Source organism: Allobosea sp. Root483D1 (assembly GCF_001429505.1).
In the GTDB taxonomy this organism is placed as follows: Bacteria; Pseudomonadota; Alphaproteobacteria; order Rhizobiales; family Beijerinckiaceae; genus Allobosea.
In genome coordinates, this window is record NZ_LMJW01000018.1 from 534111 (window position 1) to 583880 (window position 49770).

General features: G+C 66.6%; 48 protein-coding genes. 27 read left to right on the forward strand and 21 right to left on the reverse strand.

Annotated elements, in window-relative coordinates; all coding sequences use genetic code 11:
* Window positions 1–6: 6 nt before the first annotated feature.
* Window positions 7–636 carry a hypothetical protein gene (locus tag ASE66_RS17875; protein ID WP_057191025.1) on the reverse strand — a complete coding sequence of 210 codons (630 nt, stop codon included), beginning with the start codon at window positions 634–636 and terminating at the stop codon, window positions 7–9.
* A gap of 47 nt (window positions 637–683) precedes the next feature.
* Window positions 684–995: a hypothetical protein gene (locus tag ASE66_RS17880; RefSeq protein WP_057191026.1), complete on the reverse strand. Its 312-nt coding sequence runs from the start codon at window positions 993–995 to the stop codon at window positions 684–686.
* A 122-nt stretch (window positions 996–1117) separates the two neighbouring features.
* Between ASE66_RS17880 and ASE66_RS17885 the strand changes: the two genes are divergently transcribed.
* A complete protein-coding gene (locus tag ASE66_RS17885; protein WP_156412208.1) occupies window positions 1118–1381 on the forward strand; it encodes a hypothetical protein in 264 nt (87 codons plus the stop codon).
* A gap of 118 nt (window positions 1382–1499) precedes the next feature.
* On the opposite strand, the gene ASE66_RS17890 is transcribed toward ASE66_RS17885, so the two are convergent.
* The 4 genes from ASE66_RS17890 to ASE66_RS17905 form a co-directional block, all read right to left on the reverse strand.
* Complete coding sequence (locus tag ASE66_RS17890) at window positions 1500–2888, reverse strand: M20 family metallopeptidase (protein WP_057191028.1); 1389 nt, start codon at window positions 2886–2888, stop codon at window positions 1500–1502.
* A gap of 180 nt (window positions 2889–3068) precedes the next feature.
* Entirely contained in the window at window positions 3069–3965 is an 897-nt protein-coding gene (locus ASE66_RS17895) for an ABC transporter permease (protein ID WP_057191029.1), read from the reverse strand.
* A 1-nt stretch (window position 3966) separates the two neighbouring features.
* On the reverse strand, window positions 3967–4884 hold the full coding sequence (locus ASE66_RS17900; RefSeq protein ID WP_057191030.1) for an ABC transporter permease: 918 nt from the start codon (window positions 4882–4884) through the stop codon (window positions 3967–3969).
* A gap of 159 nt (window positions 4885–5043) precedes the next feature.
* Window positions 5044–6570: an ABC transporter substrate-binding protein gene (locus ASE66_RS17905; protein ID WP_057191031.1), complete on the reverse strand. Its 1527-nt coding sequence runs from the start codon at window positions 6568–6570 to the stop codon at window positions 5044–5046.
* Between the two features lie 160 nt (window positions 6571–6730).
* On the opposite strand from ASE66_RS17905, the gene ASE66_RS17910 reads away from it, so the two are divergent.
* Both ASE66_RS17910 and ASE66_RS17915 read left to right on the forward strand, forming a co-directional pair.
* Window positions 6731–7681 carry a LysR family transcriptional regulator gene (locus tag ASE66_RS17910; RefSeq protein ID WP_057191032.1) on the forward strand — a complete coding sequence of 317 codons (951 nt, stop codon included), beginning with the start codon at window positions 6731–6733 and terminating at the stop codon, window positions 7679–7681.
* The gene (locus tag ASE66_RS17915; RefSeq protein WP_244494968.1) at window positions 7678–9123 is read left to right on the forward strand and encodes an SNF2-related protein; all 1446 of its coding nucleotides are present in this window, start codon (window positions 7678–7680) and stop codon (window positions 9121–9123) included. Before ASE66_RS17910 ends, ASE66_RS17915 begins: the two co-directional genes overlap by 4 nt.
* A 149-nt stretch (window positions 9124–9272) precedes the next feature.
* Here the strand turns inward: ASE66_RS17915 and ASE66_RS17920 are convergent, their stop codons facing one another.
* The gene (locus ASE66_RS17920; protein ID WP_057191034.1) at window positions 9273–9455 is read right to left on the reverse strand and encodes a hypothetical protein; all 183 of its coding nucleotides are present in this window, start codon (window positions 9453–9455) and stop codon (window positions 9273–9275) included.
* 127 nt (window positions 9456–9582) lie between these two features.
* Between ASE66_RS17920 and ASE66_RS17925 the strand changes: the two genes are divergently transcribed.
* Entirely contained in the window at window positions 9583–10344 is a 762-nt protein-coding gene (locus ASE66_RS17925) for an SDR family NAD(P)-dependent oxidoreductase (RefSeq protein WP_057191035.1), read from the forward strand.
* 121 nt (window positions 10345–10465) lie between these two features.
* Here ASE66_RS17925 and puuE read toward each other — a convergent pair whose 3' ends face one another.
* Together puuE and uraH are read right to left on the reverse strand one after the other, a co-directional pair.
* Window positions 10466–11887, reverse strand: coding sequence for an allantoinase PuuE (gene puuE / locus ASE66_RS17930; protein WP_057191036.1), 1422 nt, complete (start codon window positions 11885–11887; stop codon window positions 10466–10468).
* Window positions 11888–12040: 153 nt separating this feature from the next.
* Complete coding sequence (gene uraH / locus ASE66_RS17935) at window positions 12041–12394, reverse strand: hydroxyisourate hydrolase (protein ID WP_057191037.1); 354 nt, start codon at window positions 12392–12394, stop codon at window positions 12041–12043.
* Window positions 12395–12561: 167 nt separating this feature from the next.
* Here uraH and ASE66_RS17940 point away from each other — a divergent pair, with 167 nt between their 5' ends.
* Together ASE66_RS17940 and ASE66_RS17945 are read left to right on the forward strand one after the other, a co-directional pair.
* Window positions 12562–13794, forward strand: a complete 1233-nt coding sequence (locus tag ASE66_RS17940; protein WP_057191038.1) for a urate hydroxylase PuuD — start codon at window positions 12562–12564, stop codon at window positions 13792–13794.
* Window positions 13795–13975: 181 nt separating this feature from the next.
* Window positions 13976–16447 (forward strand): YfhO family protein, encoded by a 2472-nt coding sequence (locus ASE66_RS17945; protein WP_244494969.1) that lies wholly within the window; start codon window positions 13976–13978, stop codon window positions 16445–16447.
* Window positions 16448–16560: 113 nt separating this feature from the next.
* Here ASE66_RS17945 and ASE66_RS17950 read toward each other — a convergent pair whose 3' ends face one another.
* Window positions 16561–17631 (reverse strand): NAD(P)/FAD-dependent oxidoreductase, encoded by a 1071-nt coding sequence (locus ASE66_RS17950; protein WP_057191040.1) that lies wholly within the window; start codon window positions 17629–17631, stop codon window positions 16561–16563.
* Between the two features lie 126 nt (window positions 17632–17757).
* Window positions 17758–18192, reverse strand: coding sequence for a GlcG/HbpS family heme-binding protein (locus ASE66_RS17955; protein WP_057191041.1), 435 nt, complete (start codon window positions 18190–18192; stop codon window positions 17758–17760).
* Window positions 18193–18458: 266 nt separating this feature from the next.
* Between ASE66_RS17955 and lysM the strand changes: the two genes are divergently transcribed.
* The 9 genes from lysM (at window position 18459) to ASE66_RS18000 (ending at window position 27570) form a co-directional block, all read left to right on the forward strand.
* On the forward strand, window positions 18459–18902 hold the full coding sequence (gene lysM / locus ASE66_RS17960) for a peptidoglycan-binding protein LysM (RefSeq protein ID WP_057191042.1): 444 nt from the start codon (window positions 18459–18461) through the stop codon (window positions 18900–18902).
* Window positions 18903–19238: 336 nt separating this feature from the next.
* Complete coding sequence (locus ASE66_RS17965; RefSeq protein WP_057191043.1) at window positions 19239–20291, forward strand: TRAP transporter substrate-binding protein; 1053 nt, start codon at window positions 19239–19241, stop codon at window positions 20289–20291.
* Between the two features lie 20 nt (window positions 20292–20311).
* On the forward strand, window positions 20312–20803 hold the full coding sequence (locus tag ASE66_RS17970; protein ID WP_057191044.1) for a TRAP transporter small permease: 492 nt from the start codon (window positions 20312–20314) through the stop codon (window positions 20801–20803).
* Window positions 20800–22119: a TRAP transporter large permease gene (locus ASE66_RS17975; RefSeq protein WP_057191045.1), complete on the forward strand. Its 1320-nt coding sequence runs from the start codon at window positions 20800–20802 to the stop codon at window positions 22117–22119. Before ASE66_RS17970 ends, ASE66_RS17975 begins: the two co-directional genes overlap by 4 nt.
* A gap of 21 nt (window positions 22120–22140) precedes the next feature.
* The gene (locus ASE66_RS17980) at window positions 22141–22455 is read left to right on the forward strand and encodes a rhodanese-like domain-containing protein (RefSeq protein WP_057191046.1); all 315 of its coding nucleotides are present in this window, start codon (window positions 22141–22143) and stop codon (window positions 22453–22455) included.
* A gap of 89 nt (window positions 22456–22544) precedes the next feature.
* Entirely contained in the window at window positions 22545–23498 is a 954-nt protein-coding gene (locus ASE66_RS17985; protein ID WP_057191047.1) for a YiiG family protein, read from the forward strand.
* A gap of 118 nt (window positions 23499–23616) precedes the next feature.
* Window positions 23617–25926 (forward strand): xanthine dehydrogenase family protein molybdopterin-binding subunit, encoded by a 2310-nt coding sequence (locus tag ASE66_RS17990; protein ID WP_057191048.1) that lies wholly within the window; start codon window positions 23617–23619, stop codon window positions 25924–25926.
* A 132-nt stretch (window positions 25927–26058) separates the two neighbouring features.
* Complete coding sequence (locus tag ASE66_RS17995) at window positions 26059–26490, forward strand: c-type cytochrome (RefSeq protein WP_057191049.1); 432 nt, start codon at window positions 26059–26061, stop codon at window positions 26488–26490.
* Between the two features lie 144 nt (window positions 26491–26634).
* Entirely contained in the window at window positions 26635–27570 is a 936-nt protein-coding gene (locus tag ASE66_RS18000; RefSeq protein ID WP_057191050.1) for a cytochrome c, read from the forward strand.
* 34 nt (window positions 27571–27604) lie between these two features.
* Here ASE66_RS18000 and ASE66_RS18005 read toward each other — a convergent pair whose 3' ends face one another.
* From ASE66_RS18005 to ASE66_RS18020, 4 genes are all read right to left on the reverse strand, one after another.
* Window positions 27605–28225: a helix-turn-helix domain-containing protein gene (locus ASE66_RS18005; protein ID WP_057191051.1), complete on the reverse strand. Its 621-nt coding sequence runs from the start codon at window positions 28223–28225 to the stop codon at window positions 27605–27607.
* Window positions 28226–28343: 118 nt separating this feature from the next.
* On the reverse strand, window positions 28344–29273 hold the full coding sequence (locus tag ASE66_RS18010) for a DMT family transporter (RefSeq protein ID WP_057191052.1): 930 nt from the start codon (window positions 29271–29273) through the stop codon (window positions 28344–28346).
* Between the two features lie 133 nt (window positions 29274–29406).
* Window positions 29407–29859: a GNAT family N-acetyltransferase gene (locus ASE66_RS18015; protein ID WP_057191053.1), complete on the reverse strand. Its 453-nt coding sequence runs from the start codon at window positions 29857–29859 to the stop codon at window positions 29407–29409.
* Window positions 29860–29925: 66 nt separating this feature from the next.
* A complete protein-coding gene (locus ASE66_RS18020) occupies window positions 29926–30705 on the reverse strand; it encodes an SDR family oxidoreductase (RefSeq protein WP_057191054.1) in 780 nt (259 codons plus the stop codon).
* A 234-nt stretch (window positions 30706–30939) separates the two neighbouring features.
* On the opposite strand from ASE66_RS18020, the gene ASE66_RS18025 reads away from it, so the two are divergent.
* Both ASE66_RS18025 and ASE66_RS18030 read left to right on the forward strand, forming a co-directional pair.
* The gene (locus tag ASE66_RS18025) at window positions 30940–31770 is read left to right on the forward strand and encodes a UDP-2,3-diacylglucosamine diphosphatase (protein ID WP_057191055.1); all 831 of its coding nucleotides are present in this window, start codon (window positions 30940–30942) and stop codon (window positions 31768–31770) included.
* Entirely contained in the window at window positions 31770–32867 is a 1098-nt protein-coding gene (locus tag ASE66_RS18030; RefSeq protein WP_082613532.1) for a glycosyltransferase family 4 protein, read from the forward strand. Before ASE66_RS18025 ends, ASE66_RS18030 begins: the two co-directional genes overlap by 1 nt.
* Window positions 32868–32888: 21 nt before the next feature.
* On the opposite strand, the gene ASE66_RS18035 is transcribed toward ASE66_RS18030, so the two are convergent.
* Complete coding sequence (locus ASE66_RS18035; RefSeq protein WP_057191056.1) at window positions 32889–34676, reverse strand: cation:proton antiporter; 1788 nt, start codon at window positions 34674–34676, stop codon at window positions 32889–32891.
* Window positions 34677–34857: 181 nt separating this feature from the next.
* Here ASE66_RS18035 and ASE66_RS18040 point away from each other — a divergent pair, with 181 nt between their 5' ends.
* The gene (locus ASE66_RS18040) at window positions 34858–35703 is read left to right on the forward strand and encodes an AAA family ATPase (RefSeq protein ID WP_057191057.1); all 846 of its coding nucleotides are present in this window, start codon (window positions 34858–34860) and stop codon (window positions 35701–35703) included.
* Here ASE66_RS18040 and ASE66_RS18045 read toward each other — a convergent pair.
* Window positions 35678–36310, reverse strand: coding sequence for a hypothetical protein (locus ASE66_RS18045; RefSeq protein WP_057191058.1), 633 nt, complete (start codon window positions 36308–36310; stop codon window positions 35678–35680). The two genes, ASE66_RS18040 and ASE66_RS18045, sit on opposite strands and share 26 nt — an antisense overlap.
* A 136-nt stretch (window positions 36311–36446) precedes the next feature.
* Here ASE66_RS18045 and ASE66_RS18050 point away from each other — a divergent pair, with 136 nt between their 5' ends.
* Window positions 36447–36956, forward strand: coding sequence for a DUF2975 domain-containing protein (locus ASE66_RS18050; RefSeq protein ID WP_162262503.1), 510 nt, complete (start codon window positions 36447–36449; stop codon window positions 36954–36956).
* Window positions 36957–36966: 10 nt separating this feature from the next.
* Window positions 36967–37212 (forward strand): helix-turn-helix domain-containing protein, encoded by a 246-nt coding sequence (locus tag ASE66_RS18055; protein ID WP_057191060.1) that lies wholly within the window; start codon window positions 36967–36969, stop codon window positions 37210–37212.
* 5 nt (window positions 37213–37217) lie between these two features.
* Here ASE66_RS18055 and ASE66_RS18060 read toward each other — a convergent pair whose 3' ends face one another.
* Window positions 37218–38480 carry an ABA4-like family protein gene (locus tag ASE66_RS18060; protein ID WP_162262504.1) on the reverse strand — a complete coding sequence of 421 codons (1263 nt, stop codon included), beginning with the start codon at window positions 38478–38480 and terminating at the stop codon, window positions 37218–37220.
* A 44-nt stretch (window positions 38481–38524) separates the two neighbouring features.
* Here ASE66_RS18060 and ASE66_RS18065 point away from each other — a divergent pair, with 44 nt between their 5' ends.
* From ASE66_RS18065 to ASE66_RS18095, 7 genes are all read left to right on the forward strand, one after another.
* Window positions 38525–39289, forward strand: a complete 765-nt coding sequence (locus tag ASE66_RS18065; RefSeq protein WP_057191062.1) for a TetR/AcrR family transcriptional regulator — start codon at window positions 38525–38527, stop codon at window positions 39287–39289.
* Window positions 39290–39298: 9 nt separating this feature from the next.
* On the forward strand, window positions 39299–39826 hold the full coding sequence (locus ASE66_RS18070; RefSeq protein WP_082613548.1) for a SixA phosphatase family protein: 528 nt from the start codon (window positions 39299–39301) through the stop codon (window positions 39824–39826).
* A 13-nt stretch (window positions 39827–39839) separates the two neighbouring features.
* Window positions 39840–41288 (forward strand): YcjX family protein, encoded by a 1449-nt coding sequence (locus ASE66_RS18075; protein WP_057191064.1) that lies wholly within the window; start codon window positions 39840–39842, stop codon window positions 41286–41288.
* 13 nt (window positions 41289–41301) lie between these two features.
* Complete coding sequence (locus tag ASE66_RS18080; RefSeq protein ID WP_057191065.1) at window positions 41302–42303, forward strand: YcjF family protein; 1002 nt, start codon at window positions 41302–41304, stop codon at window positions 42301–42303.
* Between the two features lie 188 nt (window positions 42304–42491).
* A complete protein-coding gene (locus ASE66_RS18085) occupies window positions 42492–43904 on the forward strand; it encodes a flagellar hook protein FlgE (RefSeq protein WP_057191066.1) in 1413 nt (470 codons plus the stop codon).
* A gap of 79 nt (window positions 43905–43983) precedes the next feature.
* Window positions 43984–45849: a flagellar hook-associated protein FlgK gene (gene flgK, locus ASE66_RS18090; RefSeq protein ID WP_057191067.1), complete on the forward strand. Its 1866-nt coding sequence runs from the start codon at window positions 43984–43986 to the stop codon at window positions 45847–45849.
* Between the two features lie 11 nt (window positions 45850–45860).
* Entirely contained in the window at window positions 45861–47375 is a 1515-nt protein-coding gene (locus tag ASE66_RS18095) for a hypothetical protein (RefSeq protein WP_057191068.1), read from the forward strand.
* Between the two features lie 85 nt (window positions 47376–47460).
* On the opposite strand, the gene flaF is transcribed toward ASE66_RS18095, so the two are convergent.
* Genes flaF through ASE66_RS18110 form a run of 3 tightly spaced genes read right to left on the reverse strand, consistent with a single transcriptional unit; the run spans window position 47461 to window position 49583 of the window.
* Window positions 47461–47832, reverse strand: a complete 372-nt coding sequence (gene flaF / locus ASE66_RS18100; protein ID WP_057191069.1) for a flagellar biosynthesis regulator FlaF — start codon at window positions 47830–47832, stop codon at window positions 47461–47463.
* Complete coding sequence (gene flbT, locus ASE66_RS18105; RefSeq protein ID WP_057191070.1) at window positions 47816–48208, reverse strand: flagellar biosynthesis repressor FlbT; 393 nt, start codon at window positions 48206–48208, stop codon at window positions 47816–47818. The genes flaF and flbT overlap by 17 nt, the downstream gene beginning before the upstream one ends.
* A 34-nt stretch (window positions 48209–48242) precedes the next feature.
* Window positions 48243–49583 (reverse strand): flagellin, encoded by a 1341-nt coding sequence (locus ASE66_RS18110; protein ID WP_057191071.1) that lies wholly within the window; start codon window positions 49581–49583, stop codon window positions 48243–48245.
* Window positions 49584–49770 lie beyond the last annotated feature (187 nt).

Genomic DNA, 49770 nt, shown 5'->3' on the forward strand with positions numbered 1-49770 from the left:
GCCGGCTCAGTCCGACCAGGACAGCAGGATCTCATAGGCCGTGGGCTTGACCAGGCGCATGTCCGGGTTGGACGAGGAGAATTCCTTGTCGCCCGAGAGCCGGTCGAGCGCCTTGGCGTCGGCGCCCTTGGGGTAGCCGAAGCGGATCGTCAGCTTGCAGCCGCCGAAGGCCTTGGCGAGCTTGCCGCCCTGCCAGTCGGCGGCGGTGCCGGAATAGTCCCAGTCGAAGCCGAGGATGCTGAAGGGCTTGCCATTGGCGGCCTCGACCGCGGCGACGGGCGTGCCGACGGCGAGGCGCTCGCCTGCCGGTCCCGCGACTTCCCAGCCCGAACCCTCGCGGACATAGATCGTGCCGGGCTGGCGGCGCTTGGCTCCATCACGCCAGATCAGTTCCAGCCGGCGCTTGCGGTCCTTGGGGAAGAGGATGGCGCCGGCCGCCTTCTCGCCTTCGCCGATCTCGATCCGGGCGCGCTGGACGTTTCCGGGGCCGAAAGCCTTGATCAAGGCCGCCTCGTCGGCATCGCGGGCGAAGGGGCCGTTGCAGGCGAGCAGGTCGGCGGTCTGCGCCTGCGCGGTCCCGGCCGCAGCGAGGAGCGCGACCGTCGCAAGTCGCAAAGCGAGAGCCAGTCTGCCCATGTGCTGCTATCCCCTGCCGGCGGCGGGCCAACAATAGCGCCGCTGCGTCAGACCTTGGGAGGCTTTGAAGCACGATCGAAGACGGGTGTCGCCTCGGTCTTGCCGGCCGGCTCCTGCCCGGTCGGGATATCTTCGGCCGCGTGGCGGACGGCCTCCTCCTGTTCGGTCAGCCCGTCGAGGGTGTCGTTGGCGTCGCTGCCGACGTCATGGACATTGGTCTGGTCGCTGGCGCGGCGGCGATCACTGATCGGTGCGTCTCGATCCGGCCGGACCGAAGCGTCCTCGGGGCGGACGGGATCGTTCTCGATGCGCTCGTCGAGCAAAGCGGGGTTCTCGCGCGGTTTTCCATCATCCGGCATGGTGCTGCTCCATTGCTGGTTTCCTGCCGAACCAAGCTGCGAGCCGCGGCATTGTTCCGCGCTTCCCGCCGCGAACCTTCGCGCGGCACGGACGTTTGTGGAGGCATGCAAGGAGTGCCCTCATGACAACGACCCATCAGGCCGGCGGACCGCCAGGCGGCGTGCCGACAAGTCCGACACCCCCGCCGGAACTGCCGCCGATGAACCCGGGCGAGGTCTCGCCGGCACCGCCGATCGAGAACCCGCCGGACAACGAGCCGAACGGCATCCCGAACGACCCGCCGCCGGAACTGCCGCCGAACGCGCCGCCAGAAGGACCGCCGGCGACGCCGATCGACCTGCCGCCGGCGCGCGATCCGCGCGAGCCGCAGGAGCCTCGGCAGTAGGGAGCGCGTCATGGACGACGATCTGCCCGGCATGACGCGAGAGCCTGGAACGGCAGCGTCCGGACGCAGCCGTCCTTGATCGGGAGCATGGCGAAGGCGGCCAGCAGGCCGCCTTGCCTCAGAGCGCCGGCCGGTCGCTCTCGCCGAGATCCCAGTAGAGGCCGGCCATCAGGCCGAGCGCCTCGCGCGGGATCGCGACGGGAACGTGCTCGTTCGGGGCGTGCTGCGAGCAGCCGGGATAGGAATGCGGCACCCAGATCGTGCGCATGCCGACGATATCGGCGAAGATGTCGTTGGGCAGGCCGCCGCCGAGATTGGGCAGCAAAGCCGGCTTCTTGTTGGTGCTCTTGGCGAGCGAGGCCAGCGCCCATTCGACCCAGGGGTCGTCGGGATCGAGCCGGGTCGCATTGAAGACCGCATCGCGCGCCTTGGTGATCTCGACCATGCCAAAGCCATGGCGGTCGAAATGGCGGCGCAGCGCCGGCATGACGTCGTCCGGATCGATGCCGACGACGAAGCGGAGGGCGCAGCGGGCCCAGGCGCTCGGCGGCACGGCGTTGACCGGGGTCTCCGGCACGCCGGACTTCATCGCCAGCACGTCGAAAGAGCACCAGCCGAAGACCTGCTCGGCCGGCGACAGGCCGGGCTCGCCCCACTCGCGGTCGATGGTCGGACCATCGGGGCCGCCGTCGATCTCGCAATCGGCGAGCGCCTTGCGCACGGCCGCCGGCAGCTCCTTCGGCACCCATTCATGGATGCGGATCTGACCGGTCGGCGAGGTGATCGAGGCGATGGCGTGGGCGAGCTGGATCGCCGGATCGGAGAGGATGCCGCCCCAGTTGCCGGAGTGGTGGCCACCCTCACGGGCGTTGATGGTGAGGTCGAAGGTGACGCCGCCGCGGGCGCCCAAAAAGATGGTCGGGCGCTCGGCATTGAGGCGCGGCCCGTCGGAGGCGATCAGCACATCCGACTTGAACAGCTCCTTCTGCTCGATGCAGAGCTCGCGTAGGCCGGGCGAGCCGCATTCCTCGCCCATCTCGATCAGATATTTGGCATTGAAGCCGAGCTTGCCGCGCGTCTCGAGCACCGATTTCAGCGCGCTGATATTGATCAGGTGCTGGCCCTTGTTGTCGACGACGCCGCGGCCATACCAGCGGTCGCCGCGCTCGGTGAGGGTCCAGGGCGACAGGCCTTCGGCCCATTGCGCGTCGAGGCCTCGGATGACGTCGCCATGGCCGTAACCGAAGATGGTCGGCAGGCCTTCAGCCTCGAAGCGTTCGGCGAAGAGGAAAGGCCCCTTGGCCTTGGGATGGTTGAGGATCGTGCAGGTGAAACCGAGGCTCTCCAGCAGGGGCTGCATCTCCTTGTCTAGATACTCAGCGAGCACGGGAGCACGGTCGGGATTCTGGCTCTCCGTCGGCATGGCGACGAGCCGCGACAGGTCGCTCTTGAAGCTGCCGGAGTCGAAATAGTCGAGCGCATGGGCGATCGCCTTGGCGCGGGTCATGGGGCGTTCTCCATCTAGACTTGAGTAGCCTGACTCTCAGCCCTCATCCTGAGGAGCGGACGTCAGTCCGCGTCTCGAAGGATGTTCCAGATGGTTCCGGAACCTCCTGGAACATCCTTCGAGACGCCGCTGCGCGGCTCCTCAGGATGAGGGCTGTGGGTCGGGACGGGCAGGGATGCATCAGTTGCGCTTTTCGGGCGAGATCACGTCGCGCAGGCCGTCGCCGGCGAGGTTGATCGCGAAGATCAGCAAAGCGAGCGCCGTGCCGGGCAGGGCGATCAGCCAGAACGAGAAGAACATGTAGGCCTTGGCCTCGGAGACCATCAGGCCCCAGGACGGCAGCGGCGGCTGCACGCCGAGGCCGAGGAAGGAGAGCGCGGCTTCGAGCAGGATGGCGCTCGCGGCTTCCAGCGTCGCCACCACGATCAGGTGCGGGGCGATGTTGGGCAGGATCTCGCGCAGGATGATGCGCGTCGTGCTCGCGCCGGAGGCCTGCGCCGCCGTGATGTAGTCGAGCGAGCGGACCTGCTGCGTCGCGCTGCGCATCACCACGGCGAAGCGGTCCCATTTCAGCAGGCCGAGCACCAGGATGACGATCCAGAGCGAGGAGCCGATGATGGCGACGACCGCGAGCGCCACCAAAATCACCGGCATGGCGAGGCGGGTCGTCACCATGAAGGTCACGGCCATGTCGATGCGCCCGCCGAAATAGCCGGCGAGCAGGCCCATCGTCGTGCCGATCAGCCCGGCGATGGCGACGACGCTGATGCCGATCAGCAGCGAGATGCGGGCGCCGTAGAGCAGGCGTGAGAGATAGTCGCGCCCGAGCGGGTCGGTGCCGAGCGGGTGGAGCCAATTGCCCTTGTCGTACCAGAACGGCGGGACGTTCCGCGCCGTCAGGTTCTGCAGATAGGGATCGTGCGGCGCCAGCACCGGGGCGAGCAAAGCCAGCACCACGAACAGCAGCAGCAGGCCAAAGCCGAACAGGAAGGATTTCTGGGCCAGCGCCCGGCGCAGCAGGCGGCGCCCGCCGGTGACGTCGCTGGTGGCGAGGGGGAGGGAGGTCGCGTCGCTCATCTCAGGACACCCGGATGCGCGGATCGAGCCAGGCATTGGCGATGTCGGCCAGCAGCGTCAGCAGGACGTAGACGACCGAGAGGAGCAGGACGATGACCTGCATGACCGGGAAATCCTTGTAGGTGATGCTCTGATAGGCGAGGTAGCCGAGCCCATCGAGCGCGAAGATCGTCTCGATCACTACCGAGCCGCCGAGCAGGAAGCCGAGCTGCACCGCCGTCAGCGCCACGACCGGCACGGCAGCGTTGCGCAGCGCATGGGTGATGACGACGGCATAGGGCGAGAGGCCCTTGGCGCGGGCGGTGCGGATATAGTCGGCCGAAAGCACTTCGATCATGCCGGCGCGGATCAGGCGCATGAAGGCCGGCGCGGTGTAGTAGCCCAGCGCGATCGTCGGCATAACGTAATGCAGCCAGGTCCCCGAGCCGGAGACCGGCAGCCAGCGCAGCGTGATCGAGAACAGCATCACCAGGATCAGCGCGAAGAAGAAGTTCGGCATCGCCTGGCCGAAGACGGCGATGGCGAGCGCCAGCCGGTCGATCCAGCTGTTGGAATAGATCGCGGCGAGCACGCCGAGCGGGATCGAGATCGCCAGCGCGAAGGCGAGCGAGGAGACGCCGAGGATCAGCGTCACCGGCAGCTTGGCGAAGACCAGCGTGGCGACGTCGGTCTTGAAATAGATCGAGGTGCCGAAATCGCCCGAGAGCGTCTTCAGCAGCCAGTCGAGGTACTGGACGACGAGCGGCCGGTCGAGCCCGTAGGTCTTGCGGATGACGTCGAGATCGGCCTGCTGCGCGCCTTCGCCGGCGATCGCGACCGCGATGTCGCCGGAGAGGCGCAGCAGGAAGAAGGCGATGGCCGAGACCGCAAGCGCGACGAGCAGCGCGAGGCCAAGCCGTTTGACGATGAAGCCGAACACCGGGGCTTCCTTCAATTTTCTAAGGTTTAAGCAGTCATCCCGGCCGGAGCTTAGCGGAGAGCCGGGATCCATGCCTGAACCGTTCAGGAATGGATCCCGGCTCGGCGCCGCTTCGCGGCTTGTCCGGGATGACCCGTTCGTTGGAAGGAAAGGAGCCCCTTACTTCCAGCCCATCTCCCAGAAGCGGACGAGCTCGTCCGGATAGGCCTTGAAGTTCAGGTCCTTGTTGGCGACGTAGTAGACCGGCAGCGAATAGAGCGGCACGGCATAGGCCTTGTCGGCGATGATCTTCAGGCCGGCCTTGTAGGCCTCCTTGCGCACTGCCGGATCGACCGAGTTGTTGCCCTTCTCCAGCAGGTCGCGCACGGCGGCGTCGCGGGTGATGTCCTCGCTGCGGAAGGCGAAGTAGTTCGGCGTCGCCGCCGACGTGTCGTTGACCGAGAACGAGCCCCAGGTCTGGTGCGTCAGCATCGCCTTGTTGCTGGCGATCTGCTCGCGCATTGCGGCGTATTGCAGGAAGCGCAGATTGGTCTTGATGCCGACGGCTTGCAGATAGCCGATCAGCGCCTCGGTCTGGTTGCGCTCGCGATAGGCGACGATGTCCATGGTCAGGCTGGGATGGCCGGCTTCCGCCAGCAGCGCCTTCGCCTTGGCGGGGTCGTAGGCGTAGCGGGCCGCGCCCTCGTCGGTGCAGCCGAACTGCGAGGGGAAGCAGATCGTGTTGATGACGCGCGAGCCCGTGCCGACGATATTCTTGACCATCGCCTCGCGGTCGATGGCGTGGATGATCGCCTTGCGGACGCGCTCGTCCTTGAGGGCGGGGGCCGGCGTGCCGTCCTGGATGTTCATCTGCATGAAGACGATGCGCATCGTCTCGCCCGAGACGACCTGCAGCGTTGGCACGGCTTGGAGCTGGTCGGCCTGGTCCTTCGGAACGTGCATGATCAGGTCGGCGCCGCCCGAGAGCATCTCGGCCATCTGGGTCTGGCGATCCGGGATGAAGCGGATCTCGAACTTGCCGACCTTGGGCTGCGGCTTCGGCGAATCCTTGAAATAGTCCTTGTTCAGCTCGAGCGAGATCGACTTGCCCGGCACGTAGTTCGTGACCTTGTACGGGCCGGAGCCGACCGGCTTCTCGTTCTGCCCCTTGGGGCCGACCTTCTCGTAATACTCGTTCGGGTGGATCACGACCGGGCCGGCGAGATACTCGATCGCGGCCGGGAAGATGTCCTTTGTGGTCAGCCGGACCTTGTACTTGTCGAGCTTCTCGGCCTTGGCGATCCAGTTGACGTTGCCCTGGGTGACGACCTTGTTCTCGGTCTTGGAGATGAAGTTCAGCGTGTAGACGACGTCGTCGGCGTCGAACTCCTCGCCATTGTGGAACTTCACGCCCTCGCGCAGCTCGAAGTCGATGGTCTTGTCGTCGACCTGCTTCCAGCTCTTGGCGAGCTGACCCTTGTATTCGTTTGTGTTCGGGTCGCGGTAGATCAGCGTGTCCCAGACATTGGCGCCGATGATCACGCCGATGCGGACATTGTTGAAGAACGGGTCGACGCTTTCCGGCGCCTGATCATAGGCGAAGCGGACGGTGTTGGCCGCCTTCTGGGCCAAGGCTGGCGTCGCAAGAGCGGTCGCAGCCAAAATGGTAGCGGCCAGGGCCGTTGAGGCCTTGTCGAAGAAGCGCATCTTTTTCCCCTCGCAGCGTTGTCGCTTGTCTCGTTCGGCGGGCAGCACGAAGCCACCGTCACGCCGGCGACACAAACTCTGCACAGCTTCGTGCTTGCCGCCATAAGAATGAATCGAAAGGATCGTTGCCGAGACGGCAAGGGGCGGCTACTGCACGCTCATGCAGACCCCGGCCTTGCGGTATTTCCTGTCGGTAGTGCGGACCGGCTCGATCAGCGCCGCGGCGCAGCGCCTGCGCGTTGCCGGCTCGGCCGTCAGCCGCCAGATCGCCAATCTCGAGAAGGAATTGGACGCCGCGCTGTTCGAGCGGCGCTCGCACGGCATGATCCTGACCCAGGCCGGACAGACGCTCGCGGCCTACGCCCAGCGCCTCGAACTGGAGAGCGAGCAGGTCGTCAGCGAAATCCGTGAATTGCGCGGCGCCAGCAAGGGCTTGATCAGGCTCGGCGTCACCGAGGGCTTCGCCGTCAGCTTCATCCCGGAGGTGATCTTCGCCTTCCGCCAGCAGCACCCGGACGTCGCTTTCGACGTCAAGGTGATGTCGCCGCAGGTCGTCACCGAGCATGTTCGCACCGGCACGGTCGATCTCGGGCTGACCTTCGTGCTGCAGCAGGAGCGCGGCGTCACCATCAACTGGCAATGCGCAGCACGGACCTACGCCTTCGTCGCGCCGCACCACCCGCTGGCAGGCAAGGATGCGGTCAGGGTCGAGGACATCTTCGCCCACCCGGTCGCTGTGCTCGACAGCGAGGCGACGGTGCGCAAGATCGTCGACATCTACTTTTCCGCGCGCGGACTGACCGTAGACGCGGTGCTGACCTCGACCAATGTGGCGGGCCTGCGCCATTTCTGCAAACTGGGTGGCGCCGTGATGTTCGCCAGCTCGATCACCTTCGGCGCCTCGATCCGGGACGGCTCGGTGGTGGCGCTGCCGCTCAGGGATGGCGACCTGCCGCCGCGCAGCCTGCAGATCCAGACGATGTCGGGCCGGGCTCTGCCCAAGGTGGTGACGAATTTCCTGAGCGTGCTGATCGAGGAACTGCAGCACGCCGATGTGCTGGCGGCGATGGCGACCGAGCGGGCTCCGGTTCCCGAGGTCCGGCAGGCATGAGCGTTCCAGTGAAGAGCGATGTGCCCGAGATCATGGTGCCGCATCCGCATCAGCTTGTCGCGCGCGATGCGATCCTGGCGGCGCGCGCGGCGGGCAAGCCGGGCTTCCTGCTCGGCGACCTGACCGGGCTCGGCAAGACGCTGTCGGCCTGGCTCGCCCTCTCGGCGATGCCGGAGCAGGAGGTGCTGGTGATCTGCCCGAAAGGCGCGATCCCGCAATGGCGGCGCACCATCGCCCATGCCGGGCTGCCGGCGAAGAAGCTCACCTTGATGAATTTCGAGCGGACGAAGTCGCTGCTGGCTCCGCCTCCAGCCAGCAGCAAGCGCTCGACGCGAGCGAAGAACAACGAGCTCGCCAAGCTCGGCACGCCAAAGCGGATCTGGCCGCTGGTGGTGATCGACGAAGCGCACCGCATCCGCAATCCGAACTCGCAACAGGGGCTGGTCTGCCGGCAGATGGCCGCGACGGCTGAGTTCACGATCTATATGAGCGCGACGGCCGGGCAGGCACCGCACGAACTTTCCTATCTCGCGAGGTTGCTGAGTGATGCGACGGGAGCGCCCGGCGCCGATCTCGACGGCTTCCGGGCGCTGATGAAGCGGCTGAAGATGGGCCGGGCCAAGGGGCGCTGGAAGAACTGGAGCTGGGAGCCGAACGAGAGCGACCGCAAGGTGATGGCGGGCCTGCTCTATCGCGGCGCCAACGCCATCGGGCTCAGGCGCCGGCCGGAGGAGATCGCCGGCTGGCCTGAGGTGCAGCGCGAACTCGCCCCCGTTGCGCTCGATGCCAGCGAGCGCAAGCTCTACGACGCGACCTGGCGCGAGTTCCGGCGCGAGCTCGGTCTCGCGGGAGGATCGACCCGCAAGCCCGCCGGCTGGGCCGCCGATCTGCGCTTCCGCCAGAAGGCGAGCCTGCTGCGCACCGCCGGCACGGCCGAGTTCTGCCAGGATCTGCTGGAGAATGACGAGCAGGTGGCGATCTCCGTCGCCTTCCTCGAAACCGGCGCGATGCTGGCCGAGAAGCTCTCAGGCAAGGGTTGGCGCGTCGGCTCGATCACCGGCGAGTATTCCGGCGAGGCCAACGAGGCCACCCGCATAGCCTTCCAGACCGGCAAGCTCGACGCCGTGGTCTTCACCGTGACCGAGTCGATCTCGCTGCATAAGGCCGAGATGCCAGGGGGCGAACGCGAGCGGGCGCTCGTCGTCCACGACCTCCGCCACAGCGCGATCCAGCTCCAACAGATCGAAGGGCGCTGCCATCGTGACGGCCAGCACGCGACGATCTTCTACGCTTATGCCGAGGATACGGTGGAGGAGAAGGTCGCCACGACCGTGCTCGCCCGCATGGCGGCGATGGAAGGCCTCGCGGGCGACGAGACGGCAATGCTCGACGCGATTGCCGGGGAGGTCGAGCGGGCGGTGCTGGCGCGGGAAGCGGCTTGAATCTGCCTCACCCCTGATCAAGTCATCCCGGGCGACCGAAGTGAGACCCGGGATCCATTCCGGAGCCTTCCCGATAGAGGTTCCGGAATGGATCCCGGATCTCCGCTTCGCTGCGTCCGGGATGACAGCAGAATTTGAATGAATCGGCGCTAATTCGTCTGCGAGCGCGGCGGCTCGTCGGGCTTCCGCTCGCCGACGCGCTTGGCTTCGTCGACGACGCGCTCGGTCGCGCCGACCGCCTTGTACCAGAGGTCGCGCGTGTAGGCGCCCTGATGGACGATGGCGTCGTAGCCGATCGCGATGACCGCGATCACCAGCAGAATGCGAAACATGGAACATCCCCCGTCCGAAATGATGCTCGACGAAGAACGTTCGGGCGGCGGCGGGGTTCCTCTGCCGCGAGGTTGACCACCGCGGCGAGGCGTTGTCCCTTCTCGCCGACACGGAGGCGGGTGGCGGATGTTCGACGATCTCAAGGGCAAGCGGATTCTGGTGACCGGCGCCTCTTCCGGGCTTGGTGCGCACTTCGCCCGGCTGCTCGCTGGGAAGGGTGCGCTGGTCGCTGCCGCGGCGCGCCGGACTGAGCGGCTTGAGGAACTGGCGCGTGCTTGCGAGGGCTTGCCTGGGCGGGTCATGCCGCTGGCGCTCGATGTCAGCTCGGTCGCTGCGATCGAGACGAGCGTCGCCAAGGCTTCCAAGCTGCTTGGCGGGCTCGACGTGCTCGTCAACAATGCCGGGGTCGGCGAGACGGAAGCTGCGCTCTCGGTCAGCGAGGCGCAGTGGGATGCGCAGCTCGACGTCAATCTGAAGGGCTGCTTCTTCACAGCGCAGATGGCGGCGAAGATCATGGCCGATCAGGATGGGGGCGGCGCGATCGTTAATATCGCCTCGATCCTGGGCGAGCGCGTCGCGGGCAGGGTTGCGCCCTATGCGATCTCCAAGGCCGGGCTGATCCAGATGACCAAGGCGCTGGCGCTGGAATGGGCAAGGCACGCGATCAGGGTCAACGCGCTTGCGCCGGGCTATGTCGTCACCGACATCAACCGCGAGTTCTTCGCGGGCGACGCCGGCGAGGCGCTGAAGAAGCGCATCCCGATGCGCCGCGCCGGCGAACTCGACGATCTCGACGGGCCGCTGCTGCTGCTTTCATCCGATGCCGGGCGCTACATGACCGGCGCGGTCGTCGCGGTCGATGGTGGGCATCTGGTCAGCGGGCTGTAAGGACGCGGCTGCGCCAATCCGTCATTGCGAGCGCAGCGAAGCAATCCAGGAGGGCGTAGACCCCTGCCGCCCCTGGATTGCTTCGTCGCTTTGCTCCTCGCAATGACGGGGATGTTCTTCTTCAAGCGTCCGGCAGCAGGTCTTTCAGCCGGATCAGCGCGATCTTCTCGACCTCGGCCAATGCGGTGTCGAACTCCTGCTCGGGGGTGCTCTTCAGCCGCTCCTCGAAGGAGGCGAGGATGTCGGCCTTGGTCAGCCCCTTGACCGCAAGGATGAAAGGGATGCCGAAGCGGGCCTTGTAGGCCTCGTTCAGGGCGGTGAAGCGGGCGCGCTCGTCCGATGTCAGCCGGTCGAGCCCGGCCGAGCCCTGCTCGCTGGCCGATTCCGGTGTCAGCTCGCCGGCGGCGGCGATCTTGCCGGCAAGGTCGGGATGGGCGTCGAGCAGGGCCTTCTGCCGCTCGCGCGGAGCCTTGCGCATCACCGCGACCATCGCTCTGTGCAGCTCTTCGGCCTTGTCCTGCTCAGGCGAAAGCCCGGCGGCGTGGGTCTGCTCGGCGATCCAGGGCGAATGCTCCCAGACACGGCCATAGACCTCGGTGAACAGCGCCCGCGGCAGGCGCGAGGGCCGATAGCCGCCTTCCGGCGGATGCGTCCTCACCCAATGGCGGGCGATGTCGAGCCTCGTCGCGACCCAGACCTTGTCGTGGCTCTGGACATAGTCGAGGAAGCGGGCGAGCGCGGCGGCGCGGCCGGGCCGGCCGACGAGGCGGCAATGCAGGCCGATCGACATCATCTTCGGCGCGGTTTCGCCCTCGGCATAGAGCGTGTCGAACGAATCCTTGAGATAGGCGAAGAACTGGTCGCCGCTGTTGAAGCCCTGCGGCGTCGCAAAGCGCATGTCGTTGGCGTCGAGCGTATAGGGCACGGCGAGCTGCGGGCCGTGCGGACCTTCGAGCCAGTAGGGCAGTTCGTCGGCATAGACGTCGGCGGTGTAGAGGAAGCCGCCCTCTTCCATGGTCAGGGGAATGGTGTTCTGCGACGTCCGGCCCTGATAGCAGCCGAGCGGGCGCTCCCCGGCGAGCTCGGTCTGGATGCGGATCGCCTCGGCGATGTGGGCGCGCTCGGTCTCGGCCGGCAGGTCGCGATAGTCGATCCATTTCAGGCCGTGTGTGGCGATCTCCCAGCCGGCCTCCTGCATCGATCCGACGATCTCCGGATAGCGCTGCAGGGCCGAGGCGACGGCGAAGACCGTGACCGGCATGTTCCGCTGCGTGAACATGCGCCAGAGCCGCCAATAGCCGGCGCGCGAGCCGTATTCGTAGATCGACTCCATGTTCATATGGCGCTGGCCCTGCCAGGGCGCGGCGCCGACGATCTCGGAAAGGAAGGCCTCCGAGGCGGCATCGCCATGCAGGATGCAGTTCTCGCCGCCTTCCTCGTAGTTGACCACGAACTGCACCGCGATGCGCGCCTGCCCCGGCCAATGCGGATGTGGGGCGTTACGGCCATAGCCGACGAGGTCGCGCGGATAGGTCGTGCTCATAGGGCGATTCAAGTCCATGTGGCGATGATTCAGGAACAGTCGGCAAGCGATTGGAACGAGAGCTGTTTTCCGCGATCCGGTTTACCGCGGAGTCGCGTCCGGTCGAAGGCGCCGGAGCTGCTCTTTTCGGAGATGCTCCTTTTCGAAAACGCCTCAGCTGCCGCGATAGGTCGAGTAGCTCCAGGGCGAAGCGAGCAGGGGCACGTGGTAGTGCCCTTGCGGCTCGGCGATGGCGAAGCGGATCGGCACGAGATCGAGGAAGGCGGGCTCGGGCAATTTCGTATGGAGGTGGCGGAAATAGTCGCCGATCGCGAAGGTCAATTCATAGCTGCCGACCGGCAGCGTGCCGGTGAGCAGGGGCGTATCGGTGCGGCCATCGGCATTGGTGACGACGTCGGCGATTCGTTCGCGGCTGCCATCCGGCAGCAATGCGTCGAGCGCGATCGCGACGCCGGCGGCCGGCTTGCCATGGACCGTATCGAGCACATGCGTCGACAAACGCCCCATGCCTTGAACCTCTCGCTGAAGCCGCGTCGTGCGGCGGGAATGACGCTTGCCTTCCAAGGCTGCGAACCTAGTCTGGACCGCGATGCAAGTTCCCTCCCGGATTCCGCCCTGTCAATTCGTTCGCACGCGGTCCCGCCGGGAGCCCGGCCGTGTTTGAGGCATATCTGATGGAGTGGGGCAGCCAGCTTCTGCGCTGGCTGCACGTAATCGCGGCGATCGCCTGGATCGGCTCGTCCTTCTTCTTCATCCATCTCGACGCTTCGCTGCGGGCCGCGCCCGATGCGCCCCGGACCGAAGCCGGCCAGCCGACGCAGTTCCTCGCCTGGCAGGTCCATGGCGGCGGTTTCTACGCGATGCGCAAATACCTGGTCGCGCCGGAGGTGCTGCCGAAGGAGCTGACCTGGCACAAATGGCAGGCCTACTGGACCTGGATCTCCGGCTTCTTCCTGCTGGTCTGGGTCTATTACGCCCAGTCCGAGCTCTACCTGATCGATCCTGCGGTGATGGCGCTCTCGCCTTTTGCGGCGGGCGCGATCGGGATCGCGGCGCTGGCCGGCGGCTGGCTGTTTTATGACCTGCTCTGCAGGTCTCCGCTGGGCAAGAACGATGTCGTGCTCGGCCTGCTCGGCTTCGGCTATGTGGTCGCGGCGAGCTGGGCCTTCGCGTCCGTCTTTTCGGGGCGCGGCGCGCTGATCCATACCGGCGCGCTGATGGCGACGATCATGTCGGCCAATGTCTTCTTCGTGATCATGCCGGGCCAGCGCAAGACCATCGCTGCGATGGTCGCCGGCGAGGTGCCCGATCCGAAATACGGCAAGCAGGCCAAGCAGCGCTCGCTGCACAACAATTACATCACCCTGCCGGTGCTGTTCCTGATGCTGGCGAACCACTACCCGGTGACCTATGCCAACTCGGTGGTGATCCCGGCGCTGGTCGCGCTGATCATCGTCGCCGGCGCACTGATCCGGCATTTCTACAATGTCCGCCATGCCGACCATGCCAAGTCGCCCTGGTGGACCTGGGCGGTGGCGGCTTTGGCGCTCTGGCTCGCCTTCTGGGTGGCGATGGCGTCCTCGCCCGGCGGGCGCGAGCGGCTCGGGCTGAAACCGCTCGAAGCGGCGAAGCCGGTGATGCTCGCCGGCCTCGTGCCGCCTTCGCCGGAGGTGGCCAACATCGTCACCGGGCGCTGCGCCATGTGCCATGCGCCGGAGCCGTCCTGGCCGGGCATCGGGATCGCACCCAAGGGCGTCTATCTGCACGAGCCCGAGCTGATCGCCCGCCAGCGCCGCGCCATCGGCGTACAGGCGGTGCTGACCCACGCCATGCCGCCGAACAATCTCTCGGGCATGACCGCGGACGAGCGGCGCGTGCTTGCCGCCTGGGTGGCGCAGAAGCGCTGAACCGTGCCGCCAGCAGCGGCAAGTTGACGCTGCCGAGGCCAAGCTGAACCGCTGATCCCCGCCGTTCAGTTTCATTCAGTTTCGGTTCACCTCGGAACCATCATCGTCGACCGTGATCACATCGGCGTGATCGGCGCGCGATCATGTGTGGCCGAGTACGCCGGGGGCCTTGGGGGTCCAGTTGAAAGCCTTGTGGAGATCGGGCTCCAGCTACTGGCTGGCGGCCGCGCTGTTCTGTTGCGCCTGGGTGGCGCTGTGCTGGCCCTGGCTGTCGGGGGCGGTGACGATTCCGTTCGACGCCAAGGCGCATTTCCAGGCGCAGATTCAGTTCCTGGCGCAGGCGCTGCATTCCGGGCAGTCGCCGTTCTGGACGCATAACGTCTTCGCCGGCTCGCCCCAGGTCGCCGATCCGCAATCGCTGATCTTCTCGCCCGCCATCCTGCTGGCGCTGTTCAACCCTTCGCCGAGCTTCCGCGCGGTCGATGCCTATGTGCTGGCCCATCTGCTGGTCGGTGGGCTCGCGATGCTGATGTTCTTCCGCGACCGCAACTGGCATCCCGCGGGCGCGCTCTTGGCGGCGCTGGTCTTCGCCTTCGGCGCCTCGGCGGCCTGGCGCGTCCAGCATGTCGGGCAGATCGCCAGCTTCGCCTTCTTCGGTCTCGCCTTCTGGCTGACGGCGCGGATGCTGCAGCGCGCCTCGCTGCGCTATGGGCTGCTCGCCGGCTTTGCAGCCGGCATGATGGTGCTCGAGCCCGACCAGGTGGCGCTGCTCGGCGCCTATATCCTGATCGGCATGGTCGTGGCTTACTGGCTCTCGGAGGGCTGGGTGGGGGTCCGCGAGAGCATCGCGCCGATTGCCGCGGCCTGCTTTGCCGGCATCGTCACCATCGCGGTGCCCCTGCTCTGGACCTGGCTCTTCGCCGAGGCGACGACGCGGCCGGCGATCGATCTCGTCGAAGCCGGCAGGGGCTCGCTGCACCCGGCTTCGCTGCTGACCGCCTTCGTCGGCGATCTGTTCGGCGTGCGCGATCCGGCGACCGAGTTCTGGGGCCCCTACAGCCCGGAATGGAACGCCAAGGAGCTCTTCCTCTCGAAGAACATGGGGCAGGTCTATGTCGGGGCGCTGCCCTTCCTGCTGCTGATCGTGCCGGGGCTGACGCGCGGCTGGCTCTGGGACAAGGCGATCCGGCCCTTCACCATCCTGTTCGTGCTGATGGTGCTGTTCGCGCTCGGCCGCTACACGCCCTTCTTCCACCTGGCCTATGACTATCTGCCGGGCGTCAAGGTGTTCCGGCGGCCAGCCGACGCGACCTTCCTGATCGGGGGCTTGGGCGCCGTGCTCTCGGGCTATCTGCTGCACCGCATCCTCAGCGAGGAGAAGCCGGGCGCGACCCTGCGCGATCTTGGCATCGGCGCTGGTGCGATCGCGCTGCTCATTGGCCTCGCTCTGCTGGTGGCGCGCCAGGCCGGGCATCTCGGCCAGGCCTGGCTGCCGAGCGCGACCGCCGCGGCGTGGTTCGCGAGCGCACTTCTGCTTCTCGTCGTGCTGACGCGCTGGCGCGGCGCTGCTGCTCCGCTTGCCGCGAGCCTGATCGTCACCGGCGTCGTCGCCGCCGACCTTGCCGCCAATAACGGCCCGAACGAGGCCACGGCGCTGGCGCCCGAGATCTATGACGTGCTGCGGCCGGAGACCAAGAACGAGACCGTCGCCGTGCTCAAGAAACTCACCGCGCAGCCGCCGGATTCAGCCCGGCGCGACCGGGTCGAGCTGCTCGGCATGGGTTTCGAATGGCCCAATGCCGGCATGATCCACGGCTTTGATCACACGCTGGGCTACAACCCGCTGCGGCTCGCTGATTTCTCGGATGCGGTCGGCACGCGCGATTCGATCGCGGCGCCGGGCGAGCGCGTGTTCACGCCGCTGTTCCCGTCCTATCGCTGCCGCCTCGCCGACTTCCTCGGCCTGCGCTACATCGCGACGCGGGTGCCGATCGGCCAGGTCGATGGCGCTCTGCGCGCCGGTGATCTCAAGCTCATCGCCTATACCAAGGACGGCTACATCTACGAGAACCCGCGGGCGCTGCCGCGTGTCATGTTCGTCGGTGGCTGGCAGCTCGCCGATTTCGAGGGGATGAAGTCAGCCGGCAAATGGCCCGAGATCGATCCGCAGCGCGTCGTCCTGCTCGACCAGGAGCCGGAGCCCGGCGTGCCGGACGGGCCGGTCGCGACCAATGCCGAGGTCAAGCTGAAGCGCTATCGCAACACGGTGGTCGAGATCGAGGTCACGAGCGCCCAGCCCGGCTTCGTCGTGCTGAACGATATTTGGCATCCCTGGTGGAAGGCTGAGGTCGACGGGCAGGAGGTCGATATCCTCAAGGCCAACGTCCTCTTCCGCGCTGTGCAGGTCCCCGCCGGCACGCACAAGGTCCGCTTCAGCTTCCACCCGCTCGAGGGCGCGATCGCCGAATTGCGCGATCGCGTAACGCCGCCGGAGGAAGAGGGCGTGGTTGCGGAGGCGCCGACGCATAGCGGCCCATCCGGCTCGCTGGCAACGCGGCTCCAGCCGGTTCTGCCCGAGCCGGTTGCGCGCCCGGCGCGCGATCTGGCCGCGCATGACATGCAGACATCGTCGGTCATGTCGGTGGTGCGGTAGGGACAGGCGTCATGCTCGGGCTTGACCCGAGCATCTCAGGACGAGAAAGGCGCTTTATCCTGCATGAGATTCTCGGGTCTGCGCTTCGCTTCGCCCGAGAATGACGTGCAGCCTCAAGCCACGCCGAGCTTCTTCTGCAAGGCGCTCGACGAGGTCGTGTACTGGAAGGTCAGCCGCTTCTCCGGATAGACGTAGCGGTGGACCTTCTGGGCGGCGAGCGCCGCCTCGTGGAAGCCGGACAGGATCAGCTTCAGCTTGCCCGGATAGGTGTTGATGTCGCCGACGGCGAAGATGCCGGGCACGTTGGTCTCGAATTTCTCGGTGTCGGCCGGGATCAGGTTCTCGTGCAAGTTCAGGCCCCAATCGGCGATCGGCCCGAGCTTCATGGTCAGCCCGAAGAAGGGCAGCATCGTATTGCAGGCGATCTCGAACTCGGCGCCGGCATTGTCGCGACAGATCGCGCCCTGAAGATCGTTGCCTTCGCCCTTGAGGCCCATCACCTGCCCGAGCCGGAGGTCCATGGCGCCGGAGGCGACGAGGGCGCGCATCTGCTCGACCGAATGCGGGGCGGCGCGGAAATCGTCGCGCCGGTGCATCAGCGTCACCCGCTTGGCGATCGGCTGCAGGCTCAGCGTCCAGTCGAGCGCCGAATCGCCGCCGCCGACGATCAGGATCTCGCGGTCGCGGAAGAGCTCCATCTTGCGCACGGCATAATGGACGCCGCCGCCGTCATTGCGGCCCTCATAGGCGTCGATGCCGGGAATCGGCGGCTTCTTCGGCAGGAACGAGCCGCCGCCGGCAGCGATCAGTACCGCCTTGGCCTCGAACACCGTGCCGGCGTCGGTGCGCAGGCGGAAGCGCGGCGCCTCGGGCGTGCCCAGTACCTCGACCTGCTCGATCATCTGGTTGAGATGGAAGGTCGCGCCGAAGGGCTTGATCTGCTCCATCAGATTGTCGACCAGCCCCTGGCCGGTGACGAGCGGGAAGCCGGGAATGTCGTAGATAGGCTTCTCGGGATAGAGCTCGGCGCATTGGCCGCCGACCTTGGGCAGGATGTCGACGAGATGGGCCTTGATGTCGAGCAAGCCGAGCTCGAACACGGCGAACAGGCCGCAAGGGCCGGCGCCGATGATCAGCACGTCGGTCTGGACGGTTTCGCCCTCGATGGCGGCGGCGATGTTCATGGTCGCAGTTCCTGAGACGGCTTCAAGGGCCGCCGGTCACGCACCCGTTGCCGGAAATCCGCCGGCCTTGCAATGCGACATGGCGCAAGGCCGGGCAGGCAGGGCCGCATGTGACGATAGCAGAATTCAGCCGCCGGTTTCGGCAACCAGCCCTGCCGCGGCGATGCCGGCAAGCGCTGCCGCCTCGTCATTGTCGGAGGTGTCGCCGGAAATTCCGACGACGCCGATGAGGTCGCCTTCGGCATTGCGGATCAGTGCTCCGCCGGGAACAGGCACCACCGGCCCGCCGACGGAGAGCGCGACGCCGTTGATGAAGTGCGGGCGCTCCAGCGCCATCTTGTTGAGGGTGCGCGGGCCGACACCGAGCGCGATCGCGCCATTGGCCTTGCCGAGCGCGATCTCGCCGCGCTTCAGGCTCGTGCCGTCCTGGGCGAGGAAGAATTTCTGCGCGCCGCGCGCGTCCAGCACCGCGATGGCGAGCGGCTTCAGGGCGTTGTCGCGCGCATATTTCAGAGCGCCGTCGATGATCAGGCTGGCCTGTTCGAGGGAAAGAGCGGTCATGGCTGGCCTTTCGCGGTGTCGATGACGGGCGTTCTTTGGTTCGGCTCCGTTCTGCCAGTGCCGACAGCGCGAGGGAAGGGCGGCGACGCGGTTTCGTCTTGCAGTTGTCGTTCCGAATGGGCTTGATGGGTTGCCCGTCCGGGAACGTGTTCCGCAAGGTGACGCCACTTTTGCGACCAGAACATGCTCCAAGGCTGTCGGGTTGCGTGAAGTCCTAGCGTTCGACCGATCCTGGTCGAACGGAAGGCGCGCCAGGAGAGCATGCTATGGGTCTGTTCAGTTTCATCAAGGAAGCCGGCGCCAAGATCTTCGGGTCGAGCTCGGCCAATGCGGCGACGGCAGATCAGTTGCAGAAGGAACTGGCCGGCCACGGCCTGCCATCCGACGTCAAGATCGACGTCACGGGCGACAAGGTGAAGGTCTCCGGCAAGGCGCTGAGCACCGAGGAGGCCGAGAAGATCATCCTGGCGATCGGCAACACCGCCGGTGTCGGCTCGGTCGAATCGGAGCTGATCGTCAACAAGGAGGCGGCCGCCGCCGTGTTCTACACGGTGAAGAAGGGCGACACGCTCTGGAAGATCGCCGAGGAGAACTACGGCAAGGGCAAGGGCGCCAAGTACACCGAGATCGTCAAGGCGAACACGCCGCCGGTGAAGGATCCCGACCTGATCCAGCCGGGCTGGGTGCTGCGCATTCCGCCGCTGGCCTGATCACGCTCGAGTCGGATCTGATCGGGTTGAATCAACCCGATCAGTGAATCCGTCTCGCGCTTGTAGTCTGGAGACCGTTTTTGCCGGCGAGCTTGCAGTGCAAGCTCGCCGGAACGGGCTCTAGCGAGAGCTGCCCGTCGGGCAAGTTCCTGCGGGCTTGCGAATTAGTTACGAATGAAACTATAAGGCCGGAAGGCGTGAGACTTCCGGCCAGTTTGCATCGGGGCCGGTTTGATCCATCTTGCGTCTTCGCGAGACGGGCCAGCCGGCCTTTTGCTGGCAAGGCCCGCGGCAGGGTGAACGCAACAACGCAGAATTCCCGGGGAGGGGACCCAAATGAGCTTTGATCGCCGCAAGTTCCTGACGCTCGCCGGCTCGGCCGTGGCCGCTCCGGCGGTGCTGCGCGCCAGCCGTGCCAATGCGCAGGAAGTGACGCTGCGCATGCATCACTTCCTGCCGCCGGTGGCGAACGGGCATTCCAAGTTCCTGAAGCCCTGGGCCGACAAGGTCGGAGCCGAATCGAACGGCCGGATCAAGATCGACATCTTCCCGTCGATGCAGCTCGGCGGCACCCCGCCGCAGCTCTACGATCAGGCCCGCGACGGCGTCGTCGACATCGTCTGGACGCTGCCCGGCAACACGCCCGGCCGCTTCACCGGCATCGAGGCGTTCGAACTGCCCTTCGTGCCGAACAAGCGGGCGCTGGTGAACTCGCTGGCGCTGACCGACTATGCCAGCGAGCACCTCAAGGACGAGTTCAAGGATATCCATCCGATCTGCTTCTGGGCGCATGATCACGGGCTGATCCATGCCAACAAGCCGGTGAAGACGATGGAGGACCTGAAGGGTCTGAAGCTGCGCTTCCCGACCCGGCTCGCCGGCGAGGCGCTGCGTGCGCTCGGTGCCAACGCCATCGGCATGCCGATCCCGCAGGTGCCGGAATCGCTGGCGCAGCGCGTCATCGACGGCTGCGTCGTGCCCTGGGAGGTCGTGCCTTCGATCAAGGTGCAGGAACTGGTCAAGAACCACACCGAGATCCCGGGCTCGCCGACCTTCTACGTCGCAACGTTCGTGCTCGCGATGAACAAGGCCAAGTATGAGGGCCTCGCGCCCGACCTGAAGGCGATCATCGACAAGAATTCGGGCGCCGCGGCCGCCGCCATGGCCGGCAAGGTCTGGGACGAGCAGGCCGTCGTCGTTTCCGAGATGGTCAAGAAGCGCGGCAACAACATCATCACGCTCGAGCAGGCGGAGGCGGACCGCTGGCATAAGACGACCGCGCCGGTGATCGAGGGCTGGCTCAAGACCGCCAAGGACAAGGGTCTCGACGGCGAGAAGCTGCTTGCCGCCGCCCGCGCCGCGCTGACCAAGCACCAGAACGCCGCCTGACCGCCGCGATGACCGGGGACATGGGGGAAAGGCCGCCATCGCGCATCGACGCGGTGGCGGAGACGGTCGCGCTCATCGGCGGGGCACTGCTGATCGCGGTCGCGACCATGGTCGTGGTCAGCGTGACCTTGCGCAGCGATCTCGTCGGCGCGGCCGGCGTGCCCGGCGATTTCGAGTTGGTGCAGATGGCGACCGCGGTCGCCGCCTTCTGCTTCCTGCCGCTCTGCCAGCTGAAGCGCGGCAACATCTTCGTCGACACCTTCACGCTGAAGCTGCCGCAGCGCTGGTGTGACGGCATCGATGCGCTCTGGGACGTGGTCTACGGGCTTGCCATGGCGCTGATCGCCTGGCGGCTCGGCGTCGGCGCGCGCTCGGCGCTCGCCAGCGGCGAGAACACCATGGTGCTGCAGCTGCCGAGCTATCTGCCGATCGCGCTCTGCGCGGTGCTTGCCGGCTTCGTCGCGCTCGCCGCATTCGTCAGCGCCAGCCGCCTCATCAGGCAGCCCCGATGAGCGGTTTTTCCCTCGCGATCACCGGCTTTGCCGTCATGCTGGCGCTGATGGCGCTGCGCCTGCCGATCGGGCTCGCCATGCTGGTGGTCGGCAGCGCCGGCTATATCCAGCTCAACGGGCTCGAGCCCTTCCTCAACTACATCCGCACCACGCCCTACCAGATTTTCGCCAACTACACGCTCTCGGTGATCCCGCTCTTCGTGCTGATGGGCGCCTTCGCCGAGCGCTCGGGGCTGGCGGGCGACCTGTTCAAGGCGGCCTCGGCCTTTGTCGGCCATCGTCGCGGCGGCCTCGGCATGGCGATGATCGGGGCCTGCACCGGCTTCGGCGCGATCTGCGGCTCCTCGGTCGCGACCACCGCGACCTTTGCCCGCGCGGCGCTGCCGCAATTGCGCAGCTACCGCTATGATCCAGGCTTCGCCTGCGGCGTCACCGCGGTCGGCGGCACGCTCGGCATCCTGATCCCGCCCTCGGTGATCCTCGTCGTCTATGCGATCTCGACCGAGCAGAACATCGCCAAGCTGTTCCAGGCGGCGCTGATCCCCGGCCTGATGGCGGCGACGTTCTATTGCATTACCATCTGGATCATGTCGCGGCTCGACGGCACGCTCGCGCCCGCCCATGAGCGCACACCCTGGCGGGAGCGCTGGCCGCTGCTGCTCGGCGTCATCCCGGCGCTCGCGGTCGCGGTGATCGTGGTCGGCGGCATCTATGGCGGCGTCTTTACCCCGACGGAGGGCGCGTCCGTCGGCGCCTTCATCATGCTGGCGATCGGCCTGTTCCGGCGCACGCTCAACTTCGAAGGGGTCAAGCAGGCGATCCTGCAGACGGCCGAGACCTCGGCGATGATCTTCGCGATCCTGCTCGGGGCGGAGGTGTTCAACGCCTTCCTGGCGCTGACGCAGGTGCCGACCGCCGCGGCCGAGATGATCGCGGCTTCGGGCTGGGCGCCCTACACGGTGCTGGTCGGCCTCTTGCTGTTCTACATCGTGCTAGGCGGCGTCATGGACGAGCTCGCCATGATCCTGCTGACGCTGCCGGTGTTCTTTCCGATCGTGACGGCGCTCGATTTCGGCATGCCGACCGACGACATCGCGATCTGGTTCGGCATCCTCGTGCTGATCGTGGTCGGCATCGGCATGACCTGCCCGCCGATCGGGCTGAACGTCTTCGTCGTCGCCTCGCTGGCGCGCGACGTGCCGGTGACGCGGATCTATCGCGGCGTCCTGCCCTTCGTCGGTGCCGATGTGATCAGGCTCGGCATCTGCGTGGCATTTCCGGCCTTGAGCCTCTATCTGGTGAAGCTCCTGAACTGAGCGACATCCGAGAGTGACAGCATGATCGTACACGACCTCGACATCGACGCCGTCAAGGCGGGGCTCGCCGACGGCTCGATCCTCATCGTCGATGTGCGCGAGCCGCACGAGTTCGCCGCCGGCCATATCCCCGGCTCGCTGTCGCGGCCGTTGTCGCAGTTCGACCCGGCCGACCTGCCGAACGAACCCGGCAAGCGCGTCGTGCTCTCCTGCGCTGCCGGCGTGCGCTCGCTGCGGGCGCTGGAGTTCGCGCAGGCCGCCGGGCTCGACATCGACAGCCACTATCTCGGTGGCTTCAAGGATTGGGCCATGCGCGGGGAACCCATAGACCGCTGACGCATCGTGTTCCGGTTGCGGTTGGCAATGCCAGCGCCGATAACGGGGCGCGGCCTCAAACCCGGCCGTGGTCGACCAAAGGTGTCCTGATGAAGGCCTCCCGCCTGCTGAGCCTCTCCCTCGCAGCCCTGCTTTCCACTGCCTGCGCAGCCCCGCTCGCCTTCGCGCAGGCTGCCCCGCAGAGCGGAGCCAAGCGGCCGGCGCAGGACCCCGAGCTTCAGGCGGCGATCGCCAAGTCGAATGCCTATACCTCGCTCTCCAACCGGACGATCCGGGCGATCGAATCCTGGGATCGCTACAAAAGCTGGGTCGACATGAAGAAGGGGCCGACCGGCAAGGAGCGCTACATCTCCTACGGTCTCTACAGCCTCTATGACGTGAAGGACGAGATCGCCAAGGCCGAGGCGGCGGCGGGGCAGCCGCCGGCGCAGCCGGAACTCGACGGCGCGGTGAAGCGCTATATCGCTGCCTATCAGGAACTCGCGCCGCTGATCACCCGGGCCGAGCGCTATTACGAGCGCAAGGACTATCGCGACGACAACGCCGCCGAAGGCCGCGAGCTGCACGCCAAGATGGTGCCGGCGGCGGAGGCCTTCATGCGCGAGCGGACTGCTTTCAGCGTCCAGCTCAACGGCTACAAGAAGGGCATCGACACCCGCGAGCTTGCGGCGATCGAGGCGAGCGAGGGCCGCCTTGCCCGCTGGCAGCTGCGCAACATCATGATCAACGCGCGCGCCGTGATGGATGTGATGCCGAGCAATGAGAGCCCGATCGTCGACCTCGTCGCCTTCGACACGGCGCTGGCCGGCTATTCAGGGGCGATCAAGGAGATGGACCGCTTCAAGGACAGCAATCCGTCCGGCGTGCCGATGATCGATTCCTCGGCGAGCACCTGGCTCGGCTCGCTGCGCGACTTCCGCGAGAAGCTCGGCAAGTCGAAGGGCGACGTCCGCAAGGGCGCGGCCAACGATGCCAACCGGATCGTCTCCAGCTACAACATGATGGTGAGCATGTCCGACAGTGCCGCGCGCATGATCCGCTGAATTCAAGACCCGGCAGGTTGCGCCTAGCGCATCCCGGTCCCAGCGCGCGGACCGGGGTGACGTCGCGGCTATCCTGCGCCAGTCTTTCTCATTCGAATGATCCGAAGGAAGTTTGCCGATGCGTCCGATGAAGTTCGGGATGGGCCAGCCGGTGCGGCGGGTCGAGGATCAGCGTCTGACCACCGGCACGGGCCGCTATACCGACGACACCGCGGTCGAGGGCGCCCTGCACGCCTATGTGCTGCGCTCGCCGCACGCGCATGCAAGGTTCAGGATCATCGACAAGCAGACGGCGAGGACGCGCAAGGGCGTCAAGCTGATCCTGACCGGCGAGGACGTCGCCCATCTTGGCGACATCCCTTGCAAGGGACTGATCAAGGACATTTCCGGCGAGGATGTGAAGCCGAATCCGGTGCCGGTGCTGCCGGTGGACACGGTACGCCATGTCGGCGAAGCCATCGCCTTCATCGTTGCCGAGACGCTCGACCAGGCGCGCGATGCGGCCGAGGCGATCGAGATCGAGTTCGAGACGCTGCCCTCGATCACCGGTATCGCCGAGGCGCTCGAAGCCAAGGCGCCGCAGGTCTGGCCGGATCGCGCCGGCAACGTCGCCTTCGAGGCGGAGCAGGGCAACGCCAAGAAGACCGAAGAGGCCTTCGCCAAGGCCGACCGGACGGTCTCGGTCACCATCGTCAACAACCGTCTCGCCTCCAACTATATGGAGACGCGGGCCTGCATCGCCGAATACGACAAGGCGACCAAGCGTTGGACGCTGACGCTCGGCAGCCAGGGCAGCCATGGCACCCGCGAGATCCTGGCCGACTACATCCTCAAGGTCGATCAGTCCCGCATCCGGGTGATCACGCCCGACGTCGGCGGCGGCTTCGGCACCAAGATCTTCATGTACCGCGAATACCCGCTGACCATGGTCGCCGCCGAGACGCTGAAGCGGCCGGTGCGTTGGGTCGCCGATCGCACCGAGCATTTCCTCGCCGACACCCATGGCCGCGCCAACCTCAGCACCGCGACGATGGCGCTCGACAAGCGCGGCAAGTTCATCGGCCTCAAGGTCGACCTCGCCGCCGATATGGGCGCTTATCTCTCGCAATATGGGCCCTTCATCCCCTGGGTCGGCACGACGATGACGCCGGGCTGCTACAGCATCCCGGCGGTGCATGTCCGCTTCCGCGGCGTCTTCACCAACACCACGCCGGTCGATGCCTATCGCGGCGCCGGGCGGCCCGAGGCGGCCTATCTGATCGAGCGGCTGGTCGATGCGATCGCACGCGAGACCGGCAAGACGCCGGATGCGGTGCGGGCGCAGAACTTCGTCAAGCCGAGCGAGATGCCGCACAGGACGCAGACCGGCCCGGTCTACGATTCCGGCGAGTTCGAGGGTCATATGCGCCGCGCCATGGAGGTGGCGGACTGGACGGGCTTCAAGAGCCGCCTGAAAACCTCGCAGAAGGCCGGCAAGATCCGCGGTATCGGGCTCGCCTGCTATATCGAGGCCTGCGGCGGTGGCGGGCCGGAGAGTTCGACCGTGATCCTGGAGAAGGACGGCACCGTCACCGTGCTGATCGGCACCCAGTCGAACGGGCAGGGCCACGAGACCGCCTATTCGCAACTCGTCTCGCAGCATCTCGATATCCCGATGGACCGCATCAAGGTCATCCAGGGCGATACCGACAAGGTCGCGACCGGCTCCGGCACGGGCGGCTCTCGCTCCATCCCCGTCGGCGGCGCGGCCCTCAACGCGGCGACCGGCATCCTTGCCGACAACCTGAAGAGCCTTGCCTCGGATGCGCTCGAAGCCGCCCCGGGGGACCTCGAGATCGTCGACGGGGCCGTTCGCATCGTCGGCACCGACAAGAAGCTCGACCTCAAGGCGATCGCCAACCTGCCCGGCGCCAAGGCCGAGCAGCTCAGCGTCCATCAGAGCTGGACGCCGCCGGAGGCGACCTATCCGAACGGCACCCATGTGGTTGAACTGGAAGTTGATCCTGCGACCGGGGGGACCGAGATCCAGACCTATGTCGTGGTCGATGATTTCGGCGTGACGCTGAACCCGATCATGCTGCAGGGTCAGGTCCATGGCGGGGCAGCGCAGGGCATCGGCCAGGCGCTGATGGAGGAGATCCGCTTTGACACATCCGGCCAGATGCTGACCGCGACCTTCATGGACTACGCCCTGCCGCGCGCGATCGACATCCCGAACTTCCATTTCGAGACGCGCAACGTGCCCTGCGTCACCAACGCCCTCGGGGTGAAGGGTGCGGGCGAGGCCGGCGCGATCGGCGCCTGTCCGGCGGTGATGAACGCCATGGTCGATGCGCTGAACCGCGCCGCCGGGATCACGGCGATCGACATGCCGGCGACTCCGGGCAAGGTGTTCGCGACGCTGAAGGCGGCGGGATATCGGCTTTGACGCAAGGAGGCGCTTGCTTCCTTGCAAGGAGTTTCACGACAATGCGACTTGGCGCTGTCGTGCGCCTGCGTTGATCTGGAAGAGTTCAAAACAGCGCCGGTTCCGGCGCTGCCTTCCGGAGGATTCCCACGCATGCTTCGCTCTGCTTTCGTCGCCCTCGGTCTCGCCGTCGGTGTCTCCGCCGTCCTGGCCCAGGCCAACCCGATCGCCGAACGGCGCGACACGATGAAGGGCGTCGGCGCTGCGACACGGGACGGCGCGGCTATCGCCAAGGGCGAGGCGCCGTTCGATGCGGCGAAGGTGCAGGCGATCTTCAAGACCTATGGCGATGCCGCCAAGAAGATGCCGGGCCTCTATCCCGACACCGCCAAGACCGGCGGCGAGACGACGGCAGGCCCGAAGATCTGGGAAGATCAGGCCGGCTTCAAAGCCGCCTTCGCCAAGTTCGAGGCCGATGCCGGCAAGGGCGCGGCCGTGACCGATCTCGCCGGCTTCCGCACGGCTTTCGGCGACGCCACCAAGAATTGCGGTGGCTGCCACGAGACCTATCGCATCAAGAAGTGATGGCGGCCTGACGCTTCCCGATTTGACCTGATCTAAGGAGCGGGCTTCTTTGCAGAGGCCCGCTCCTTTCGTGTCGGCGGCATCCGGAGCGAACCGTGTCGCGATACGAGCGTTATTCGCCTGGGACAACTCGATGAGGAACCGATGCGCCGCCTGCTGATCACGCTTCTGGTCTTCATCGCGCTCGGCATTGCCGGCTTCTTCGTCCTCACAGACCCGCGGGTGGTCTCGCCGGGCCCCGCAGTCGGCACGCTGCCGGCGCCCGACATCGAGAACGGCAAGCTGCTGTTCGCGGCCGGTGGCTGCGCCTCCTGCCATGCGACGCCGGGACAGGACGACAAGACCAGGCTCGGCGGTGGCCTCGTGCTGGACTCGCCCTTCGGCAGGTTCCACGTACCGAACATCTCGCCGCATACGCGCGACGGCATCGGCAACTGGGGCACGGCCGATTTCATCCAGGCGATGACCGCCGGCGTTTCGCCAACGGGCCAGCACTATTATCCGGCCTTCCCCTACACCTCATACCGGCTGATGCCGGCGAAGGCCGTCGCCGATCTCCTCGCCTATATCCGGACGTTGCCATCGGTTGAAGGCAAGGCGCCCGGCCATGAGCTCGGCTTCCCCTTCAATATCCGCCGCCTGGTCGGCGGCTGGAAGCTGCTGTTCTTCGACGGGGCGCCGTTCAAGGCCGATCCCGGCAAGAGCGAGGAATGGAATCGCGGCGCCTATCTGGTGAACGGGCCGGGCCATTGCGCCGAATGCCATTCCAGCCGCAACCAGTTCGGCGCCATCGTCCAGGCGACGCGCTTTGCCGGCGGGCCCGACCCCGAGGGCAAGGGCTGGGTGCCGAACATCACCCAGGCTGAGGATGGGCTCGGCAAATGGTCGAAGTCCGAGATCGCCGAATTGCTCAAGGCCGGCTTCACGCCGAGCTTCGACAGCGTCGGCGGTTCGATGGCGGCGGTGGTGCGCAACATCGCGCAGTTGCCGGATGCCGACCGGCTGGCGATGGCCGAATATCTGAAGTCGCTGCCGGCAGTGCAGGGGCCACCGCGGCCGCAGAAGGCGGCGGGTGGCTAAGGGGGTGACGGTGGGCAGCTTTACGAAGCGGCCCTCAGTCCATCACCGCCGCCTTGAGGATGCAGACCATCAGGGCCGTGCCCGGCTGGCCGCTGACGCAGCGGACGACGTGCTGGCGGTCGCAGCGATAGCGCAGTGTCTCGCCGGCCTTGGCGCGCTGGGTGATGCCGCCGACCTCGACCTCGAACTCGCCGGCGCTGACCGAGAGCGATTCGATCGAGCCCCGCTGATGGCCTTCCGAATCGAGCTCGCCGCCGGGCTCGGCGCTGACCTCGTACCATTGCAGCCATTCGACGGTCTTGATCCAGCCGATGATCGCGAGGCGCAGCTTGCCGTCCTCCGAGACCAGGATCGGCGTGTCCGGCCGGGCGATCTTCTCGATGAAGGCCTCTTCCTCATTGGTCGAGAGCACGCGCTCGATCGAGACGTCGAGCGCCTGCGACAGCCGCCAGATCGTCGCCAGCGTCGGATTGGTCTCGTTGCGCTCGATCTGGCTGATGATCGACTTGGCGACGCCCGACTGCTCGGCCAGTTCCGAGAGCGACAGGTTATACGCCTTGCGCAGCCGCTGGATCGTCTTGCCGAGCTGGCCCGAAATCACCTGCGCGCCGGATGCGAGCTCGCGGCCGCCACGTTCTTTGGTTTCGATGCCCATTACGCTCTTGCCTGCGGTCGTCTCTAGCCCGGCTAGATTGTGCCGTTTGGGATAGAGAACGATTGTTTGTCTTAGCGGACAATGCCTTGGATCACTCCAAGCGGCAAGTCGAGCGGCTTCAGACCGAACGGGACGGGCCGACCTCGCGGGTTTCCTTCTTGAGGAGACCGAGCTGCTGCTCGCGCAGGATGACGTAGATGCCCGAGGCGATCACGATCAGCGAGCCCAGGAGAACGGCCATCACCGGCCATTCGCCGAAGACGAACCAGCCGAGCGCCGTCGCCCAGATCATCGTCGAGTATTCGAAGGGCGCGATCAGCGAGGCGTCGCCATAGCGATAGGCCTGGACCAGCAGCATCTGGCCGAGACCGCCGAGCACGCCGATGGTGACGAGCAGGATGAAGTCCTTCAAATCGGGCACCGTCCAGCCGAGCGCCAGCGTCAGCAGGCCGAGCAGCGAAGTCAGCGACATGAAGTAGAAGACGATGGCGCCGGTCTTCTCGGTGTGGGTCAGGAGCCGGACCTCGACCGAGGCGAAGGCGGAGCAGAAGGCGCCGGCGAGCGCGAGCAGGGCGCCGATGGCGGGGCCGCCGGACAGGCCGTGCCCGAAGGCCTGGGCGCCCATATGCGGCGAGAGCATCAGCAGCACGCCGACGAAGCCGACGGCGACCGCGGTCCAGCGATAGACGCGGACCCGTTCCTTCAGGATCAGCGCCGCCAGCACGACGACGATCAATGGCGCGGCATAGCCGATCGCGACCGCGTCCGAGAGCGGCAGCAGGTGCAAAGCGGCGAAGCCGAGGAACATGCCGGTCGAGCCGATGACACCGCGCTTGAGATGGCCGCGCAGATTGCTGGTCTTGAGCGCCTCGGGAAATTCATGCCGCCAGGCCAGCCAGATCATCAGCGGGATCAGCGCGAAGAACGAGCGGAAGAAGACGAGCTCGCCGGTCGGATAGCGCGAGGCCAACGTCTTGATGCCGGCCGACATCAGCGTGAACGACAGGGCCGAAAGCAACTTGAGGCTGATGCCGAGGAGCGGTGACAAGGGAAAAGGTCGGGCACGAGGAATGGAAGTCTTGTGCAAGACTTCCATTCCTTAGACCACGAGCGTGGAGCCGTTCCAAGCACCGATCTTGCAAATCGGACCGGCGCGATGCGGGACGCCATGGCTAGCGCGGTCAGGCGAGGCGGTATTCGAGGATCTCGTCGCCGCGATCGTCGAAGCTGCCGGTCGAGGTCCAACCCAGATGCCGGTAGAAGCCATAGGAGCGCACGGCCGGATCGGATGAGCAGCTCAGGAACAGCCTGGTGAGGCCGAACTCCCTGAATTCTGTGACAACCAGGCCCAGCAGGGTCTTCCCGACGCCCTGTCCTTCATGCTCGGGCAGCAGCGCCAGCACGGCGATCTCGCCGGTTTCGCGCTCGCCGAAGCAGTAGCCGACGATCTCATCGGCCTCGATCGCGACATGGCCTGGCAGGCTGCCATCGGCGATGGCGGCCTGCCAGCTTTCGAGCGTGACACCCGCTTCCGCGAGGCGCTCGACCGAGAAGGCGTTCTCCCGTGTCCTGCCGCGCAGGACGACACAGGCGGGCGTATCCTCGGGGACGGCGCGTCGATAGGCGATGGTCATCGGTCTCGGTTTGGTTCTGGAGGAGAGAACCGAGGCGCACGCTGACGCGCCCCGGCCGACCCGGGGTCAGAAGTTCGTCCGGAACGAGCCGCCGTCGATCAGGAAGTTCTGGCCGGTGATGTAGCCGGCATGGGCGCTGGAAATGAAGGCGCAGAGCTTGCCGAACTCGTCGGGCGTGCCGAGGCGGCCGGCCGGGACGGCAGCGAGCCGCCGCTTCGTCGCTTCCTCGATGCTGATGCCCTGCATCTCGGCGACCTTGTTGGTCGCGGTCTTGATCCGGTCGGTGTCGAACACGCCCGGCAGGATGTTGTTGATCGTGACGTTGGCATGGGCGATTTCGCGGGCCACGCCGGACAGGAAGGCAGTGAGGCCGGCGCGGGCGGCGGAGGAGACGTCGAGCCCGGTCAGCGGGGTCAGCACGCTCGCCGAGGTGATGTTGACGATGCGGCCGAAGCGCCGCTCGATCATGCCGTCGACCACACGCTGCACCAGCTCCAGCGGTGTCGCCATGTTCTGCGCGACGCCTTCGATCAGTCCTTCGCGCGTCACCTCGCGGAAGGGCTTGGGCGGCGGGCCGCCATTGTTGTTGACGAGGATGTCGACCTTTGGCGCTGCGGCGAGCAGCGCGTCCTGGCCAGCCTTGGTCGAGACGTCCGCGACGACGGCGATCACGGTTGCGCCGGTGCTGGCGCGGATCGCGCTCGCGGTCTCCTCCAGCGTCTTGGCGTCACGGCCGTTGACGACGACGGTGCAACCCGCTTCGGCGAGCGCCTGCGCGCAGCCACGGCCCAGCCCCTTGCTCGAGGCGCAAACGATGGCCGTACGGCCGGCAATACCCAGATCCATTGTCGTCTCCCGGAAAGTCCGTTCCTGTCAGGGCAGGCAAAGCACGGTTTCGCCGCCGCGTCATCAAAGCGTAGTGCAAATCAGACACACGCCGGTGAGCCCGCTCCGCTCAGCTTGCCTGCAAGCTGAGCGGAAAAGCGGTCTCGAACTTGGGATGAGAGACGGATTCACCGATCAGATTGGGACAATCTGATCGGACCCGGCTCTCGCATCGCAATAGATAGGCCAGCGAGCATGAGCGACGACAGCGACGCCAAGCAGGTTCGCAGCATCTTCATATCCGACCTGCATCTCGGCACGCGTGGAGCGCAGGCGGATCTCGTGCTGGAGTTCCTGCGCGACTATGACGCCCCGACGATCTACCTGGTCGGCGACATCATCGATGGCTGGCGGCTGAAGAGCGGCTGGTACTTCCCGCAGTCGCACAACGACGTGGTGCAGAAGCTGCTGCGCAAGGTGCGCAAGGGCTCGACGCTGATCTACGTCACCGGCAACCACGACGACTTCCTGCGCGATTACACCGGCCTGCAGTTCGGCGGTATCACGCTGGTCGACGACATCGTCCACGAGACCGCCGACGGCAAGCGCATGCTGGTGATCCACGGCGACCTGTTCGACCTCGTGGTGCGCAATGCCAAATGGCTCGCCCTGCTCGGCGACTGGGCCTACACGATCGCGCTCGTGCTCAACCACGGCATCAACAAGGTCCGCCGCGTCCTTCGTCTGCCGCACTGGTCGCTCTCGGCCTGGGCCAAGCACAAGGTCAAGAACGCGGTGAACTATATCGGCGAGTTCGAGCAGTGCCTCGCCGACGAGGCGCGACGGCACAAGGCCGACGGTGTGATCTGCGGGCACATCCACCACGCCGCCCAGCGCGAGATCGGCGGGCTGACCTATATCAACACCGGCGATTGGGTCGAAAGCTGCACGGCCGTGGTCGAGCATGACGATGGCCGCTTCGAGATCATCCGCTGGCCGCAGCATCGACAGAGGGGCGAGAAGCCGGCGCTGCCGGCCCCCGCGACGCGTCCTGCCCCTGTGCCGAGCCTCGTCGAGGCCGCGTGATGCGCGTCCTGATCGCGACGGACGCCTGGCGCCCGCAGATCAACGGCGTGGTGCGCTCGCTGGAACGGATGGTCGAGGCGGCGCCGGAATTCGGCGTCACCCCGCAGATGCTGACGCCGGAAGGCTTCTGGCAGGTCGGCCTGCCGTCCTATCCCGACATCCGTATCGCGTTGGCGACGCGCCGCCACATCGCTAGGCGCATCGCCGAGTTCGGCCCCGATCATATCCATATCGCGACCGAAGGGCCGATCGGCTGGCTGACGCGCGCTGTCTGCCTCGCACAGAAGCGGACCTTCACCACGAGCTACCACACCCGCTTCCCGCAATATGTCGCGGCGCGCTGGCCGATTCCCGAGAGCTGGAGCTACCGTTTCCTGCGCCGTTTCCACGGGCCGGCGGCCGGCGTGATGGTCTCGACGGCGACCGTCGAGGCGGAGCTGCGCGCGAATGGCTTCGAGCGCATCCTGCGCTGGGGGCGGGGTGTCGACCTCTCGCTGTTCCATCCGCGTCCGGAGAGCGTGCTCGACCTGCCGCGACCGATCTTCCTCAGTGTCGGCCGGGTCGCGGTCGAGAAGAATCTCGAGGCCTTCCTGTCGCTGCGGCTACCCGGCAGCAAGGTCGTGGTCGGAGACGGCCCAGCTCGCGGCGATCTCAAGCGCGCCTTCCCGGAGGCGCATTTCCTCGGTGCGCGCGAGGGCGAGGACCTGGCGTCGATCTATGCCTCCTCCGATGTCTTCGTCTTCCCGAGCCTGACCGACACCTTCGGCATCGTGCTGTTGGAGGCAGCGGCGAGCGGGCTGCCGGTCGCGGCCTTCCCGGTGCAAGGGCCGAGCGACGTCTTCGCCGGCAGTCAGGCGGCGGTGCTGCACGAGGATCTGCGCCAGGCCGCGCTCTCGGCCCTGCGCCTGCCGCGCGAGGCCGGGCTCGAGCTCGCCCAGCGTCATAGCTGGCACAACAGTGCCGAGCAGTTCTACGGCCATATGCGCCGGGCGATGCAGGCTGCGGCGGCGGGGAAACCTGCGCGGGCTGAACCGGAGCCGGTGCAGAGTCCGCTCTCCGTCCGGCTGGAGCCGGTGGAGCGCAAGGAGTTCGCGTAAGTTTGGTTCAGGCGAGCAGCGTCACAGCCGGCGCGAGCGGGCATGGCGCGGGAGCGCGGGCTGCGGCGCACTCGCCGGCTTGAGCTCGCTGCGGAAATCGTCGCGGCGCTGATGCACCGAGGCGATGACGAGGCCCATAGGCACGCCGAGGCCGACCAGAGCCGCTTCCGACAATTGCAGGCTGGCCTCGATCGTCTCCGGCACGGCGTCATTGACGCCGATCTCGTAGAGATGGCGGGCATGCTTGGCGTCGCGGGCGCGAGCGACGATCACCAGGTCCGGCCGCATGCTGCGCGCTGCCGCGACGATCTCGTCGACGGCGCGGGGATTGTCGATGGTGACGATCAGAGCGGTCGCCTCCTCCAGGCCGCAGAGCCGCAGGAAATCCGGCCTGGTGGCGTTGCCGTAGAAGGCCGGGCGGCCGGCCCGGCGTTGCGCCGCGATCAGCGCGGGATCGGCATCGACGGTGATGTAGGGAACCTTGTGCTGATCGAGCATCTCGCTGACCAGCCGGCCGACGCGGCCGAGGCCGACGACGATGGCACGCGGTGCGTGATCGTCCGGCGGCAGGATGCTCGCTTCCGTGGGCAGGTGCACCGCAGGCGCCAGGCGCGCCGAGAGCTTTCGCGCCATGCGGGCGGCGAGCGGCAGGAAGATCATGGTCAGCGAGACGCCGGCCAGCACCAGCGAGGCGGCGCTCTGGTCGACCAGCTTGGCGGCGACGGAAGCAGTCAGCAGCACGAACGCGAACTCGCCGCCCGGGCCGATCATGATCGCGGTTTCGAGCGCGGTCGCCCGGGACAGCTTGAAGTAGCGGGCGAACAGGAAGGTGATTGTCACCTTGGCGAGGAAAAGCCCGGCGGCGATGCTCAGGATCGCGACCGGCTGAGCCGCCAATGCGGCCGGGTTCACGCTCATGCCGACAGTCAGGAAGAAGACGCCGATCAGCAGCGATTTGAACGGCTCGATCGTGACCTCGATGGCGCGGCGATACTCCGTCTCGGCCAGCAGCAGTCCGGCGATAAAGGCCCCCAGCCCCATGGAGAGGCCGGCCCCGGCGGCGATCAGCCCCGTGCCGAGTGCGACCAGGAGCGTCGCGGCCATGAAGCTCTCGGATGAATCGGTCGAGGCGACCAGGCGAAAGAGCGGGCGCATCGCGACGCGGCCGATGACGACGATGGCAGCGATGGCGGCGACTGCCTGAAGCAGTGCCTGGGTCAGGCCGGCGAGCAGCGAGCCGTTCTCCTGCGCACCGAGCACGCTGACCAGGAAGAGCAGAGGAATCACCGCAAGGTCCTGGCAGAGCAGGATGGCGAAGCTGGCGCGCCCGGCCGAGGAGGTGATGCGACGGTGCGCCGATAGCAGCTCGACCACCATCGCGGTCGAGGACAAGGCGAGCGCCGTGCCGATCAGCAGGGCCGCGGCCGCCGGCTGCCCGAAGGCATAGGCGATGGCGCTGATCGCGGTGGCCGAGAACGCGACCTGGCCCAGGCCGAGCCCGAAGACCAGCCGGCGCATGGTCATCAGGCGCTCATAGGAGAGCTCGAGCCCGATGACGAAGAGCAGGAAGGCGACGCCGAGCTCGGCAGGGCCGGCGAGCGCCTCCGCATTCGAGACGGTGATCGCGCCGAGGAAGGGAATCTTGGCGGCGAGGCCGCCGAGACCATAGGGGCCGAGCAGGGCGCCGCAGGCCATGAAGGCGACGACCGAATTGACCCGGAAACGCTTGGCGAAGGGCACGATCACGCCGGCCGTGGCGAGCACGACCACGGCATCGCGATAGGCGGAAGGATCGATCGTCCCGGCCACGTCACCCTCAAGGAATCAAGCGAAGCTGCTGATCCCAAAGCTTTGCTTGGCAAAGCCTTGCAACACAAACCAAATCACGCGTCGGGCTGACGAAAACTTGCCCCGCCGCCGGCTGACCTCTAAGCACTGTGCCGTTCGCGTCGGCAGTGCGGTCGCGAACTCGCCATACGAAGGGCCCCGCATGCGCTTTACCGGCACCGCCTCCTACGTCGCCACCGAGGACCTGACCGTCGCGGTCAATGCCGCGATCCGGCTGGAGCGGCCGCTGCTGGTCAAGGGCGAGCCCGGCACCGGCAAGACCGTGCTCGCCGAGGAGATCGCCGCCGCGCTCGGCGCGCCGCTGCTGACCTGGCACGTCAAGTCGACCACCAAGGCGCAGCAGGGGCTCTACGAATACGATGCGGTCAGCCGCCTGCGCGACAGCCAGCTCGGCGATGCCCGCGTCTCCGACATCGCCAACTACATCAAGCGCGGCAAGCTCTGGGAGGCCTTCGTCTCGCCGGTGCGCCCGGTGCTGTTGATCGACGAGATCGACAAGGCCGATATCGAGTTCCCGAACGACCTCCTGCTCGAGCTCGACCGCATGGAATTCCATGTCTACGAGACCGGCGAGACGATCAGGGCGGCGCAGCGGCCGGTGATGATCATCACCTCGAACAACGAGAAGGAATTGCCGGACGCCTTCCTGCGCCGCTGCTTCTTCCACTACATCCGCTTCCCGGACGCCGAGACGATGCAGAGAATCGTCGAGGTGCATTTTCCCGGCATCAAGAAGCGATTGATGGAGGAGGCGCTACGCCTGTTCTTCGAGGTGCGCGAAGTGCCCGGCATCAAGAAGAAGCCTTCGACCTCCGAGCTGCTCGACTGGCTGAAGCTCCTCGTCGCCGACGATATCGGCCCCGAGGTGCTGCGCGAGCGCGATCCGCGCAAGCTGATCCCGCCATTGCACGGCGCGCTGCTCAAGAACGAGCAGGATGTCTCGCTGTTCGAGAAGCTTGCCTTCATGGTGCGGCGGGAGAGCCGCTGAGCTTCACCGCCGGGATCGCGTCGCAAGGCGGGATAGCGGTGGCGAGATCCACTTTGGGGTCGATTTCGCGGACGGCTTCCTTGAGGTCGAAGTCGCGCATCAGCAGGACATAGTCCTGCGTCTCCGACGTCCTGAGATAGCCGGTCATCGCGATCGGCTTGCCCGAGAGCTCCCCGAGCCGGCAGGCCTTGTCGGCGCCGAGCGCCAGGCTGCCGCGATTGCCGCTGTTCTGCGGCCCGATGAACATCTCCTCGCGGAAGCTGCCGAGACGGGCCGCGTCGGCTGCGCTCAACCTGAACACGGTGAAGCGGCGTCCCGGTGAAGCCATCGTCGGCAGTTTCGCCAGCTCGGCTGGGTCGCGCACTTCCTCCAGAACGACCTTGCGCTCATGGCGTCCGCCATCCTTCGGGAGGGCGACGAGCGTCATGGTGACGCCGCCGGGCAGGGTGCGGATGTCGGCCGGCAGGCTGATGCCGGCGCGCAGCTGCGCTAGATCGGTGGTCTTCATGTCGATCTTCGACAGCTTCGGCAGCGAGGTCAGCGGGACGTGGCCGCAGCCGGCGAGCAGAGAGCAAATCAGCAGATTGGCAGGTAGGGCAGTGCGCATGGCGGCTCTCGATGAAATGGCTTTGACATTCAGAAATTCATCTCTTAGTTTAATTTTGTCAATCGCGGAGTGAAGTGAAATGACAGCCATACCGAATTCCGCCCAAGGCCGATCCGCCATGGCGAGGTTGCGCCGCGTGAGTACGGTCGCGCGCATCCTGTGCATTGCAGCGGCGGCATTGATGGCATTCGGCGCCGTTTGGCTCTGGCGCGATCCCGAGCAACTCGCCGCCTATGCCCGCAGCACGATCGGGGTCAGCGCCCCGGTCGGTCCACTCTCGGAGCGCGGCTACTGGGCCGCCCTTGCGATTGGCCTCGTACCTGCGAGCCTCTTCATTGCAGCGATGTTGCGGCTTTCAAGCCTGTTTGGCCGGTTCGGCCGCGGCCAGGTTCTGGAGGAGGAGAATGCGCAGCGGCTGACACGCGTCGGCTGGCTGCTCACGGCGATGGGCGTGGCGACACCGCTGACACGTGCGGTGCAGAGCGTGGCGCTGACCTTCGACAACCCGTCAGGTCAGAAACAGCTGGCGATCACGCTCGATCCGGGGACGTTCGGCGTGCTGGCGGCCGGGGCGGCGCTGGTCGCCTTCGGGCTGGTGCTCAAGGAGGCCGTCCGGCTCGCGGACGAGAACCAGAGTTTCGTGTAGGAGCTGGGCGATGCCGATCATCGTCGAACTCGATGTCATGCTGGCGCGCCGCAAGATGCGCTCCAAGGAACTGGCCCAGCGCATCGGGCTGACCGAGCAGCAGGTCTCGCAGCTGAAATCCGGCAAGGTCCGCGGCATGCGCTTCGACACGCTGACGCGGATTTGTGCCGTGCTCGACTGCCAGCCGGGGGACCTGCTGCGCTATGAGCCGGGCGCCGAGGACCTCACCATCGATCCCGATGCGGGCGATGCGTAACAGGATCAACCGAGTCCGAGCAGCGGGCGCGCCTGCAGCGCCGCGACGAGTGCTGTCGCGGTGAGTGCGGCATAGGCAGCGGAGACCGCGCCGAGGGTTACAAGTCCGGTTCTGCTCTGCCTTGTCGCCAGCCAGAGCAGCACCCCGATCGCCGGGATGATCTGCAAAGCGTGCAGGCCAAGGAAATGTGCGATGCGCAGGTCTCCGATCGCGAGCGACCAGCCGAAAACCGGAAGCGTCCGATGATCGACCGGCACGGCGCCGACATAGTGGCCGGTGGGGCTCGAGCCGAGGAGGGCGCCACTCAGGAGCCCGAAGACGCAGGTCAGGGCGAGGCCGGCGACCAGCGACCAGCGCACGACGTCGGGCATTGGCGAGGCGTCGCGGCGGGCGAGGCCATAGGCAAGGAAGCCGGGCGCGATCGTGAACATCACCGCGCCGATGCCCATCAGTACGTAGAGCCAGACGCCGAGCGCGCTGTCGTTGTTGTAGTGCGAGGCTTCGACGCGCGAGGCGCGCCAGGCGATGTAGAGCACTTCGAGGACGATCGGCACGATCACCGGCCAGACCATGTAGCGCCCAAGCCAGGAGGCGCGGAAACGATCGCTGGCGAGCGGCAGGAACAAGGCCAGCGTCAGCAAATAGAAGGCGATCGAGAGCTCGAATTTCAGCGGTTTGATCCAGGTGTCGACGCCCTGAAACTGCCTGGCGTCGATCAGCCAGGCGAGGGTGGTCGGCACGGCCAGAGCGAGCACGGCGAAGGCGGCGCCGGTCAGGCGTGGCTCGAGCTCGAGATCGGGCAGCCAGGCCGGGAGGCGGGCCTGCAGGCGGGCGATCCGATCCTCGCGTGCCAGGCGGAAGCAAGCCTCCAGCAAGAGATAGGCGACGAAGCCGACCGGTCCGAACAGGAAGGTCATCGGCAGCACGGGCAGCATCAGCCAGTGCGGGATCGCCTCCGCTTGCGAGCGCCGCAGGATCCAGTTGCCGAGGAAGAGATCGAAGGCGAGATAATGGACCCAACCGGCGAGCAGCAACGGCTTCGAGGCGAACAGGGCCGCAACCGAATCGAGCGAGGAGAAGCCACCCTTTGCGTCATGCCAATGGACGGCGATCAGCACCGCGTAACCGAGCGAGAGCAAAGCGGGGATGATCCAGCCGGCGAGGGCGGCGGAAATACCGCGCCAGCGCGGCAACAGGATCAGTGCGAGCCAGCCGAGCATGGCCAGCTGGCCGGCGCGGGCGAAGGCATCGTCCAAGCTGAGAGGCATCATGCACTCCTATCTTGACACTGTTCAGTTGCGATGCCGTCCTATTGCGTTATCTTGACGGCGTCAAGTTCGATTTTGACGAGCGTAGGCAGGGCGTTGCGATGACGGCGGGCGGCGTGATCAAGCGGGGCGGGTATCATCATGGCGATCTGCGCCAGGCGATGATCGATGCGGCCGAGGCGGTGCTGGCCGAGAAGGGCGTCGGCGGCTTCACCCTGCGCGAATGCGCCCGCCGGGCCGGTGTCTCGCCGGCGGCTCCGGCGCATCATTTCGGCAATCTCGTTGGGCTGCTGACTGCGATCGCGACGCTCGGCTTCGATCAGCTGTCGGACGCAATGGAGGCCGCAGTCGCCGAGGCGGTCGCGACCGGCAAGGATCGGCTGGCGGCGATTTGCGAGGGCTATCTCGAGGTCGCGCTGACGCGGCCCGGCCGCTTCCGCGTCGTCTTCGGGCGACTCGGCCTGAAGAGCGGCGATGCGGAACTGCGGGCGGCAGGCGTGCGGGCCTTCGGCATCCTGGTCCGGGAGACCAAGCTGGCGCTCGGACGGCAGGTCGATGTCGATGTGTTGACGCGGCTGCCGTCGAGCTATGGCGACGACACGGACCTCGCCGAAATCCTGTTCGTCTGGTCGATCACCCACGGCTTCTCGACCATGCTGATCGACGGCCAGCTCGCCCCGCTGGAGATGCAGCCGGGTGGGCGCGAGCGCTTGATCGCGCTGTATTCGGGTCGCCTGATGGAGATGCTGCTCGCTGCCGTGCGCGCTTCCACGGCCATGCCACTCGCAAATCCCGTCAGCCATGGTTAGATGGCGGCCATGCGCCGCCTGATACTCCTGCGCCACGCCAAATCGGCCTGGCCCGCCAACACCGCCGACCGCGACCGCCCGCTCGCCACGCGCGGGCATGAGGCCGCCCCGGTCATGGGTCGCTATCTCGCCGAGGAGCTGCTGCTGCCGGATCTCGTCCTGATCTCGCCGGCGAAGCGCACGGCCGAGACCTGGGAGCTGGTCAAGCCGATGCTGCCGGAAAAGCCGCCGACGCATTTTGAGCCACGCATCTACGAGGCCAGGCCGGAACGGCTGCTCAACGTCGTCCAGGAGACCGAGCCCGAAGTCCGCACGCTGCTGATGATCGGCCATAATCCCGGCTTCGAGGAGCTCGCCGCCAAGCTCGTCGGCCATGGGGACCGCTATGCCGCAGCGCGGATGGCGCAGAAATATCCGACCTGCGGGCTCGCCGTGATCGATTTCTCCATCGAGGACTGGCGCGATCTCGCACCGCGCAGCGGTCGCCTCGATCGCTTCGTCACGCCGGCTTCGCTCGGCGAAGGCCCCGACGAATGATGCGGACGGCCTGATGGCGTCCGGCTCCTATCTCGACGAGGCGCGCAACGCCGCGCTTGCCTTCGGCGACAGCCTGCTCGGACTGGCGCGGCCGCGCCTGCGCATCGGCGTCACCGGCCTGTCGCGCTCGGGCAAGACGGTGTTCACCACCGCACTGATCCAGAACCTGGTCGAGGGCGCCAAGCTGCCGGTGCTGAAAGCCTCGGCCGAAGGCCGGATCGCGCGGGTCAGGCTGGTGCCGCAGCCCGACCCAGACATTCCGCGCTTTCCCTATGAAGCGCATCGCGCCGCGCTCTCAGGTCCGGATCGGCGCTGGCCGGAATCGACGCGCCGCATCTCGGAACTCAGGATCGAGATCGATTACGAGCGCGCCGAGGGCTGGTTCAAGGGCCCGGCGACGCTGACCCTCGACATCGTCGACTATCCCGGCGAGTGGCTGCTCGATCTTGCCCTGATCGGACAGGATTATGCTGATTGGTCGGCGCAGGCGGTCGCGGATGCGCGCAAGGCGCACCGGCTCGCCATCGCCGCGCCCTGGCTCGACGATCTCGAGCAACGCGATCCCGCCGGCCCGGCTGACGAATTGGCGGCCGAGGCTGCCAGCGATGTCTTCAAGGCCTATCTCGCTGCCTTGCGTGCCGATCCGGAGGCGGTGGCGGTGACGCCGCCCGGTCGCTTCCTGATGCCGGGCGATCTCGAAGGCTCGCCAGCCTTGACCTTCGCGCCGCTCGATCTGCCGCCGGGCGCGCAGCCGCAGGCCGGCACGCTCGCCGGGCTGATGGCGGAACGTTTCGAGGCCTACAAGCGGGTCGTGGTCAGGCCGTTCTTCCGCGAGCATTTCGCCAGGATCGACCGGCAGATCGTGCTGGTCGACGCGCTGGCGGCGCTCGATGCCGGCCCCGCTGCGCTCGCCGACCTCGAAACCGCGCTCGGCCAGGCGCTGTCGGCCTTCGCCGTCGGGCGCAACAGCCTGCTGTCCAGCCTGTTCGCGCCGCGGATCGAGAAGGTGCTGTTCGCCGCGACCAAGGCCGACCATCTCCACCATACCAGCCATGACCGCCTCGCCGGGGTGATGTCGCATCTGGTCGCGCGTGCCTCGGCGCGGGCGCAAGGGGCGGGCGCCAAGGTCGAGGCGATGGCCTTTGCCGCGATCCGGGCCACGCGCGAGGTCCGCATCCGCGAGGGCCGCGAGGAGCTGCCGGCGATCGCCGGCGTGCCCGAAGCGGGCGAGGTCGTCGATGGCGAGGTCTTCGATGGCCAGGCCGAGGCTGCGATCTTCCCTGGCGATCTGCCGGAGCGGCCCGAGGCGATCTTCGATCCGGATGCGCCGCGCTGGCATGTAAGGGCGCCGCGCTTCCGGCCACCTCTGGTCAAGCCGGACGCCGGTGGGCGTCTTGTGCCGCCGCCGCAGATCCGCCTCGACCGGGCGCTTGAATTCCTGATTGGGGATCGGCTGGCGTGAGGGAGGGGCGAGCATGAGCAAGGCACCGCGCGCCATCCGCCTCGATCCGCAGGAGGGAGCTTCCGAGGACGCCGTCTTCGGCGGCCGCAGCGATGTCGCTGTTGTGCCTGAGGTCGAGCCAATCGAGCCTGAAGCCGTAGCGGCTCCGCAGCCGACCCGCCGTCGCTTCAGCTGGGGCAGCCTGTTCGTCGCGGCGCTGTCGGGGCTGTTGGCCTTGTCCGTCACGGTCTGGGCGGAGCAGACGATCAGGTGGCTGCTGGCCCTCAATCCGGCTGTCGGTATCGCGGCGCTGGTCTGCGCGGCCGTTGCGGCGCTGGCGCTGCTGGTCATCTTGCTGCGGGTGCTGCGCGATATCCTGCGCGAGCGGCGGGTCGAGGCACTGCGCGAGCGCGCGGTCGTGGCGCTTGCCGAGGGCGATCTCGCCAAGGCGCGCGCTGTCGCGGTCGATCTCGACAAGCTCTATGCGGGCCGGCCCGAGACCGCAAAGGGCAGGGCGGAACTCTCAGCCCATACGCCACAACTGCTCGCTGCGCGCGACCTGCTCACCGTCGCCGAGCGCAGCCTGCTCGCACCGCTCGATGCGCTCGCGCAGGCGCAGGTGGCGCAAGCGGCAAGGCGGGTTTCGCTGGTGACGGCGGTGAGCCCGCGTGCGTTGGTCGACGTGGTTTTCGTGCTCGTCGCCTGTGCCCGGCTGCTGCGGGCGATCGCCACGATCTATGCCGGCCGTCCGGGCGCTCTTGGCCTGTTTCGGCTGGCGCGGCAGGTGCTCGGCCATCTCGTCGTTACCGGCGGCATCGCGGCGGGCGACGCCGTCATCCAGCAGGTGCTCGGCCAAGGACTGGCGGCGCGGCTTTCGGCGAAGCTCGGCGAGGGTGTGCTCAACGGGCTGCTCACCGCCCGGATCGGGCTTGCCGCCATCGCGGTCTGCCGGCCGCTGCCCTTCGTCGAAGAGAAGCCGCCGGGCCTGTCGGATGTCGCCGGCGACCTTTCCGGCTGGGGCGGCAAGGACGCCTGAGCCCGGCAGAAATTGCCGGCAGTGGACGAATCTGCCCGGTCGGAATCGTCGCGAAACCTTTCGAAAACCATCCAAGCTGTTGAAATAGCTCAGATGCGGCCATGGCACAGGCCGTGCAAACTCACCCTCGGTTCGACATGCCGCCCATGGGGGGCGCTGTCCAGGTCTGGTGACCAGGTGAGGTTGCGATGGGTGTTTTCAGTGCGCTGACGACGGCGGTGACGGGCATGCAGGCCCAGTCCTACGCCCTCGAAAATATCTCCGGCAACATCGCGAACTCGCGTACCGCCGGCTTCAAGCGGGTCGATACCAGCTTCTCGGACCTGGTGCCGGATTCAGCGCTGAACCGGCAGATCGCCGGCTCGGTCGCTTCCTATAGCCGCGCCACCAACACGATCCAGGGCGACCTCAACGCGACGCGCATCGACACCAATGCGGCGATCAACGGAGACGGCTTCTTCGTGGTCGACCAGCGCCAGAGCGGCGTCGGTGCTTCGACCCAATTCGCCAACAGCAATCTCTATACCCGCCGCGGCGATTTCGACTTCGACGCCGACGGCTACCTCGTCAACGGCGCCGGCTACTATCTCAAGGGTCAGAAGATCGACCCCGTCACCGGCCAGATTATCGGCAGCCAGCCCGATGTGCTGCGCATCACCAAGGACCAGTTCCCGGCCAAGGCGACGACCCAGATCGAATACAGCGCCAATATCCCGGCCTATCCGAAGACCAACAGCGCCGTTTCGACGACACCCGGCTCCGAGTTGCTGAATGCGGGCACGGGCTTCGGCACGAACCCTGGCGTCACGCCGGGCGGTACCGGCACCGTCGTCGGCAGCGACCTCACTCTCTTCCTCAACCGCTCGATCCCCGGCGGTTCGGTCACGGTCTACGACACCCTCGGCAAGGCAACCAGCGTCGAACTGCGCTGGGCCAAGATCTCCAATGCCACGACCACTCCGGCGCCGGGGACACCCGACACCTGGAACCTGTTCATCGCCGAGAATACCGGCGCGACCGGCGCGGCCGTCGCCTACCGCAATGTCAACACCAATGTCACCTTCGATTCGACCGGCAAGATGACGTTGCCGGCCAATGGCAACATCACGATCCCGCCCATGACGATCGGCGGAAACGCGATTTCTCCCGCCACTGCCCCGATCAGCATTGTCACCAACGGCACCAGCCTGACCCAGAACGGTGACACCAGCGGCCAGATCGACGCCCGCAGCATCCGCCAGAACGGCTACACGGCCGGCACGCTCGACCGGGTCTCGATCTCGAACGAGGGCCAGGTGATCGGCACCTTCAGCAACGGCCAGGTCGTGGCGCTGGCGCAGATCGCAGTCGCCCGCTTCAACGCCGGCAATGCGCTGAAGCGGCTCGATGGCGGCGCCTTCGAGGAGACGATCGAGTCGGGCGCTCCGATCGTCGGCCTCGGTACCGCGGCGCTGATCGGCGGCAATGTCGAGCAGTCGAACACCGACATCGCCGACGAGTTCTCGAAGATGATCGTCACCCAGCAGGCCTATTCGGCCAACACCAAGGTGATCTCCACGGCGCAGGAGATGCTGCGCGACGTCTTCAACATCATCCGCTGATCGGCTGAACGCAGCCTGGCCCTGAAGGCCCAGTAGGGCTGGGCCAAAGAGTACGAGCCAAAGACGACAGGAGTTGACGATGGGTCTCAGCACTTCGCTCGGCACCGCCATTTCCGGGCTCAACAGCGCCCAGACCGGCATCGGCGTCATTTCGCAGAACGTCGCCAATGCCGGCACGCCCGGCTATGTCCGGCGCAATGTCTCGAGCGTAGACTCGATCTCCGGCGGCACCGTCGGGGTCAACAATCCGAACGTGCAGCGGCTGCTCGACCGCATCGTCCAGCACCAGCTGCTGCAGGAGAGCTCGGGCGCGGCCTATACTTCGACCCGCGCCCAGGTCTTCGCCAATCTCGACCAGCTCTACGGCGCGCCGGGCAGCAAGACGGCGCTGGACTCGATGTACAGCAGCTTCACCAGCTCGTTGCAGGCGCTGCAGAACGACCCGTCCTCCTATACCAACCGCGCCGCGGTGCTCGATGCGGCGAGCCAGCTCGCCAACCGGCTGCGCGGCCTGTCGGACGGTGTCCAGCAGCAGCGCAGCCAGGCCGAGGCCGGCATCGGCGCGGGAGTGACCCGCGTCAACGAGCTGCTCGACCAGCTGACCAACGTCAACGCACGCATCGTCAACGCCCAGCAGACCTCCGGCACGGCGGACCTTCGCGACCAGCGCGACCGGATCGTCTCCGAGCTCTCGCAATATGTCGAGATCCGTACCGATGAGCGCCCGAACGGCTCGCTCAGCATCACCACCGCCTCGGGCACGCAGCTCTTCGACGGCCGCCCGACGGTCAAGTTCGAGTTCGATGCGCGCGCCAATATCGGGCCGCAATCGCAATGGAGCACCGATCCCACCCAGCGCGGCGTCGGCACGATCATCGCCCGGGACCTGAACGGCAACGGCTTCGACGCGATCGCCAACAACACCTTCCGCTCCGGCGAGATCGGTGCGCTGGTCGAGCTGCGCGACAAGACGCTGGTGCAGGCGCAAAAGCAGCTCGACGAGATCGCGGCTCAGCTGTCGAGCGCGCTCTCCGATCGCGAGATCGCCGGCACGGCGGTGACCGCCGGCGCCGCGACCGGCTTCGACGTCGACCTTGCCGGGCTGCAGTCCGGCAATTCGGTGACGCTGGACTACAAGGTGACGCCCGGCGGACAGACGCAGCGTTTCACCTTCGTCCGCGTCGAGTCGGCGGCATCGCTGCCATTGCCCGCCTCGGCCCAGGGCGATGCCAACAACCGCGTCATCGGCATCGACTTCTCCGGCGGCCCGGCCTCGGTCGCAGCGCAGATGCAGGCGGCTATCGGTCCCGGCTTCACCGTCTCGAACACCGGCTCGGTGCTGCGTATCGTCGATGACGGCGCCGGCGCGACCCGCGACGTCGTGGGCCTGACCGCGCGCCCGACCCAGACCTCGCTGACCGGCGGCACCGGCGAGCTGCCCTTCTTCGTCGATGGCCGTAACAACGGCGTCTATACCGGCTCCTATGAGGGCGGCGCGCAGTCGGCCGGCTTCGCCTCGCGCATCACCGTCAATCCCGACCTGATCGCCGACCGCTCCCGCCTGGTCGTCTTCAACACCAGCCCGGCGACGCCGCAAGGCGACACGACCCGTCCGAAGTTCCTCCTGGATCGGCTGACGTCGAGCCAGCGCAGCTTCACCAACGCGACCGGCTTCGACGGCTCGACCGCGACCTCGAGCGGCACGGTCTCGAGTCTCGTCCAGCGCGTCGTCGCCGGCCAGGGCCAGGCGAGCGAGCAGGCCAAGCGCCTCGACGAGGGCCAGCAGGTCGCCTTCTCTGCGGTGCAGAGCCGCTTCCTCGAGGACACCAAGGTCAATGTCGACCAAGAAATGTCGTCGCTGATCGAACTCCAGAGCGCCTACGCCGCCAACGCACGCGTCATCTCCACCGTCAAGGAGTTGCTCGACGTGTTGATGAGACTGTGAGGAGATAGTCGATGACCATCACCCCGACCGGTACTGGCGCCTATCGCCTCGCCAATCCGAACCAGTTCGTCTCGATGCGCAACCAGTTCGACGATCTGCAGCGCCAGTTGGCGACGCAGAAGAAGTCGGAGACCTTTGCCGGCCTCGGCATGGATCGCGGCGTCAGCCTCGACCTCAACAACAAGCTCTCGACGCTAGACGGCTATCTGACCGGTATCCAGCGCGCCGACGTCAATCTCAAGCTGATGACGAAGGCGGTCGAGAATTTTGCCAAGCTCGCCGGAGAGACGCGCGCCGATGCGCGGCCGGACAGCTATGTCGAGACCTCGACCGGGCGCACCTCGCCGCAGGTTCTCGCCGAGGAGAAGTTCAAGCAGACGCTCGATCTCCTGGGCTCGCAGGTGAACGGCCGCTATTTGTTCTCGGGCAGGACCAGCGATGTCGATCCGGTCGAAGGCTTCTCCCTGATCATGGATGGCGATGCCACCCGTGCCGGGTTGAAGCAGATGATCTCCGAGCGCAAGCAGGCCGATCTCGGCGCCGGAGGCCTTGGCCGGCTCGTCGCCGGCGGAGCCGGCACCAACGCGACCGTCGCCGAAGAGGCGGCGGGTTTGCCCTATGGCTTCAAGCTGATCAACGCTTCGAGCAGCACGGCGGCGCTGACCACGGCCTATACGGCCGGGCCGCCGGCCGACATCGCGGTCAACGTCGCTGCGCAGCCGCAGGCGGGCGACACGCTGAAGATCGCGCTATCCCTTCCGGACGGCACGACCAAGGAGATCACTCTGACGGCGCGGGCGGAAGGCACCACTGGCGCCGCTGCCGATGGTTTCGTCATCGGGGCCGATGCCACCGCCACCGCGACCAATCTGCGCGCCTCGATCAGCGCAGCGCTGTCGCGCGAGGCGAGCACGTCGCTATCGGCCGCTTCGTCCCAGGTCGCCGCCAAGGACTTCTTCGCCGGCAGCCCGAGCAACCCTCCGCTCAGGGTGCCTGGACCGCCCTTCAACACCGCGACGGCCGCGCCAGCGCCCGGAACCGCCGCGAACACGGTGATCTGGTACAAGGGTGACGATGCCGCCGGCTCGGCCAGGGCGACGGCGAGCGTTCAGGTCGATCAGGGCCAGCAGGTCGCGGCCGGCGCCCGCGCCAATGAGGAAGCCTTCCGTACCGGCCTGACGCAGTTCGCGATCATGGCGGCCGAGACCTTCCCGGCGAGTGATGCAAACTCGAAGCTGCGCTATGAGGCGATGACCGAGCGGGTGCGCAACAATATCGGCTTTCCGACCGGGACGCAGAACCCGTCGGAGATCATCGTCGAGCTCGGCTCGGCCCAGACCGCGATGGCCCAGGCCAAGGAGCGGCACACCGCGACCAAGGACTATCTGAGCACGACCCTCGCGGGTGTCGAGGACATCACCAAGGAGGAGGTGGCGATGCAGATCCTGGCACTGCAGACCACCTTGCAGGCGAGCTACCAGACCACCTCGATGCTGCAGCAACTGCGCCTGACGAACTATCTCTGAGGCCGCCGCGGGTCGCAGGCATCAATGAGAAAACGGCCCGGAGCGATCCGGGCCGTTTTCGTTTGCACGAGATATCGTGGCGGGCTCAGCGGCCGCGCAGACCGGCGGCGATGTCGCGATTGATGTTGACGAGGATGCCGATCGCGGCCGGTTCCGGCGCTGCGGCGATCTGGAAGGTCCGGTTGAAGATGAAATTGGCGAGACCGAGGATGTTTCGCTTGATCTCGACCGGAAGCGGATTGTCCTCGGCGATCACTGCCGAGACCAGCAGCGTCCAGAGCTTGCGGTTATAGGCCAAGGCTCCGTCGAGTTCGCCGGAGCGGGCGGCCCAGTCATCGGCGATCATCTGGAGACGGGCGCCCGCTTTGAGTAGCAGGCCGGCTTCGAGTTCGCGCGGCGACTGGACGTTCTGTGCCGCCTTCGAGGCCGCGGCGTAGGCATTAAACCCGCTTTGCATGCTCGAGCAGTTCCGCCTCGTAGGAGATCAGCGTCTTGGCCGCCTTGAGTGCTTTGTAGAGCTCGCCGCTTAAGATGCAGTTATTGATTTCAGACATATGCGGCAAAGCGCTGGGCGCTGCCTGCAGGAAATCGCGCACCAGCTGGAAATAGACCTCGTGCTGCGTCGTCGGGTCGCCGGCGAGATACATGAGCTGGATCGTGAGATAGATTTTCTTGGCCGGCGTGTCTGCTGACGCGCTGGTGAGAATGTCCTTCTCGCGCAGGATCGGCGCTTCGCCTTCGATGAAGAAGCGCGTGCGCTGCTCGTCGTTGCGGATGACGACCGAGCCGATGATGATGCGCTCGTTCGGCTTGAGCTCGACCTTGAGGGCCATGTCTGTCCCGCCTTCTGGCTGGAGGGGAGGGATATCAGCCGAACAGGCGCAGCACGCCCTGGTCGGCCTGGTTCGCGAGCGAGAGGGCGGTCTGCGACAGCTGCTGGCGGGTGTTGAGCGCGAGCAGGCTGGCGCCTTCCTCGTTCGGATCGGCCAGGACGAGGTTGCCGGCGCCGGTGATCAGGACGTTGGAGAGTTCCTTGGTGAAGTCCTGCCGGGTCTGCGCGACCGAGAGGTTGGAGCCGAGCGTCGAGGCCAGCGACTTCAGCGAGGCCAGCGAGCCGGTCAGGGCTGCGGTCGCCTTCTCCAGATCGGCGTCGTTCTGGAAGTTGATGAAGCCGGCGAGCTGCGTGTTGATCGCGCGCGGAATACCAATATTGTCGGCCGTGATGTTTGAGCCTTGGATGTCGAGCTTGGTCTGGTTTCGGCCGGTCTTCTCGTTGAAGACGATCGAGAGGCGATCACCTGAAAGCAGGTTGATGCCGTTATAGCTCGAATCCTTGGCGAGATCGTCGATCTTGTCACGCAGGTCGTTGAACTGGTCGATCAGGTTCGAGCGCACCGCCGAGGTGATGTTCGGGGAGGTGATGGTCGAGGTGGCCAGATCAGCGTCGGCGGCGGCGAAGTTGATCGCGGCGTTGCTGTTGGTGCCGGCGACCTGTGCCGCAGAGATGGCGGCCGGGCCGGCGTTGCCGACGCCGAAGCCGAATTCGACAGTCTGCGAGCCCTTGCCCTTGACGTTGAGCTGGCCCTTCTCGTCGACAAACGCCGTTACGAGGCCCGATTTGTTGATCTCGTTGACCATGTCGCGAACCGTGGTGGTCGCCGTCAGCGGGAAGCTCGCCTCATAGGTGTCCGCGCCGACGGTGATCGAGAAGGCGGCATTGGTGTTCGTGGTCGTGTTGATGCCGAGATGGCCGGGCGAGGAGGCGGTCGCCGCAGCAGGAGCGGCCGCGCCGGCGGCGCCGATGAGCTTGTCGAGCGCCACATCCTTCAGGCTCTTGCTTGTCACCGCGGTTTCGGCGGCGTTCGCCAGGGCTCCACCGGCCTTGGTTGGGCGGTTCTGGGCCGCATCTGCCTGGGCCTGCTTTACCGTCGATTGTAGCGACTGGACCAGCTTGGTTATGCCGTCGATGCCCTTGGAAGCGGCCTGAATGGTCTGAATGCCGTTCGAGATGCCGTCGAGCAGGCCGGTGAGCTGGCTCGAACGATCGTTCAGCGAAACCGAGGTGAAGTAGTTCACCGGATTGTCGATCGCCGAGTTGACCTTCCGGCCAGTCGCCAGGCGGTTCTGGATCACACCCTGCTGGGCAGTGGTCTGCTGGAGGGTCAGAAGGTTGTTGCGAACGCCGTTCGACAGGATCGTGTTGGCCATTTCAGGTCCCTCAGACAGCGCGATTTGGCGCTCAACCAGCTTGCTCTGAGCCGACAATCCTTTGTTAAGGCTAATAAACGGTTAATCACGCCGCCGGGCGCAAACGAAAAGCGGCGGAGCCGAAGCTCCGCCGCTCTTTTTGCTTCGTCCCGCGTTCTGCGGGCTGATCCGCTCCTGCGGACCGAAG

Excerpts from the sequence above, each read along its gene's own strand:
- ASE66_RS17980 (WP_057191046.1), top strand. The coding sequence starts at position 22,141 with ATGATCGTACACGACCTCGACATCGACGCCGTCAAGGCGGGGCTCGCC.
- ASE66_RS17955 (WP_057191041.1), bottom strand. The coding sequence starts at position 18,192 with ATGACCGCTCTTTCCCTCGAACAGGCCAGCCTGATCATCGACGGCGCT.
- ASE66_RS17990 (WP_057191048.1), top strand. The coding sequence starts at position 23,617 with ATGCGTCCGATGAAGTTCGGGATGGGCCAGCCGGTGCGGCGGGTCGAG.
- ASE66_RS17950 (WP_057191040.1), bottom strand. The coding sequence starts at position 17,631 with ATGAACATCGCCGCCGCCATCGAGGGCGAAACCGTCCAGACCGACGTG.
- ASE66_RS17940 (WP_057191038.1), top strand. The coding sequence starts at position 12,562 with ATGGAGTGGGGCAGCCAGCTTCTGCGCTGGCTGCACGTAATCGCGGCG.
- ASE66_RS18005 (WP_057191051.1), bottom strand. The coding sequence starts at position 28,225 with ATGGGCATCGAAACCAAAGAACGTGGCGGCCGCGAGCTCGCATCCGGC.
- ASE66_RS18030 (WP_082613532.1), top strand. The coding sequence starts at position 31,770 with ATGCGCGTCCTGATCGCGACGGACGCCTGGCGCCCGCAGATCAACGGC.
- ASE66_RS18045 (WP_057191058.1), bottom strand. The coding sequence starts at position 36,310 with ATGCGCACTGCCCTACCTGCCAATCTGCTGATTTGCTCTCTGCTCGCC.
- ASE66_RS18020 (WP_057191054.1), bottom strand. The coding sequence starts at position 30,705 with ATGGATCTGGGTATTGCCGGCCGTACGGCCATCGTTTGCGCCTCGAGC.
- flgK (WP_057191067.1), top strand. The coding sequence starts at position 43,984 with ATGGGTCTCAGCACTTCGCTCGGCACCGCCATTTCCGGGCTCAACAGC.
- ASE66_RS18070 (WP_082613548.1), top strand. The coding sequence starts at position 39,299 with ATGCGCCGCCTGATACTCCTGCGCCACGCCAAATCGGCCTGGCCCGCC.
- flaF (WP_057191069.1), bottom strand. The coding sequence starts at position 47,832 with ATGCAAAGCGGGTTTAATGCCTACGCCGCGGCCTCGAAGGCGGCACAG.
- ASE66_RS17885 (WP_156412208.1), top strand. The coding sequence starts at position 1,118 with ATGACAACGACCCATCAGGCCGGCGGACCGCCAGGCGGCGTGCCGACA.
- ASE66_RS18000 (WP_057191050.1), top strand. The coding sequence starts at position 26,635 with ATGCGCCGCCTGCTGATCACGCTTCTGGTCTTCATCGCGCTCGGCATT.
- flbT (WP_057191070.1), bottom strand. The coding sequence starts at position 48,208 with ATGGCCCTCAAGGTCGAGCTCAAGCCGAACGAGCGCATCATCATCGGC.
- ASE66_RS17975 (WP_057191045.1), top strand. The coding sequence starts at position 20,800 with ATGAGCGGTTTTTCCCTCGCGATCACCGGCTTTGCCGTCATGCTGGCG.
- ASE66_RS17995 (WP_057191049.1), top strand. The coding sequence starts at position 26,059 with ATGCTTCGCTCTGCTTTCGTCGCCCTCGGTCTCGCCGTCGGTGTCTCC.
- ASE66_RS17890 (WP_057191028.1), bottom strand. The coding sequence starts at position 2,888 with ATGACCCGCGCCAAGGCGATCGCCCATGCGCTCGACTATTTCGACTCC.
- ASE66_RS18060 (WP_162262504.1), bottom strand. The coding sequence starts at position 38,480 with ATGCCTCTCAGCTTGGACGATGCCTTCGCCCGCGCCGGCCAGCTGGCC.
- ASE66_RS18015 (WP_057191053.1), bottom strand. The coding sequence starts at position 29,859 with ATGACCATCGCCTATCGACGCGCCGTCCCCGAGGATACGCCCGCCTGT.
- lysM (WP_057191042.1), top strand. The coding sequence starts at position 18,459 with ATGGGTCTGTTCAGTTTCATCAAGGAAGCCGGCGCCAAGATCTTCGGG.
- ASE66_RS17880 (WP_057191026.1), bottom strand. The coding sequence starts at position 995 with ATGCCGGATGATGGAAAACCGCGCGAGAACCCCGCTTTGCTCGACGAG.
- ASE66_RS17875 (WP_057191025.1), bottom strand. The coding sequence starts at position 636 with ATGGGCAGACTGGCTCTCGCTTTGCGACTTGCGACGGTCGCGCTCCTC.
- ASE66_RS17970 (WP_057191044.1), top strand. The coding sequence starts at position 20,312 with ATGGGGGAAAGGCCGCCATCGCGCATCGACGCGGTGGCGGAGACGGTC.
- ASE66_RS18025 (WP_057191055.1), top strand. The coding sequence starts at position 30,940 with ATGAGCGACGACAGCGACGCCAAGCAGGTTCGCAGCATCTTCATATCC.
- ASE66_RS17925 (WP_057191035.1), top strand. The coding sequence starts at position 9,583 with ATGTTCGACGATCTCAAGGGCAAGCGGATTCTGGTGACCGGCGCCTCT.
- ASE66_RS18110 (WP_057191071.1), bottom strand. The coding sequence starts at position 49,583 with ATGGCCAACACGATCCTGTCGAACGGCGTTCGCAACAACCTTCTGACC.
- ASE66_RS17965 (WP_057191043.1), top strand. The coding sequence starts at position 19,239 with ATGAGCTTTGATCGCCGCAAGTTCCTGACGCTCGCCGGCTCGGCCGTG.
- ASE66_RS17915 (WP_244494968.1), top strand. The coding sequence starts at position 7,678 with ATGAGCGTTCCAGTGAAGAGCGATGTGCCCGAGATCATGGTGCCGCAT.
- puuE (WP_057191036.1), bottom strand. The coding sequence starts at position 11,887 with ATGAGCACGACCTATCCGCGCGACCTCGTCGGCTATGGCCGTAACGCC.
- ASE66_RS17920 (WP_057191034.1), bottom strand. The coding sequence starts at position 9,455 with ATGTTTCGCATTCTGCTGGTGATCGCGGTCATCGCGATCGGCTACGAC.
- ASE66_RS17895 (WP_057191029.1), bottom strand. The coding sequence starts at position 3,965 with ATGAGCGACGCGACCTCCCTCCCCCTCGCCACCAGCGACGTCACCGGC.
- ASE66_RS17910 (WP_057191032.1), top strand. The coding sequence starts at position 6,731 with ATGCAGACCCCGGCCTTGCGGTATTTCCTGTCGGTAGTGCGGACCGGC.
- ASE66_RS18095 (WP_057191068.1), top strand. The coding sequence starts at position 45,861 with ATGACCATCACCCCGACCGGTACTGGCGCCTATCGCCTCGCCAATCCG.
- ASE66_RS17985 (WP_057191047.1), top strand. The coding sequence starts at position 22,545 with ATGAAGGCCTCCCGCCTGCTGAGCCTCTCCCTCGCAGCCCTGCTTTCC.
- ASE66_RS17905 (WP_057191031.1), bottom strand. The coding sequence starts at position 6,570 with ATGCGCTTCTTCGACAAGGCCTCAACGGCCCTGGCCGCTACCATTTTG.
- ASE66_RS18055 (WP_057191060.1), top strand. The coding sequence starts at position 36,967 with ATGCCGATCATCGTCGAACTCGATGTCATGCTGGCGCGCCGCAAGATG.
- uraH (WP_057191037.1), bottom strand. The coding sequence starts at position 12,394 with ATGGGGCGTTTGTCGACGCATGTGCTCGATACGGTCCATGGCAAGCCG.
- ASE66_RS18040 (WP_057191057.1), top strand. The coding sequence starts at position 34,858 with ATGCGCTTTACCGGCACCGCCTCCTACGTCGCCACCGAGGACCTGACC.
- ASE66_RS18085 (WP_057191066.1), top strand. The coding sequence starts at position 42,492 with ATGGGTGTTTTCAGTGCGCTGACGACGGCGGTGACGGGCATGCAGGCC.
- ASE66_RS18075 (WP_057191064.1), top strand. The coding sequence starts at position 39,840 with ATGGCGTCCGGCTCCTATCTCGACGAGGCGCGCAACGCCGCGCTTGCC.
- ASE66_RS18080 (WP_057191065.1), top strand. The coding sequence starts at position 41,302 with ATGAGCAAGGCACCGCGCGCCATCCGCCTCGATCCGCAGGAGGGAGCT.